Genomic DNA, 56,622 nt, shown 5'->3' with positions numbered 1-56,622 from the left:
AATCAGCCATGTTCAGACGCGCCCCCAGATTCCAGAACCGCGTCTCCCAAGACCATTCCCAGTCTTCGACGCTGACCCGGTCCCCCTTGTTGTCATAGCCAAAAAGATCGACCGCCAGTCTGGGATCTGGTCGCCATTCCACGCGACCATAGAAGCCAACCTGACCGTCGATCTCGCGCAGCGGGGTGGTGTGGGCAGCCTGGCGACGGGTCATGAACGATGTCAGCGGCGGTAGTGGAAAACGTCCCGTCGCGGGCGATTTCAGGTCGTGCAGCGCCCATCCCCGGAAGGTCAGTAAGGTTCCCGCGGTGTCACCGTGGGTGAAGCCTCCGGCGGTTACCGAGACGCGCTGACCGAAAGCCCTGCCGCGCGCCGTAGCTTCCAGGCCCATGACCTTGGTTTCCTCGGCGACCCAGCTGTTGATGGCTGATGGCGTGATGGTGTCGGGAACGGTCCAGTCCAGCCCATCGTGCTCCAGCGAAATCAGGGGGTAGAAAACACCGGCTCGTCCAGACAGACGCAGGGCGGCGTTGGGCGAGCTGCGGTAGGCGAGGTAGGCCTCGCCCAAATCGACCGCGTGGTCCTGTCCGTCCTGACCTTCGGCCACTACCACGGCAGTCAAATTGTCGGAAAACCTGGGGTTCCAGACTAAAGCGGCCTCGCCGATCCGAATGCCGCGCCGCCCCTGGCCGAAACGAGCTTTGCCCAGGCCATTGTCGATCCAGGATGTCTCACCGTCCGCCGTGGACAGACGCAGATCCAACACGCCGGAAAAGACGCTCGGCGAAACGAGATCGACATCAGCGTGGGCCGAACCGCCCGCGATTCCGGCGGCGACCAGGATCCCCAACATTGAAGACCGAGCGCGATTCATGAATGCAGCTTGCGCTCGGGGTCTTAGATACACGTTAAGCGCTAAAGCAGCGCTTGGCGCATGGCGGCGAAGAAACCTCGCCGGTCGATCTTCTTGATCACGCGGGCATTCGGCGGTCTGCGCTTAAGCGCGGGATCGGCGATCTCGATATCCGGCAGGATGGTGTGCGAGACACTGAGATAGCCTCGCGTGAGTTCGCCCAAAATCTCAACATCGACTACGGCCTGCTCGGCGCCCAGGATCAGGCGCTCATCCAGCGCGACCGCGCAGGTCAGGGCGTCTGGGTGGAGGCTGCCGCTTAGACCTTCGGTTTCCTGAGCGAAGGCCAGGGAGGCGCGATTGACGTCGGTGAAGAACCGGGCGCGGGGCGTGCCCATGGCCTCCAGCTCGGCGAGTTGGGAAACATCCAGCAGTCCGTCACGCAGCGTCTCGGTCCATGTCACGATGGACAGGTTGAAGCCGGCGTTGATCACGATCTTGGCGGCTTCAGGATCGGCGTAGAAATTGTACTCGGCGGCGGGCGTTACATTGCCCACGCCGTTGTCGGTGCCGCCCATGACCCAGAGGTGTTTCACGGCCTGGGCGATGCGCGGCTCGCGCAGATAGGCCAGCGCGATGTTGGTCAGGGGCGCCTGGGCAATGATCGTGATCTCGCCGGGAGCCGCCATCACCCTGCGCACGATCTCATCGACTGCGTGGCCCGGGGCCGGGCGCTGGGCGGCGAGCGGAAAGTTCATATCGCTCATGCCGTCCGCGCCGAACACGTAGGCCGCATCGAGAGGCGCGCGGGAAAATGGAGACTGGCCGCCCAGATAAACCGGCACGCCCTGCTTCTCGCAGACCGCCAACGTGATCAGTGCGTTCTCAGCATGCTGGACAAAGCCGACATTGCCGTGAGCGATCGTGATCGCTTCAACGGTGACACCCGGGCGGGTGAGGGCGAGCATCAGGGAGAAGACGTCGTCCCCGGCGGTGTCTGTGTCGATGATCAGGCGCATGCGGCGATCTGAACTGATCCGGCGTCGATGGCAAAGGTCGCTCGGGCTTTCGAATGACCCGCCCAAAGAAAGTGCGGTGGATGGTCGCGGAACATCTTGTGAACAGAACAAAAGAGGAATATGGAACAAACAGGCAACAATTGTGGAGGTTCCTGTGATCCGTATCGCGCGTGAGTCTTTGGCGCTTGTATCCGTCGCCAGCTTCGTCTGGATGATGTGCTCGGTCGCCCAGTTGGTGGCCTGAGTCGATTGATCGGAGATATGGGCGATGGCGGAGAGCGAAGGGCAGGGTTTCGTCCACCTTCGGGTTCGCTCGGCCTACTCGCTGCTGGAAGGCGCTATCAAGGCTGACGTTATCGGCAAACTGGCCGAGGCGGCAGGGATGCCTGCGGCCGGTCTGACAGATCGGGCCAACCTGTTTGGCGCTCTCGAATATTCCTCCTATGCCAAGGATTCGGGGATTCAGCCGATCATAGGCTGCGCGCTGCCCGTGTCAGGCATTGGCGCTGGTCCAACCGAGCGCTGGGCGCGAGCGCCGACGATCACGCTCCTGGCCCAGAATGAGCGGGGCTATCTCAATCTTTCCGAGCTTTCGTCGATCGCCTACCTCGAAAGCGGTGATCTTGCCGAGCCGATCGTGCCCTGGTCCAAGGTGGTCGAGCACGCTGAGGGATTGATCCTGCTGTCGGGCGGCACCGACGGTCCTGTTGACGCTCTCTTCGCCGCTGGAAAGAGCGCCGAAGCGATCCCGGCCCTGGCCGAAATGAGCCGGGTGTTTGGCGATCGCTTCTATGTGGAGCTGCAGCGCCATGGGCTGCCACGTCAGGCCGCCGCAGAGCCGGGCCTGGTCAACTGGGCCTATGAGCACGACGCGCCGCTGGTGGCCACCAACGATGTCTATTTCGCCAAGGCCGAGCTCTACGACGCGCACGACGCCCTGCTCTGCATTTCCGATGGCGCTTTCGTGGGGCAGGACGAGCGGCGACGGGTGACGCCCGAGCACTGGTTCAAGCCGGCGGCCGATATGCGCAAGCTGTTCTCGGACCTGCCCGAGGCCTGCGACAATACCCTTGATATCGCGCGCCGCTGCGCCTTCCTGGTCAAGAAGCGTGATCCGATCCTGCCCAGCTTCCCGACGGGCGCTGGACGTAGCGAGCCGGAAGAGCTGAAGCATCAGGCGCGTGAAGGCCTGCGCGCGAGGCTGGCCGAGAACGTGCTGGCGGTCGATGAACAGGTCTATTGGGATCGTCTGGATTTTGAGCTGGGCATCATCATCAAGATGGGGTTCCCCGGCTACTTCCTGATCGTGTCGGACTTCATCAAGTGGGCCAAGTCGCACGGCATTCCCGTCGGCCCTGGGCGGGGTTCCGGAGCCGGTTCGCTGGTGGCCTGGGTGCTGACCATCACCGATCTGGATCCGTTGCGCTTTGGCCTGCTGTTCGAGCGTTTCCTGAATCCTGAGCGGGTCTCTATGCCCGACTTCGACATCGACTTCTGCCAGGAGCGACGCGAAGAGGTCATTGTCTACGTTCAGGAAAAATACGGCCGCGATCGCGTGGCCCAGATCATCACCTTCGGCTCGCTTCAGGCCCGCGCCGTGCTGCGCGACGTCGGACGGGTTATGCAGCTGCCGCTCGGTCTCGTTGACCGGCTCTGCAAGATGGTGCCCAACAACCCGGCAGCGCCGGTGACCTTGGCCCAGGCCATCGAACTGGAGCCACGCCTCAAGCAGGCCAAGAAGGAAGACGGCAACGTCTCTGCCTGCCTCGACGTCGCCCTGCAGCTGGAAGGCTTGTTCCGCAACGCCTCGACCCACGCCGCCGGCGTGGTCATCGGCGACAGACCCCTGACCCAGCTGACACCCCTCTACAAGGATCCGCGTTCGGACCTGCCCGCCACCCAGTTCAACATGAAGTGGGTGGAGAGCGCGGGACTGGTCAAGTTCGACTTCCTTGGGCTGAAGACCCTGACGGTGCTGGATCGCGCCGTGAAGCATCTGAAGAAGCGCGGCGCCGATGTCGATCTGGGCAAGCTGCCCTTCGACGACGCCAAGACCTATGAACTGCTCGCTTCCGGCCAGACGGTCGGCGTGTTCCAGCTGGAAAGCCAGGGCATGCGCGACACCCTGCGCAAGATGCGCTGCGGCTCAATTGAGGAAATCACCGCCCTGATCTCGCTCTATCGGCCGGGCCCGATGGACAACATCGACACCTTCGTCGACTGCAAGTTCGGGCGCAAACCCGTCGACACGCTGCACCCTTCGCTCGAGACGGTGCTCAAGGAGACCTACGGCGTCATCGTCTATCAGGAACAGGTGATGCAGATCGCCCAGATCCTGGCGGGATACAGCCTGGGCGAAGCCGACCTTCTGCGCCGGGCCATGGGCAAAAAGAAGAAAGAGGAAATGGATCTCCAGAAGATCCGTTTCGTCGATGGCGCCAAGCAGAAGAATGTTCCTGAAGAGCAGTCAGGCTCAATCTTCGAACTGGTCGCCAAGTTCGCCGGTTATGGCTTCAACAAGAGCCACGCAGCCGCCTATGCACTGATCGCCTATCAGACGGCCTGGCTTAAGGCCAATACGCCGGTCGAGTTCCTGGCCGCGTCGATGAGCCTGGATATTTCCAACACTGACAAGCTTGCCGTCTTCCATCAGGACGCGCGCCGGTTCGACATCACGGTGCGCGCGCCCGACGTCAATCGTTCGGGCGCCGACTTCGAAGTCGAGAACGGCGAGGTGCTCTATGCCCTGGGCGCGGTCCGCAACGTGGGCCTCGAGGCCATGAAGCACCTGGTCGCTGTGCGCGAGGAGGGCGGCCCGTTCCGCGACATCTTCGATTTCGTCGAGCGCGTGGATCCCAAGCAGGTCAACAAGCGGGCGATCGAGAATCTGGCGCGAGCAGGAGCCTTCGATTCCTTCCACAAGAACCGCGCCCAGATCCTGGCATCCTCCGACGTGCTGATCGCGCACTGCCAGAGCATCGCCGCCGATCGTCAGGGCGGTCAGCATGCCCTGTTCGGCGGCGATCCGGCCGCTGGCCGTCCGCGGCTGAAGAAGACCGAGCCGTGGAACCAGGTCGATTTGCTGGACGAGGAACTGGCCGCCGTCGGCTTCTATCTGACAGGTCATCCGCTCGAGGACATGGTGGGCATGTTGCGCCGCAGGCGCACCGCCATGCTGACCGAGGTTATCCCGCAAGCCGAGGCCGGCATGGAGGCCTTCCGGATGTGCGGCGTTGTGCGACGTCGCCAGGAACGCGCTTCGCAAAGCGGTGAGCGGTTTGCCTTCGTCTCGCTGTCCGATCCGACCGGCGAATACGAAGTCCTGTTTCCACCCGAGGCGTTGCGCAAGTGCCGGGAGGTCTTGGAGCCCGGCAAGTCGGTGGCCATCAAGGTGCGCGCCAAGGCCCGGGACGGCGAGGTGCGGTTCTTTGGCGATGACGCCGAGCCCATCGAGAAAGCGATCGAAAATGTGGTTGCCGGGCTACGCGTTCACCTGTCCCCCTCGGCGACCGAGATTGAGGCGCTAAAGAAGCGTCTCGATCCCGCGGCCTCGCAGAAGGGCGGCGAGATCAGTTTCATCGCCGCCATCGGCGGCGGACGGGAAATCGAGCTGAAGCTGCCCGGGCGCTATATTCTGGACGCCTCCCTGCGCGGGGCGCTGAAAACCGCGCCCGGCGTGGCGCTTCTGGAAGATGTCTGACCAGGGGCTGAGACATCTCTGGCGAGAAAGGGCGGACCATGGCGAAGCATCAGGGTGGCTGTCAGTGCGGAAATGTCCGCTTCGAGGTTGAGGTCGGACTTGATGACCTGATCACCTGCAACTGCTCGCGTTGTGGCAAGCTGGGTTCGGTGCTGGCCTTTGCCGCCGAGAGCGACTTCACGCTGTTGCAGGGCGAGGACCATCTGACCGACTATCGCTTTAACACCAGCAAGATCTCACACCTTTTCTGCTCGGCGTGCGGCATCGAATCGTTTGGGCGAGGCGAGGGGCCTGGTGGGGTCCGGATGGCGGCGATCAACGTGCGCTGTCTGGATGATGTCGACGTCTTTGCTCTCGACCCTGTCCAGGTGAACGGCAAGGCATTCTAGATCCGTTGACCGGCGCTTTCACACCAGACGCGGGGTCGTTCAGACTTCCGCATCCGGCCTTTGCCGGGGAAGAAGGCCCGACAAGACTTGCTTTTTGATCCAATCGCGCCTATCTGCGCGCCATTCCACACGCGGACGTTCGGCTGTGACCCGGGGAGACATCCCGGCGCCGCCGTTCCGGTCCCGCTCCAGATGTCTGGGTCGGGGGTGTCCGCGGAGGTTCAACCGGAAGAAGGATTATAGGCCCTATGGCGCTTCCCGAATTCTCCATGCGTCAGCTCCTGGAAGCTGGCGCCCACTTCGGCCACCAGACGCACCGCTGGAACCCGAAGATGGACCGCTACATCTTTGGTTCGCGTTCGAACATCCACATCATCGACCTGTCGCAGTCGATTCCGCTCCTGCACCAGGCCCTGGTGAAAGTGCGTGAAGTCGCCGCCGCTGGCGGTCGCGTGCTGTTCGTCGGCACCAAGCGTCAGGCTTCCGATCCGGTCGCCACCGCCGCCAAGCGTTGCGCCCAGTATTATGTGAACCACCGTTGGCTCGGCGGCACGCTGACCAACTGGCGCACCGTTTCCGGCTCGATCGCGCGCCTGCGCGAACTTGAAGGCGTTCTGGGCGGCGACGGCTCGGGCCGTTCCAAGAAGGAACTGCTGCAGCTGACCCGCGAACGCGACAAGCTGGAACTGTCGCTGGGCGGCATCAAGGACATGGGCGGCATTCCCGACATCATGTTCGTGATCGACACCAACAAGGAAGCCATCGCGATCCTTGAAGCCCGCAAGCTGAACATCCCGGTCATCGCGATCCTGGACACCAACTGCGATCCGGACGGCATCACCTATCCGATCCCGGGTAACGACGACGCCGCTCGCGCCCTGCAGCTGTACTGCGACCTGATCGCCGACGCCGTCCTCGACGGTCTGGCCGCCGGCCAGGCCTCGTCGGGCGTCGATCTGGGCGCTTCGGTGGCTCCGATGGAACCGACCCTGGCTCGCGAACTGACCCCCGAGCCGGTGGCTGAAGCCGCTGCTCCGGAGGCCGCTCAAGAAGCGACCGCCGAAGCGATCGAAGCCGTCGCCGAAGAGCCGGCCGCGAGCTGATTTTTCCAGCGGTCGCCTTTGGGGCGACTGTTGTGACCCTGACATGCGACCGGGCTATCAAGCCCGGTCGCTAACCGTTTGAATATGGAGATTTTCCATGGCTGAGATCACGGCTGCGCTAGTTAAAGAACTGCGCGAAAAGTCCGGCGTCGGCATGATGGACTGCAAGAAGGCGCTGCAAGAAAACGCGGGCGACATCGATGCGTCCATCGACTGGCTGCGCGCCAAGGGCCTGTCCAAGGCCGCCAAGAAGGCTGACCGCGTCGCCGCCGAAGGCCTCGTGGGCATCGCCGTTCGCAACGACGGCGCCGGCATGACCGCCGCCGCTGTCGAAGTGAACGCCGAAACCGACTTCCTGGGCCGCAATGAGCTGTTCCAGAACGCCGTCCGCAAGATCGCGGCCGTTGGTCTGGACAATGATGGCGTTGAAGCCATCAGCGCCGGCAAGACCGCTGACGGTGAAGTCGTTGCCGATCTGCTGACCAACCTGATCGCCACCATCGGCGAGAACATGGTCGCCCGTCGCTCGGCGCGCTTCAGCGTCGCCCAGGGCGCCGTGTCGACCTACATCCACAACGCCACCGCGCCGGACCTCGGCCGTATCGGCGTGCTCGTGGCCATCGAAGGCGCAGGCGACCAGGCCAAGATCCTGGAGCTGGGCCGCAAGATCGCCATGCACGTCGCCGCGACCTCGCCGCTCTCGCTGTCGCCGGACGATCTGGACCAGGCCGCGATCGAAAAGGAACGCGCCATCTTCACCGAGCAGGCGCTGGAATCGGGCAAGCCCGCCGCCGTCGTCGAGAAGATGGTCGAAGGCCGCATCCGCAAGTTCCTGGAAGAAGTCGTGCTGCTGAAGCAAGCCTTCGTCATGAACCCGGATCAGACCGTCGAGCAGCTGGTCGCCGAGACCGGAAAAGAACTGGGCTCGCCGCTCACCGTGAAGGGCTTCGTTCGCCTGGCCCTGGGTGAAGGCGTCGAAAAGGCTCCCGTCGGCGATTTCGCCGCCGAAGTCGCCGCCATGGCCGGCCAAGGCTAAGATATCGAGATCCGACCGCGCGCTTTTGGCGAGCCCTCGGGTTTCATATCCTTCTTCAAGGGCGCGGCGCGTTTGACGCGCGCCGCGCCTTTCTTGCGCCTGCCCTCAGGCAAGCGTGGGCCAAATGGTCTCGCTTTGCTCCGTGGTGCGCAAAACCGATCCCACTTTTGACGAACGCGCACTATGTTGCGTGCCGACGACTCAGGAAGAGCCCGGTCCATGTCCGAACCCAGCACCGCCATGCCCAAGCGCTTCCGCCGCGTGCTCCTGAAGGTTTCCGGTGAAGTCCTGATGGGCGATACGCCCTACGGCATCGACACCAACACCGTTCAATCCGTCGCCGAAGACATCGCAGAGATCGTCAAATCGGGCGTTGAGCTGTGTCTGGTCATCGGCGGCGGCAACATCTTCCGCGGCATGGCCGGAGCCGCCAAGGGCATGGAACGCTCCAGCGCCGACTATATGGGCATGCTGGCCACCGTCATGAACGCCCTGGCGATGCAAGACGCGCTTGAGCGCATCGGCGTCTCCACCCGCGTGCAATCGGCGATCCCGATGGCCACGGTCTGCGAGCCCTACATCCGGCGCCGCGCCCAGCGTCATCTGGAGAAGGGCAGGGTAGTGATCTTCGCCGCCGGCACGGGCAATCCCTTCTTCACGACCGACACCGCCGCGGCCCTGCGCGCCGCAGAGATGCAGTGCGACGCGCTGTTCAAGGGCACCAGCGTCGATGGTGTCTACACCGCCGATCCCAAGAAGGACGCCTCGGCCCAGCGCTATGACCGGCTGACCTATATGGACGTGCTGGCCAAGGATCTGCGAGTCATGGACGCTTCGGCCGTCGCCTTGATGCGCGACAGCAATATTCCGATCGTGGTCTTCTCCATCAAGGGGCGTGGCAATCTGCTGAACGTCCTCCGAGGCGAGGGCACGTTTACCGTCGTCGCCCAAGACACCGCCGCCTAACTCAAGCGAAGAGAGCCCAGCCATGGCCGCCGCCGAAAAGCCCGTCCTGTCCCGCTACAAGGAGCGCATGGAGAAATCCGTGCTGGCCCTGAAAGAAGATTTTGCTGGTCTGCGCACCGGTCGCGCCTCGTCCAACCTGCTCGACCAGATCGTCGTCAATGCTTATGGCTCGATGGTGCAGCTCAACACCGTCGCGTCGATCAGTGTGCCTGAGCCGCGCCAGATCAACGTCAATATCTGGGACAAGGGCGTTGTCTCGGCTGTGGAAAAGGCGATCCGAAATTCGGATCTCGGCCTGAACCCGGTCGTCGAAGGCAACAACCTGCGTATCCCGATCCCGCCGCTGACCGAAGAGCGCCGCAAGGACCTCTCCAAGATCGCTGGCAAGTACGCCGAGGCCCAGAAGGTCGCAGTACGGAACATCCGTCGCGACGCGAACGACGACCTCAAGAAGGCCGAAAAGGCCAGCGTCATCAGCGAAGATGAACTGAAAAAGATGGAAACCGAGGTCCAGAAGATGACCGACGAAGCCATCAAGAAGGTCGACGAGGCCTTGAAAATCAAAGAGCAAGAGATCATGCAGGTTTAAGCGCCGACCTGAGTAACGGGGACGGTTAGGGAAGGCTTGAAGCAATGTCGGCGACGACCGGCCTGCAGGATGTTTCGGCGCGCGCTGGGGGCGATGCGTCGAACCGCTCCCTGCATGTGGCCATCATCATGGACGGAAACGGTCGCTGGGCTAAGCGGCGCGGAATGCCGCGCGCGCTGGGTCACCGCGCCGGCGTCAATGCGCTCAAACGCACGGTTGAAGCCGCGCCTGATCTCGGCGTGGGGGTACTGACCGTTTTCGGCTTCTCGACCGAGAACTGGAGCCGGCCCGCGCACGAGGTTTCCGAGTTGATGGGTCTGCTCAAGGCCTATGTCGAATCGGACCTGGAGCGTCTGGCGCGCGAGGGCGTTCGTGTTCGGATCATCGGCCGTCGAACCGGTCTGGCTGCCGACATTCAAGAGATCATCGAGCGCGCCGAGCGCCGTACGGCCAGCAATACGAAGTTCATCTTGCAGGTCGCCTTCAACTACGGTGGTCGCGCCGATATCGCCGACGCCGCGCGTGCCTTTGCTGAGGCTGTCGAGCGCGGCGAGGCCAAGGCTTCCGACCTCGACGAAGCGGCATTCGAGAGACTGTTGTCCACCTCCGCTGCTCCAGCTCCCGACCTGATCGTGCGCACCAGCGGGGAACAGCGAATCTCGAATTTCCTGCTGTGGGAATGCGCCTATGCCGAGCTCGTCTTCCAGGACGTGCTCTGGCCAGACTACGGACCCGAAGCGCTCTCGGCGGCCATCGCAGAATACCGCGGGCGTGACCGACGCTATGGAGGCATTACTGCCGATGACGTCGCCGTCGCCGGCTAAGCGCTTCAACTGGAAAAATCTACGGGTACGGGTGCTTTCAGCCACCGTGCTCGTGCCCACAGTCGTGTCCGCTGTCTGGTTTGGCGGCGTGTGGTTCCTGGCGCTGGTCGCCGTCTGCATCGCGCTGCTCGCCCGCGAGTGGGGCATGATGAGTGCGCCGCGCGCGCCCAGGGGCGTGGCTCTGGCCATAGGTGTTGCGGTTCTGGTGGCGGTCGTGGCCGCGTTCCGCGGACACTACTATCTGACTTGGCCCCTCCTGATCGGCGGTGCGGTCCTGGCCGCGATGATCGCCCGCGGCGCGGTTGAGCGGAGGGTCGACGCGGCCTATGGCGTTATCTACATCGCGCCCGCGTGCATCGCCCTGGTGTGGCTGCGTATCAACGAAGCTGGCCTCAGCTGGACCCTCCTGCTGTTCGCGGTCACCTGGTTTGCTGACATTTTCGCCTTCGTGGTGGGCAGCATTCTGAAGGGACCAAAGCTTTGGCCGAAGTTCTCGCCCAACAAGACCTGGTCCGGTTTTTTTGGCGGGCTTGTAGCGGCTTCGATCGCCGCTGTGGGTATCGAGGCGCTTTCTGAACTGCTGCCGGCCCTGCCGGACATGAACCTGACCTGGCCTGTCGCCGCGCTCATCGGCTTCCTGGGTGGTCTGTCGACGATGATGGGGGACCTCTGGGAGTCGATGCTGAAGCGCCGATTCGGCGTCAAGGATTCAGGCGACCTGATCCCGGGTCACGGCGGCCTGCTGGATCGCGTTGACGGCCTGATGTTCGCCGCGATCGTCATTGCCGGCGTACGCTTGGTCTACCTCTATGGATGGGCCCTTTGACGGCCGTTCGAAGGGTCGTGATTCTCGGCTCAACGGGGTCGATCGGTGTTTCGACCCTGGGACTGTTCGAGGCGGCCGGCGTCGAGGTCGAGATTCTGGCGCTGACGGCCGGTCGCAACGTCGAGCGTTTGATCGAACAGGCGCGCCGCTGGCGTCCCACTGTCGCAGTGATCGAGGACGAGAGTCTGCTCGGCGCTCTGCGCGACGGCTTGAAGAATACAGGCGTTCAATCGGCAGCGGGGGCCGCGGCGATCATCGAGGCCGCGGCCATGGGCGCCGATTGGGTCATGTCGGCGATTGTCGGGGCCGCCGGCCTGGCGCCGACCCTGGCGGCGGCGCGAACGGGGGCGGTCATCGCCCTGGCGAACAAGGAAAGCCTTGTTTGTGCGGGGCCGGCCTTGCTGAGGATCGCGCGCGAGGCGGGGGGATCGGTCATCCCGGTGGATTCCGAGCACTCAGCTATTTTCCAGGTGCTGCAGCCGGCCTGTATCCAGCGTGTATCGCGTTTGATCCTGACGGCTTCCGGGGGACCGTTCCGCACCTGGACGCTACAGCAGATGGCGCTCGCCACGCCTGAACAGGCCGTCGCCCATCCAAATTGGTCGATGGGCGCCAAGATTTCGGTCGATTCCGCATCCATGATGAACAAGGGGCTCGAGATGATCGAGGCCTCCTACCTGTTCGACACTCCGGAAGAGCGCATCGAGGCCGTGATCCACCCGCAATCCGTGATCCACAGCCTGGTGGAGTATGCCGACGGTTCGACCCTGGCCCAGCTTGGTCCGCCGGACATGCGCAGCCCTATCGCCTGCGCCTTCGCCTGGCCTGATCGCTTGCCCTGGCCAGCGCCGCGCCTGGATCTGGCCGCTTATGGCCAACTGACTTTCGAGCAACCCGATCTGGAACGTTTCCCGTCGATTAGCATCGCCCGTGAGGCGATGCGGCTAGGCGGCGGCGCTCCGGCTGCTATGAACGCAGCCAATGAAGTGGCTGTGGCGGCGTTCCTTGACCGTCAGATCGGCTTTCTGGATATTGCCGCCTCGGTGGCGGGGACCCTGGAACGCATGAATAGCCTGGGAGCCCTGATGGAAGCCGACGCCGATCCGGTCGAGAGCGCCATGATGACGGACGCGAGCGCCCGCCGCATTGCGGCCGAGGTTGTACGCCAAGTTCACCGCCACAACTGAAGACGAGAAGAGATCCGACATGCTCGGCTTCATGCAATCGGCGGCCGCCTACATCATTGCCTTCCCACTGGTCATCCTGGTGGTCGTGACTATTCACGAGCTCGGGCACTTCTGGGCGGCCAAGGCGTGCAACGTCGAGATCGAACGGTTCTCCATCGGTTTCGGCAAGGCCATTGTCTCCTGGCGCGACCGCGCCGGTGTCCAGTGGCAGATCGGATGGCTGCCCTTGGGCGGCTACGTGCGTTTTGCTGGCGACGAGAATGCCGCGAGTGTTCCCGATCAGCAGGATCTGGCCAGTCTTCGCACCGCGATCGAACGTCGCGAAGGCAGCGAGGCGGTCAATCGGTACCTGCATTTCAAGCCGCTGTGGCAACGGGCGTTCATTGTCGCCGCAGGGCCCTTGGCCAATTTCGTCCTGGCGATCACGCTGTTTGCCGTTCTGCTTGGCGTGTTTGGCGAGACCGTGCGTCGACCTGTGATCACGGGCGTGAACGCCGGCAGTCCGGCCGCGGCCGCAGGCTTCCGGCAGGGCGACGTGATCATCTCGGCCGACGGCCGCAAGGTGAAGAACTTCGGCGAACTGGACAGCTATGCTCTGCTTCGCAGCGATGTTCCGATCCGTTTCAAGATCGAACGGGAGCAAAAGTCGCTCGAGCTGGTGGCGACGCCGGCGCTCGTCGAAGTTTCGGATGGTTTTGGCGGTAGCCAGAAGGCCGGCATGCTGGGCTTCGGCGCGCCGCCCCTGATCGCCAGCGTCGAGCCGGGCTCGCCTGCCGAGAAGGCCGGTCTGCGGCGCGGCGATTTCATTCAGCGCGCCGATGGCGCCGTGATTGGCAGCTTTGAGGATCTGACCCGCCATGTGGCCGCGCGCGGCGGCAATCCCATCGCCTTTCAGGTCTACCGAGGCGGAGAGACCATCAATCTGGTCGCAACGCCTGCGATGCTGACCCGGCCCGACGCTGACGGGAAGCCGAAGACTCGGATGCTGCTCGGCGTTGCCGGCGGCCTGCCCAGCAGCGATATCCAGCGCGTGCGTTACAACCCCATTGAGGCGCTCGCCGGCGGCGTCGCTCGCACGTGGGATGTGCTTGAAACCACGGTGTACTATCTGGGCCGGGTTATTCGTCTGGAGGTCTCGGCCGAACAGATCAGCGGTCCGATCGGCATCGCAAAGACCTCGGGTCAACTGGCCCAGGCCGGCGCAGCGGGCGCGACCGACTTTCCATCGATGTTGCTGGGTTCTGCGGTTGCGCTGATCTGGCTATCGGCGATCCTTTCCGTCAGCGTCGGCTTCATGAATCTGTTGCCCATTCCCGTTTTGGATGGCGGGCATCTGTTGTTCTACGCCTATGAAGCCATCGCCAGGAGGCCGCTCGGCGCGCGTCTTCAGGCGGCAGGCTATAGGGTTGGTCTTGCGCTGTTGCTGAGTTTCATGTTGTTCGCGACCTGGAATGATCTGCAGCGCCTAAGCGTCTTCAAATTTTTCGGCGGACTGTTCTCTTGAGCTGTCGCCTTCCGTCCATGATTGGTCCCATGAACAAAATTCGCGCCCATAGCGCCGCGTTCGCCACCGGTGTGGCGCTTCTCTTCGGTTCGACCGCTATGGTCGCGCCCGCCGCGGCTTTCGCCCAGGCGGCGCAGACCAGTGTCGTGCAGCGGATCGTCGTGCAGGGCAACGAGCGGATCGAGCAGGGCACCGTGATGTCCTATCTACCGATCCAGCCGGGCGACACGGTGGACGCTGCGCGTCTCGACCTGGCGCTGAAGACCCTGGCCCGCACCGACCTCTTCGCCGATGTGAAGATCGAAATGTTGTCGGGCGACCTGATCGTGAAGGTCGTCGAGAACCCGATCATCAATCAGGTAGTCTTCGAGGGGAACTCATCCCTGAAGGAAGACAAGCTGAAGGACGAAGTCCAGATCCGTCCGCGCGGCATCTTCACACGCGCCAAGGTCCAGGCCGACGTTCAGCGCATCATCGAGCTTTACCGCCGTTCGGGCCGCATCTCGGCGACCGTGACGCCCAAGGTCGTGGAACTGCCGCAAAAGCGCGTCGATCTGGTGTTCGAGATCAACGAAGGCCCCAAGAGCGGCGTGCTGGGCATCAACTTCCTGGGCAATTCCGAGTATTCGGACAACGATCTGCGCGACGTGATCGTGACCAAGGAGTCGCACTGGTACAAGTTCCTGACCAGCAACGACAACTATGACCCCGACCGGATCGAGTACGACCGCGAACAACTGCGCAAGCACTATCGCAACCGGGGTTATTTCGACTTCCGCGTCGTTTCGTCGATGGCTGAACTGGCGCCGGACAAGAACGGCTTCGCGGTCACCTACACCCTGGATGAAGGCCCGAAGTACAAGTTCGGCAAGATCACGGTCGAGACCGAACTCAAAAAGCTTGATGGGACGCTGCTGGCCCAGATCCTGCCGGTCCGCACGGGTCAGCTCTATGAAGATGAGCGCATCGAGCAGGCGACCGACGCCCTGACCTTCGCAGCGGGCGCCGCCGGCTTCGCCTTCGTGGACGTTCGCCCTCGCTATGTGCCTAACCGCGAAACCAACACTGTTGACGTGGTCTTCCAGGTTCGCGAAGGGCCACGCGTTTACGTCGATCGCATCGACATCGTCGGCAATACGGCGACACTCGACTATGTGGTGCGCCGTGAACTGGAAGTGGCCGAGGGCGACGCCTATAATCGCGTCCTGGTTGATCGCTCCAAGAACAATATTCGTCGTTTGGGCTTCTTCAAGGAAGTCGAGATCGAGGAAATTCCCGGCAGCGCGCCCGACAGGACGGCGCTGCGTGTCAAGGTGGAAGAGCAACCGACCGGTGAGCTGTCGTTCAGCGCCGGCTATAGTTCGGTCGACAAGCTGGTGCTCGATGTCGGTGTGACGCAGCGGAATTTCCGCGGTCGCGGCCAGAACATGCGCGGACGGATCTCGGTCGGCTCGCTGCGTCAGCAGATCGATTTCGCTTTCACCGAGCCGCGTTTCCTGAACCGTAACCTAGTGGCGGGCGTCGACGTCTATTCGTTCCGCTATGACCTGAGCGACTACGCCGCCTATGACACCCGGTCGCTGGGCGGCAATGTCCGCGTTGGCTTCCCGCTAACCCAGAACGCCTCGATGAGCATGCGTTATACGCTGCGCCGCGACGAAGTTAGCGTCTCAGACGGTCTGTGCGACAGTGGCTCTGTTTCGCAGATCCTCTGCCTCCAGCGCGGCGCTTACATGACGTCGCTGGTCGGCTATGGCCTGCGGATCGACAAGCGTAACGACCCGATCCAGCCCACGCGCGGCTGGTTCGCCGACCTGAACCAGGATCTGGCCGGCTTCGGTGGCGATGTGAAGTACCTGAAGACCGAAACCGATGCCGGTTGGTACTGGGGCTTCAACAAGGACTTCATCTTCAGCGCCACGGGTTCGGCCGGCTATATCGAGGGCTGGGGCGGCGACAACGTCCGCATCAATGACCGCTTCTACAAGGGCGGCACCAACTTCCGCGGCTTCGAGACGGCGGGTATCGGCCCACGCGACATCTCGACCCAGAGCAACTCGATGGGCGCCAAGCTTTACGCGATCGGCACCTTCGAGCTGACCGTTCCGACGCTTCTGCCCGAGCAGTACGGCATCAAGGCCGCAGTGTTCAGCGACTTCGGTACGGCCGGCTTGCTTGATGACGTAGATCGCCAGTCCTCGACGGGCGTGTTCGATCCGAACATCCGCGACAACCTCGGCCTTCGCGCGTCGGCGGGTATCAGTATCGACTGGAAGTCGCCCATGGGTCCTATCCGGTTCGACTTCAGCAAGATCCTCTCCAAGGAAGATTACGACCGGACCGAAACGTTCCGGTTCTCCACCTCCACAAGGTTCCAATGATCATGACTTCCAAGTTCCTGTTCGCGGCCGCTTCCGGCGTTGTCGCCATCGCAATGTCGACCAGCGCCCTGGCCCAGACGGCTCCGGCCGCCGCGCCCGCGATCTCGCACGGCGCCCCGATCGCAGGCGTCTGCATCTTCTCAAGCCAGCGCGCCGTGGGCTCCTCGGCTGTCGGCAAGGCCGTCGACGCCCGCCTGAAGACCATCATCGCGCAGGTGAACGCCGAACTGACCGGCGAACGCACCACGCTGGACAACGAAGCCAAGGCGCTGGATGCCAAGAAGGCCACGATGGATCAGGGCGCGCTCGAGCAACAGGCCGCTGGCCTGCAGGTCAAGGCCAACGCCTGGCAGCGCAAGGGCCAACTGCGCCAGAAGGAAGTCGAAGCCACCGAGCAGAAGGCCCTGTCGCGCGTCTATCAAGAGCTCGATCCGGCTATCAAGCAGGTCTATCAGCAGCGCACCTGCGGCATCCTGATGGACCGCGAGTCGGTGTTGTTGGCCAATCCGGCCATGGACATCACCGACGCCGTGGTGGTTGCCCTTGACGCTCGCATCAAGACGCTGACCTTCGATCGCGAACGTCTGGACCAACCGGCCGCCGGCGCTCAAGCTCTGACGCCGACCAAGAAGTAAGCGAGTCGGCCCGCGCCTTGCGCCGGGCAATTCGCCGAGAGGACTAGATGCCGGACCCGCGATTTTTCGATGACATGGGTCCGGCGTCACTCCAGGAGCTGGCGCGTCTTGGCAGGGCCGAACTGGCCGACGCCAGTCTCGGGTCTCGCGCCATCGCCCACGTTGCACCGCTTGACGCCGCGGACGGGCGAGCCGTCAGTTTCTTTTCCGACGCCAAACGTCGTGACGCAGCCGCCGCTACGCAGGCCGGGGCCTGTTTCGTTCGCCCCGAGCACCGCGATCTGCTCGCGCCAGGTTGCGCGGCGCTGTTGACGGCGCATCCGCAGGCCGCCTGGGCCGCCGCCGCGACACGGCTGCATTCGCCCCGCCGGCATGAACCGCTGTCGGCGTCCATCCATCCCGACTGTGAGCTGGAAGACGGCGTCAGGTTGTCCCCCGGCGTTACTGTGGGGCAGGGGGCGAGAATCGGTCGCGGGACCCATCTGTCGCCGGGCGCCGTCATCGGTCCGGGCGTTACTATTGGCCGCGATTGCCTGATCGGGCCCAACGCGGTGATTGGTTTTGCGATCATTGGCGACCGGGTCAGCATTCATGCCGGCGCTGTGATCGGCGAGGCCGGTTTCGGGGCCGCTGGCGGCCCGCGCGGCGTGGTCGATCTTCCGCAGCTGGGCCGGGTAGTGATCCAGGACGGCGTCACTTTGGGCGCAAACAGCTGCATCGACCGGGGTGCCTTTGCCGATACGACGATTGGCGAGAACACCAAGATCGACAATCTGGTGCACGTCGCGCACAACGTCCGTCTGGGTCGCAATTGCGTGCTGGCGGCCTATACAGGGCTTTCCGGCAGCACCGTTGTTGGCGACGGCGTCGCGTTCGGCGGCAAGGCTGGCGTTGCGGATCATTTGACCATCGGCTCGGGAGCGAGCATTGGCGCGTCGGCGTCGGTGTTCAAGGACGTGCCCGCGGGCGAAACATGGACAGGGTTTCCGGCGCGGCCGCTCAAGCGGTGGCTCCGAGAGACCGCATGGCTGTCACGCATGGCGGGCGGCCGGGGAACAAGGGGCTAAGTATGGGCCAAGACGTCGCCGAACCGGCGCAAACCGATATCGACATCGCCGAAATCCTGGCCAGGATTCCGCACCGCTATCCCTTCCTTCTGGTCGATCGCGCGGAAGACTACCGCCCGCACAAATCGATCGTCGGCATCAAGTGCGTGACGATGAACGAACCGTTCTTCCAGGGGCACTTCCCGGGGAACCCGGTTATGCCGGGCGTTCTGATCATCGAGGCCATGGCTCAGACGGGCGCCGTGCTGATGAGCAAATCGCTTGAGGTCGACACCGAGGGCAAGACCATCTTCTTCATGTCGGTCGACAATGCCCGCTTCCGCAATCCGGTGCGCCCCGGCGACGTGATCCGCATGGAGGTCGAGGTGACCCGCTCGCGCTCGACCATCTTCAAGTTCAAGGGCGTGGCCAAGGTGAACGACAAGGTCGCCGCCGAAGCCGAGTTCGCCGCCATGGTGGTGGAGACGCCGACCAAATGAGCCAGATTCATCCAACCGCCATCGTCGATCCCGGCGCGAAGCTGGCGGCCGATGTCGAAATCGGTCCGTTCAGCATCGTCGGACCGGACGTGACCCTGGCGACCGGTGTGCGTCTGATGTCTCACGTCGTGATCGAAGGCGTCACGACCCTCGGCGAGGGGTGCGTCGTGCATCCGTTCGCCAACCTCGGCGGCCCGCCCCAGCACCTGGGGCACAAGGGCGAGAAGACCGAGCTGCTGATTGGTCCGCGCAACATCATCCGCGAACACGTCACCATGCACACCGGCACCGCGTCGGGCAAAGGCGTGACGACGGTGGGCTCCGATGGCCTCTACATGGTCGGCTCGCACATCGCTCACGACTGTTCGGTCGGCGATCACGTGGTGATGGCCAAGGGCGCGACCCTGGGCGGTCACGTCGCGATCGGTGATTTCGTATTCATGGGCGGCCTGGCGGCGGCTCACCAGTTCAGCCGCATCGGCCGCTACAGCTTCATCGGCGGTTTGGCCGCGGTGACCAAGGACGTGATCCCCTATGGCTCGGTATGGGGCAACCACGCCCATCTCGAGGGCCTGAACCTGGTAGGCTTGAAGCGTCGCGGCTTCTCGCGTGAGACGATCAACGCCCTGCGCGCCGCCTATCGCCTGTTGTTCGCCGACGAGGGCACCTTCCAGGAGCGCCTGGACGACGTCGCCGAGATCCACGCGGGCAATGTCGAGGTGATGGAGATCGTCGACTTCATCCGCTCCGACAGCAACCGTCCGCTTTGCCTGCCCGAGCGCGAGGTCTAGGCTTCCCTGATGCGCAAGCTTGGCCTGATCGCCGGCGGGGGCGCGCTGCCCGTCGAACTGGCGGCCCACTGCGAGGCCGCAGGGCGTCCGTTCGCGGTGATGCGTCTCAGGAGCTTCGCCGACGCAGCTCTGAGCCGCTATCCCGGCATGGAGGTCGGGCTTGGCGAATTCGGCAAGGTGTTCAAGGCGTTGAAGGCCCAGGGCTGCGAGGTCGTGTGTTTCGCCGGCACGGTCAATCGCCCGGATTGGTCGGCCCTGATGCCGGACCTGCGCGGCGTGAAGGTCATTCCGGGTCTGATTCAGGCTGCTCGGCGGGGTGATGACGCCCTGCTGCGCCGGGTGCTGGATGAGTTCGAAACCGAAGGCTTCGCCATCGAGGGCGCCCACGAGGTACGGGGCGAGATGACCTTGCCGGCCGGCGTGCTGGGCGCCCATGCGCCTCGCCCCCAGGATCAGCACGACATCGAGCGCGCCCTGCTGGTGGCCCGCGAGATCGGCAAGCTGGACGTAGGGCAGGGCGCCGTGGTCTGCGAGGGCCTAGTGCTGGCGGTGGAGGCCCAGGAGGGCACCGACTCCATGCTGCGCCGCGTGGCCGATCTTCCCCAAGCCATTCGCGGCACCGCGGAGCGCCGTCGCGGCGTGCTGGCCAAGGCTCCCAAGCCGATCCAGGAGACCCGCGTCGATCTGCCGACCATCGGCGTCGCCACCCTGCAGCGCGCCGCGCGGGCCGGCCTGGCCGGCATTGTCGGCGAGACGGGCAACCTTCTGGTGGTCGACCGCGCCGCGGTGATCGCCTGCGCCGATGATCTGGGCCTGTTCGTGCTGGGGGTCGAGCCGGGGAGCCTGGGATGACCCGCTCGCTGACCGTCATGCTGGTGGCCGCCGAGGCCTCCGGAGACGCTCTGGGCGCCGGCTTGGCCAAGGCTCTGAAGCGACGCCTGGGCGATGACGCGGTTAATTTCGTCGGCGTCGGCGGCGCCAAGATGGCGGCCGAGGGCGTCGACAGCCCCTTCGATATCGCCCAGCTGTCGATCATCGGCATCGTCGAGAGCCTGAGGGCCTATCCGCGCGCCATGGCCCGGCTGAAGGACACTCTGGCCTTGGCGCAGCGGGAAAAGCCCGACGTGGCCGTCCTGATCGACAGCTGGGGCTTCAACATCCGCCTGGCCCAGGCGCTGCGTCGCCAGCGACCTGATCTGCCGCTGGTCAAGTATGTCGCCCCGCAGGTCTGGGCCTATCGCGCCGGTCGCGCCAGGAGCCTGGCCAAGGCGGTGGACTTCCTGCTGTCGATCCAACCGATGGACAAGCCGTTCTTCGACAAGACGGGTCTCGAGAGCGTCTTCGTCGGTAATTCGGCCCTGGCCAGGGATTTTAGCAAGGCCGAACCGGCCCGCTTGCGCGGGGTGATCGGTTTGAGCGCCGACCAGCCGATTTTGCTGGTGTTGCCCGGCAGTCGTCCATCCGAGATCGAGCGCGTGATGCCGGCCTTCGAAGACGCCGTGCGAAGACTGAAGGCCGATCGCCCAAACCTTGCCGTGGTCGTCCCCGCCGCCTCCACCGTCGCTGACGCCGTGAAGGCGCGCGTGGCGGGATGGCCGTTTCGGGCGCATGTGATCGAGGACGAGGCCCTTAAGGACGACGCCATGGTCGCTGGAACGGTCGCCCTGGCCTGCAGCGGAACCGTGACGACCGAGCTCGCCCTGGCTGGTTGTCCGATGGTTGTGGGCTACCGCACCGGCGCGGTGACCTATGGCCTGCTGAAGATGCTGTTCAAGCCGCGCTGGGTCACCCTGTTCAACATCGCGGCCGGCAAGGCTGTGGCGCCGGAATATCTGCAGAAAGCCCTGCAGGGCGAGGCGCTCGCAAAGGCCATCGTTGTTCGCCTTGACGACGCGGGCCTGCGCGCGCGGCAGATCGCCGAGCAGAGCGCCGCGCTTGAGCGAATGGGGCGTGGAATGCCCGACCCGTCGGAGGCCGCAGCCGAGGCCCTGCTGGCCTTCCTTGCCAAGGCGCGGCCAGCGACCTGACGCGGCCCGGCAGCCCTGCGAGCCTCGCCGTGAATCGCTTGGAACAGCTGGGTGTCGAGACGGACTCGGACTATTCTGCCCTTCGTGACCCTCGAGACTGGAGACCAGTTTTGGCGATCGATCCGGCAGCCCCCGCCATTCCCATCACGCCCGCACGTGTCACGGGGAGCTCGCCAGAGGTGGCGACGGCCTTGTCCGCGCTTGCGCGCGCCGCCGTGGCCAATAGTACATCGACCCTTGGCCAGATCGTAGGCGCAGCGCACGCGGAGGCTCATGCGCCGGCTGGCGCGGCCACGCCCCCCGTCTCCGACGCAAGTGTCGACGCGCCGGGTGGCGGACACCTGGTCACGCCATCCCCGCCTTCGGCGGAGCTCTCCGCCAGCGACCGGATGGCCGCGGCTGTGCGATCGGCCGCTGCTCGGGCGGCGCCGGTCCAATCCGGCTTGGCGCCGATGATGGCGGATATAGAGGCGACGGTCATCAGACCGGACACGCCCGAAACGGTGCGGCAGGCGGCCAAGGCGTTGCTTGAAAGCGCCATCCCCACACAGCGACCGGTGACATCTGCGCTTGTCCGCGATGCCGTCCAGGATTCGGGCGTCTTCATGGAGGCCCGGCTGGCGCGTGCCGCGCTGGTCGCGCAGTCATCGGTTCCGGCCGCCACCGGGGACATGAAAGCGGCGCTACTGGTGTTTCGCGCCGTGATTTCGACGTGGCTGGCCAAGACGCCCGGGGGCGAGCCAGGCGCATCGCTGGTCTCTTCCTCATCCGGCGAACCCACCGCCGCGCTGCGGTCTGGCGCCGCAGTGGGCGCGACCTATACGCCGAGCGGTTCTGTCTCCCCGGCGCCCGGTCTGGCTGCCCCGGCCGTCGGGCAACCGTATCGCGCGCCCGTTGGATCGGATGTCGCGCCAGCTCAGCCGCCGGTTTCAGAGCCACTCCCGACAGTAGTTCTCGCGCCCCGGGCGCAGCCGGCGATTTCCAGTGCTTCCGCGCCGCCAGATCCCCTTACTACGATCGAGAAAGGTGAAGCGACGCCAGCGCTTGACCCTAACGCCCCGGAAGCGGCCCCTTCATCTACGCCGCCTCGCAGCGCTCCGACGGCGCCGCCGCGCCCATTCCTGATGGTGGGACTGATCGAGGACGAGGTTATCGCCCCGCCTCTGCTGGCGGAAAATAACCCGGAAGAGGCCGCAGCCCGCCATTCCGCGCTCGCGGTGTCACCACGCCCACCGTCCAGGCCTCCGCCGCCCTACGCCGGTGGTCCCACAGCCGCCCAGGCGGCCGTCCGTTCGCATCTTCCCGGAGATCTGCCGCCGGCCGAACTGGCGCGGCGTCTGTTGAAGAGCGTCGACGGCGCTATCGCGCGCCAGGAGCTGTCGCAAATCGCTTCGCTGCCGCAATCGCACGCCGAGGCGGAGCGGACGGCCGAGATCAGGACGTCGCGCTGGGTGTTCGACCTTCCATTCCAGACCGCTCAAGGCTTCGCGGTGGCGCAGTTCGAAATCAGCCGGGATGGCGGAGGCGGCGGATCCGACTCCGGGCGCGAGATCGAAAAGACCTGGCGAGCCCGCTTCTCTCTCGACGTTGAGCCCCTGGGACCTGTCCACGTCCAGATCGCGCTTACGGGCGCCTGCGCGCGGGTAGGCCTGTGGGCCGAACGACCGGAAGCCGTGGCCCGGCTTCAGGCGGGGGAGGCGGACTTGAGCGCCGCGCTTCGCGAGGCCGAGCTGTCGCCAGAGGTCGCCTTCCACGCGGGCGCCCCCACGGTCGCCGTGACTGCGCCAGGCCGCTTCGTGGATCGGGCGTCATGACCGGGTCCGTCGGCGGCGTGCGCGGTCCCGGCAAGATCGCTGTCGCCTTGCTGTACGAGGGCGTCGATACGCCGAAGGTTGTCGCTTCCGGACAGGGCTGGCTTGGCGAGAAGATCGTCGAGACGGCGCGCGAGCATGGCGTGCCCATCGAGGAGAACCCGGCTCTGGCCCAGGCCCTGTCGACGATCGAGATCGACGAGGAGATCCCCGAAGCGCTCTACCGCGCGGTCGCGGAGATCCTCAGCTTCCTGCTCAAGCCATAACGGCCAAAGAAAAGGCCCCGCCTTGCGACGGGGCCTCTCCGGATCAGTCTGGATCGACGGCTCAGCCGCGCTTTTCGAGCGGCGTGTAGTCGCGCTGCGTCGCGCCCGTATAGAGCTGGCGCGGACGGCCGATCTTGCGCGAGGGATCCTCGAACATTTCCTTCCACTGGCTGATCCAGCCGACGGTGCGGGCCAAGGCGAACAGCACGGTGAACATGTTGGTCGGGAAGCCCATCGCGCGCAGGGTGATGCCCGAATAGAAGTCGATGTTCGGGTACAGCTTGCGCTCGATGAAGTAAGGGTCGCTGAGGGCGACCTTTTCCAGCTCCATGGCCACCTGCAGCAGGGGGTCATTGATGCCCAGCTGTTCCAGGACCTCGTAGCAGGTCTTCTGCATGACCTTAGCGCGCGGGTCGAAGTTCTTGTACACGCGGTGGCCGAAGCCCATCAGCTTGTACTTCTTGTCCTTCACGCCCTGCACATAGGCGGGGATGTTCTCGACCGTGCCGATTTCCTCGAGCATCTCGAGGGCTTCCTGGTTGGCGCCGCCATGCGACGGGCCCCACAGGCAGGCGATGCCAGCGGCGATACAGGCGAACGGGTGAGCGCCCGACGAACCGGCCAGGCGGACCGTCGAGGTCGAGGCGTTCTGCTCGTGGTCGGCGTGCAGGATGAAGATGCGGTCCATGGCGCGCGTCAGGACGGGGTTGGGGACCCAGTCCTCGGCCGGCACCGAGAAGCACATGCGCAGGAAGTTTTCCGAGTACGAGAGTTCGTTGCGCGGCGTCACGAACGGACGGCCGACACTGTACTGGAAGGCGCGGGCGGCGATGGTCGGCATCTTGGCGATCAGGCGATGGGCGCTGATCTCGCGTTGCTTGGGATCATCGACGTTCAGGCTGTCGGCATAGAAGGCCGACAGGGCGCCGACCGCGCCGGTCATGATCGCCATCGGGTGAGCATCGCGGCGGAAGCCCTGGAAGAAGCTGTCGAACTGGGCGTGCAACATCGTGTGATAGGTGATGTTGTGCTCGAACTTGGTGGCCTCTTCGGCCGTGGGCAGTTCGCCGTTCAGCAGCAGGTGGCAGACTTCCAGGAACGAGGACTTCTCGGCCAGTTGGTCGATCGGATAGCCGCGGTGCAGCAAAATGCCGGCGTCGCCGTCGATATAGGTGATCTTGCTCTCGCAGGACGCGGTCGAGGTGAAGCCCGGATCGAACGTGAAGTGGTCGCTGTCGCCGTAGAACTTCCGGACATCGACGACGTCCGGACCGGTGCTGCCCTTGAGGATCGGCAGATCGTAGCTCTTGTCGCCGATCGTCAGTGTGGCTTTATCGGTCATGCGGGAAACCCCTTCATCGATGGAACGAGCAGTCCAAGTTTCATTTCGCGAGTGCGTTATAGCGCCTCATGCGCGCACAGCTAGCGCGTCGTCAAGACGGCCAAGTGTCTCGTCGCGACCGATGGCGGCCATGATCTTGTTCAGGTCAGGCGCCTGCGACCCTCCGGTGAGAATTCCACGCAGAGAGGGACCGAATTTACCAAAGCCCACGCCTTCGGATTCCGCGAAGGATTTCAACAGCGTGCCCAGGTCGTCCACCGCCCAGTCCGGGGCCTGGGCAAGACGGTCGCGCAGGCGAGTCAGGCGCTCTACCGTTTCTTCGGTGAGTTGTTTGGTGGTCTTTTCCTCGAGACCCAGCGGTCGAATTTTCAGCGCGAAAGCGCAGTGCTCGGCCAGTTCGAGGATGGTCTTGGCGCCTTCCTTGACCTGCGGAACAACGGCCAGAACACGCGCGGCTGCGTCGGACGGCAGGCTGACGCTCTGGGCGATCAGGGCCTTCAGGACCAGGTCGGCCAGACGGGCGTCGTCGGCCAGGCGCAGGTGCTGGCTGTTGATGTGGTTGAGCTTGGCCCAGTCCAGGCGCGCGGGCGCCTTGACCACGTCCTTGACGTCAAACCATTCGATCGCCTGGGCGTCGCTGAACACCTCATCGTCGCCATGGCCCCAGCCAAGGCGGGCCAGGTAGTTGCGCAGGCCCTCCGGGATATAGCCCATGTCGGCGAACTCGCCGACGGCCTGGGCGCCGTGGCGCTTGGACAGCTTGGCGCCGTCCGGGCCGTGAATCAGCGGGATGTGGGCGAAGGCCGGCAGCTCCCAGTCCATGGCCTGATAGATCAGGGTCTGGCGGGCGGCGTTGTTCAGGTGGTCGTCGCCCCGGATCACGTGGGTGACGCCCATGTCGTGGTCATCGACCACCACGGCGAGGTTATAGGTCGGCGCGCCGTCGGCGCGCAGTAGCACCAGATCGTCCAGGTCGGTGTTCTTGAACGTCACCGGGCCTTTGACCAGGTCGTCGACCAGGGTCTCGCCGTCGGCGGGGCCCTTGAAGCGGATGACGTGCGGCGCCGACGGATCGGCCGGCGGCGGGGCGTCGCGCCAGGGCGAGCGGATGGCGTGGCCTTCAGCGCGGGCCTTTTCGCGGGCGACTTCCAGTTCCTCAACCGTCATCCAGCAGCGATAGGCGCGGCCGCGCTCCAGCAACTGCTGAACGACTTCGGCGTGGCGCGGCGCGCGGGTGTGCTGGAACACCGGCTCTTCGTCTGATTTCAGGCCGAGCCAGTCCAGGCCCTCGAAGATCGCTGCCACTGCGGGTTCAGTCGAACGCTCGCGATCGGTGTCTTCAACGCGAAGAAGGAACTTTCCACCCGTATGGCGTGCATATAACCAGTTGAACAGCGCTGTGCGTGCGCCGCCGATATGCAGGAAGCCGGTGGGCGAGGGGGCGAAGCGCGTAACCACGGCGCGGTCGGTGGAGGAGGGGTTCGACATCGAACTCAATGCTGAAAAGCTGGACGCCGCCGAGACGGCCGGGATCGCGCGCCGAGGCGCGGCTTGGGCGGCGCGTCTTAGCACGGCGCTTCGCGCATGGCCTAGTCCGCCGACAATGTTCCGCGTCCTGCGCGACGAGATGAGCGCGAATCTGGATCGCTGGTTCCTGTGGAGCCCTGTCTGCTTCGGCCTGGGCGCGGCGGCCTATCTTGAAGCGCCTTTTGAGCCCTCGCTCCCGCCATTGGCCCTTTTGAGCCTGATCAGCGTCATGCTGTGGTGGCGCTGCCGATCTTCGAGCCGAATCTGGATTGTCCTGACCGCGTTGCTCGCCTTCGCCATTGCAGGGGGACTGGCGGCGAAGATTCGCAGCGAGAGGGTCGCCGCGCCGGTCATCGACGGCGAGCGCGCGCCGCGGCGCGTGGAAGGCTTCGTGGTCGATGTGGTCAGTCCCGGCGCGGGCGGGCCTCGACTGCTGATCGCACCCGTCGCCATTGGCGGCCTCATGCCAGCCGAGACGCCGAACAGGGTGCGGGTGACCGTGGACGCCGTCGACCTGCCGAAGCCCGGTGACGCGGTGCGCCTGCGCGCCATTCTGGGTCCGCCGCCGCCTCCGGCCGCGCCGGGTTCTTATGATTTCGCTCGCGACGCCTGGTTCAACGCCGTGGGGGCGGTCGGCTTTTCGCTCGGCGACATCGGTGAGACGCATCTGGATCCGCCGCCCTGGCGATTGCGGGTCACCATGGCGGTCAACGCCTTCCGTTGGCGTCTGGCGCAGCGGATCGTCGCGCACATGGGGCCACAGAGTGGCGGGATCGGCGCGGCCATGGTCACCGGCCACGAGGCATGGATCACGCCCGAGCAGACCGAAGCGATGCGCGCCTCCGGGTTGGCCCACATTCTTTCGATATCGGGCCTGCACATGGCCATCGTCGGCGGCTTTGTTTTCGGTCTGACCCGGCTGGGAATCGCGGCGTGGCCCTGGCTGGCCCTGCGCGCTCCGGGCAAGAAGATCGCCGCCGTGGCGGGCCTGACCGCCGTCGCGATCTATCTGGTCATTTCCGGTGCGCCTCCGCCGGCCGAGCGCGCGGCCATCACCGCCAGCGTGGCCTTCGCCGCCATTCTTTTCGACCGCCAGGCTGTAACGCTCCACGGCCTGGCCCTGGCGGCGCTGATCATCCTGGCGCTTCAACCCGAAGCGGCCGCTGCCCCCGGGTTTCAGATGTCCTTCGCGGCCACCACGGCCCTGATCGCCCTGGCCGAAGCCTGGCCCAGGCCGATGCGCGAAATCTCCGTGCCCTGGCCGATCCGCGCGATCCAGGCTGTCGGCGCATGGCTGGCTGTCAGCATCGGCGCGAGTTTTGTCGCCGGGCTGGCGACGGGCCCCTTCGCCATGCAGCACTTCAACCGTGTGGCCATCTGGGGTTTGCCGGCCAATCTGATCGTCGCGCCGCTGTCATCCTTCGTGATCATGCCCTTCCTGGCCCTAGGCACGGCGCTGGAAAGCGTCGGTTGGGGCGAGCCTTTCCTGTTGATTGCCGGCTGGGGCGTTGAGGCCATGGTCTCGGTGGCCCGGAAATTCGAGTCGATTGGCGGCCAGGCCGTGATCGCCAGCGCGCCGCCGTTCACCCTGGTTGTCGCATTCCTGGGCTTGATGATTCTCTGTCTGTGGAGCGGACGGCTGCGCTGGCTCGGCGCGCCCTTGGCGCTGGCCGTCGCCCTTTGGCCTCGACCGGCCGCGCCTGATGTCTGGATCGCCGCCGATGGCTCCACCGCCGCTGTTCGGCGAGGTCAGCAGGCGGTCCTCCTACGGCCGGACAACCGCCGCTTTGGCGCTGAGCTGTGGGCGCGTCGACGCGGTCTGGCGATCGGCGAACCGCGTGGCTTTACCTGTTCGGCCTATGCCTGCCGGCCCGAGACTGACGCGCCGGTGGCCGTCGCATTGTCATGGAGCCGCAAGGACATCTCGGCGCAAACGCTCGGCGAGCTCTGCTCGGGCGCAGAGATCGTTGTCCTGCGTCGAGATTTCGTGGCCCCAATGCCAGCAGGCTGCAGGGACCGCATCGTCCTGACGGCGGGAGACTTCGCGATCGGCGGCGCAGCGGAGCTCTATCGACGGGGCGATGCATGGTGGATTGTTTGGGCGCAGCCGCTCCGAGGACGGCGGCCATGGTCGGTGTCGCACTGAGCGCTACTGCCACTCGCTGTCACGATGAGGCAGTATCTCTGATGGGTTTCCGGAGGATTTGATGTCGTCGCCCCAGCTCGCCGCCCGCCGCGCCGCCTTTCGCGCCCTGCACCAGGAGGGTTGTTTCACCCTGCCCAATCCCTGGGACGCGGGAAGCGCCAAGCGCCTTGAGAAGCTCGGCTTCAAGGCTTTGGCGTCAACCAGCGCCGGGGCGGCATGGGCTTTGGGTCACGACGATGGCGGGCTGACGCGCGATCAGGTGCTGGCGCATCTGAGCATGCTCTACGCCGCGACTGATCTTCCGGTGAATGCCGACTTCGAGGCCGGTTTCGCGGACGAGCCAGAAGGGGTGGCCGAAAGCGTCCGGCTCGCCATCGGAACAGGGATCGCCGGCCTGTCCATCGAGGATCGTATCGGGCGCGACCTTTATGAATCGGCGCTCGCGACAGACCGGATCAAGGCGGCGCGCGCGGCGATCGACGCCAGCGGTGAGGATGTGCTCCTGGTCGGCCGGACGGAAGGTTTTCTGATCGGGCGCAAGGACCTGACGGCGACCATCGATCGTCTTGTCGGCTATGCCGAAGCCGGCGCCGACTGTCTGTACGCCCCCGGGGTGATCGACGTCGCCTCGGTCGCCGAGATCGTCAAGGCGGTCGCGCCCAGGCCTGTGAACGTCCTGATGGCCTGGCCCGGTCAGGCCGTTCAGCCTCTGGCTGATGTTGGCGTGCGTCGGGTCAGCGTTGGCGCGGCTCTGGCCGGAGCCGCGTGGGCGGGGTTTGATGTCGCGGCGAAGATGCTGGCCGAAGAGGGCAGGCTGCCCTAGGCGCTTAACGCCTGATCGATGGCTTCGGCGATCCGTTCAGGCGATTCCGCCCCGACGACCGCGACCTTGCCGCCGAAAATCACATAGGGCACGCCGGTGACGCCGCCCTGTACCGCCATGGAATGCTCGCGCGTCACCGACTCCCGGTCAGCGCCCTCGGACAGCAGTTGTAGCACGACCAGCCGCTCCATGCCGGCGGCTTCAGCGATATCAGCCAGCACCATGGGGTCGCCGATATCGAGCCCTTCCGTGAAATAGGCGGCGAACAGGGCCTCGACCACCGCGTCCTGGACACCGGCGGTCAGCGCCCAGCGGATCAGCCGATGGGCGGCGTTGGTGTTGGGGGATTTGTCGATGACGGCGAAGTTGAACGTGATCCCGTCATCGGCGCCGCCAGAGACCAGGGCGTCATGCACGGCCTTCAGACGGTCCGGATCCTTGAACTTGGCCGCCATGTAGGCTTGGCGATCGACGCCTTCCTCGGGAAGCGTGGGGTCCAGCTGATAGGGCCGCCAGACAAGCTTGGCCTCGATATCGGGGCGGAGGGCCACAGCGGCTTTCACGCGCCGCCAGCCCAGATAGCACCACGGACAGACCACGTCGGCGACCACGTCCACGATCATCGGTTGGCTCATCGCGATTCTCAGCTGGCTTCGCGCTGCAGGGCTCGGGCGGCAGCCCGCTCCAGCGCCTTGACCGGCCCTTCGCCGGCTTCGATCTGGGAGACACCGATGTCAAACTCGCAGACGAACGGCGGACGGTCTTCGCCTGCGTCGAAGGCCGTGCAGCCGATGACCGCGGCGATCCGTTCGGCGGCGGCGCGGGCGGCGTTCTGGTTTGTGGCGGGCAGCGCCAGGGCGAAGACTTCCGGCGCCAGGCGGGCGGCGGTGTCCTCGACGCGGACCAGGCGGCCGACCATCGAACCGATCTGGGGTATGGCGCGGTCCAGCCAGCCGTTCTGGCGCGCCCAGACCGTCTCTGGTTTGTCTGCGACCCGCAGGACGCAGATCGATAGCGGACGAGACCGTTCGCGCGCCGCGGCCGTCAGGCGAGCCAGGTGGGCGGCGAACAGGTCTCGCGTGAAGAGGCCCGTGGCGGCGTCCATGAGGCCGGAACTGCGGGCCTTTTCCAGAGCGCCCCGGATCGACTCGCCGCGCCGATAGTTGCGAGCCAGCTCCATCACGCGGCGCGCGGTCTCGACTTCGGGTGTTTCTGGTGAAGCAACGTCCGAAACACCCCGGTGGAAGGCCTCCGACATCGTCACATAGCTTTCGGCCTTCAGATACAGCATGGCCGGAATGTGGAAGAGCCGGGTGTTGCGCCGCATGCCGGCCGCGATCGACAGGGCTTCCTGCTGGTTGTCGCCGGCCCACAGCACGACGGAATCGAAGGCCCGCTCGTGGAGGTAGTCGAACGCCGTATAGGCCGTGAAGGCGCCCACGACCTCGGCGCCGCTACGCTTGAGGGCGTTGGAAAGCGCCAGGAACTGCGGGGCGGGCTCACCGACCGCCAGGATGCGGAACGGCGAGGGCTGGGGTTCCGGCAGGTCCATCCGACGACCGCGCTCGCCGAAGGTTTCAAGCCGCAGCTCGAACTCCTCCTCGGCGATCGCCGTGCGGACCAGCGACTCCAGCCGGAGCGCCGCCTGGGAGGGATGGAGCGGCGGCGAGAGGGTCAGGTCGAAGGCCTGGCTTTGCTGTCCGCCGTCAAGTTCGCCGATGGCGATCACGGGGAGGCGGCGCGGCGCCACGGCGGCCTTCAGGCGACGGGCAAGCGACTGCGTGTCGGGACCCGCGCTGGCGAGGTCGACGATCACCGCTTCGATCGGCAGGTCGCCAAGCGCAGCGAGAGCGGCATACGGCCCCCGCGCGGTGATGGTCCGCCAGCCAAGCCGGTCCAGCCCCTCGGCCAACGGGCCGGCGCGCAGGTCGTCGCGCGCCACGATCAGGATTCGGGCGTCAACCGCCACACTCTACCTCCGCCCGAAATCCAACGAACGCCGGCCGCACTCGGCCGTCGGGATTCGACGCCGCAACATAGCAGAGGCGATCACTGGGGATAGGGACGCAACGTCGCGGCGAGGTGGACAAAATGCTTTTGCACAATGGATGCGTGCGCGCCCGTTCCTCACGCCATCTCCGAGCCGAGCCGCCAACAGCCCGCTTGCATGACCGAACGTCAGGACCTTTCTAGTCGGCCCAACGACTGCGCCGAAGAGTCGATGAGGAGATCACCATGGGCCAGGGGCCACTTTCAGGACTGAAGATCGTCGAGTTCGCGGGCATCGGTCCTGGTCCGTTCTGCGGCATGCTGCTGTCCGACCTTGGCGCGGACGTGATCCGGATCGACCGGAAGGGCCAGGGACGAGGAGGATCGCCAGCCGACGTGACCGCGCGGGGACGCCGGTCGGTGGCGCTGGATCTGAAACAGCCGGCTTCCATCGAGGCCTGCCTCAAGCTGCTGGAAAGCGCCGATGGCCTGATCGAGGGCTTTCGACCGGGCGTGATGGAGCGCCTGGGCCTTGGCCCGGATGTGGCGCTGGCCCGCAATCCCAAGCTTGTCTATGGCCGCATGACCGGATGGGGCCAGTTTGGTCCATATGCCAAGGCCGCCGGCCACGACATGAACTACATCGCCATCACCGGGGCGCTGGACGCCATTGGCACGACGGAAAAGCCGGTCCCGCCCCTGAACCTCGTCGGTGACTTCGGCGGCGGCGCGCTCTATCTGGCGTTCGGCCTGCTGGCCGGCGTGATCCATGCCCGGGCGACGGGGCAGGGTCAGACGATCGACTGCGCCATGAGTGATGGCGCCGCCTCGCTGATGGCGATGTTCTACGGCTTCAAGGCGGGCGGCATGTGGAGCGAAGGGCGCCGGTCCAATCTGCTCGATGGCGGCGCACATTTCTACGACACCTATCAGTGCAGCGATGGCGGCTGGATTTCGATCGGGTCGATCGAGCCGCAGTTCTATCTGCTTCTCCTTGAAAAGACTGGGATCACCGATCCGCAGTTCCAGCACCAGATGAGCCGAGATGAATGGCCCGAGCTGCGTGACAAGCTCGCCGCCGTGATCCGGACCAAGACTCGTGATGAATGGTGCGACCTGATGGATGGCACGGACGTCTGTTTCGCGCCGGTCCTGTCGATGTCGGAAGCGCCCACGCACGCTCACAACGCCGCTCGAGAAACCTTCGTCGAAGTAGCTGGCGTGGTGCAGCCCGCGCCCGCGCCCCGTTTCTCGGCCACGCCCGGAAAGATACAGGGACCGCCGCCTTCGGTCGGGGGCCACAATGACACCGCGCTGGCGGACTGGGGCTTTTCCGCCGAGGCGATCGCCAGCCTGAAGACCAGCGGCGCGCTCTGAAAGCTGTCGGCCAGGCTATCGCCGTCGTTCAGCGTGGGTTCAGCCGGCGGTCCCTAGATTGATCACGTACCGGGCGTTGCGCCATCCGTCCCTCGATGTGGCGTTCGGTTTCAGGCTTGTCCTGCGGAGACGCGTCGCCTTCCCTGAGGCGGCGCGTCTTTGTCGTTTGGGCCCCGGGGTTGCGCCGGGCGAAGAGCGCGGGCAGGTTCCCGCCAATGCAAGATCCCCAACCTATCCGCTGGCGTGACCTGGATCTGGATCCGATCCACTGGGCGCGCGAGGTGCTGCGCGTCCTGGGCCTTGCCCTGTCCCGGATCTGGGGCCGCGACGTCATGCTGTATGTCGGCGGCGTATCATTCTTCGCTCTGCTGGCGGTGTTTCCCGGTCTGGCGATTCTCATCGGCCTCTACAGTCTTCTGCTGACTCCGCAGCAGGCTGCCGCCCAGGCTGAAAATCTCGCCGAACTGATGCCGTCGGGCGCGCGCGCCATGTTCGAGAGCGAACTTACCCGGATCGCCCACGCGCCCGAACAGGCCGTTTCGGCCCAGAGCGCGGTCGTTCTGGTCATCGGCGCCTATGCCGCCCATCGCGGTTTCAAGGCCCTGTTGGCCGGTCTGTCGTTCATTCACGATGAAGAAGACCAGCGCGGCTTCGTGGGCTTCAACGTGATGGCCCTGTTCGTGCTGATCGCCGCTTTCGGCCTGTTGTTCGTGATGTCCGGCATTTTTCTGATTTTCCGGGTGCTCGGCAGCGCGCTCCATCTGCGCCCGCTCGAGGGCGTTCCGTGGATCCAGAGCGAGTGGACCTGGGCCAGTCTCGGCGTCGTGATCGGTATGACCCTGATCTATCGCTACGCCATGTCGCGCGCGCCCGTCGGTTGGCGGGCTTCGACCGCGGGCGGCGTCGCCGCGGCGGTCCTATGCCTGTTCATGTCCTCCGCCAGCGCCTTCTATGTCGACAAGGTCGCCCAGCTGGGCGCCACCTATGGCTCGATCTCGGCGGTGATCATTTTTCTGATCTGGTTGTCGTGGAGCGTGAACGCTATCTTCCTGGGCGGCGCCTTGGCCACCGAGGTCGAGATCGCTCTGGATGAACGCCCCCGCGCCCTCGTCGAGGGGCCGCGAGGCGTCACGCTCAAGACGCCTTCAGCACCCGAAAGCTGATCGCCCCGGCCGCTTCATCGGTGATCGCGACGACCGTTGCGCCGACGCTGGCGGCGAAGTGTGGAACGTCGATACGCGCCAGCGGATCATCGGCGATCAGTCGCACCTCACCGCCCGCCGACGCGGCTTCCAGGGCCCGCCTCAGGCGCAGGGTCGGCACCGGGCAGCGATGTCCTCGGGCGTCGACGAGGATAGGATCACTCATCGCCAAAGACCTTCTCGGCCTCGGCGGAGGTCAGGATTCGATGTTGTCCAGGCTCGAGATCGCCGGGCAGGACCAGACCACCGATGCGCTCCCTGTGAAGCTCGAGAACGTGGTTTCCCGTGGCGGCGAACATGCGCCGCACCTGATGATATCGGCCTTCGGTGATGGTGAGGCGGGCATGATGGGGATCGATCGCGATGAGTTCCGCCGGTAGTAGCGGCTTCTCCTCGCCTTCAAGCATCAGTTCGCCGGCAGCGAACAGCGCGCCTTCGGCGCCGTTCAGCGGGCGATCGAGCGTGGCCAGATAGGTCTTGGGCACGTGACGCTTGGGCGAGATCACCCGATGCAGATAGTCGCCGTCGTCCGTGATCAGGATCAGGCCTGAGGTGTCCTTGTCGAGCCGTCCCACGGTCGACAGGCCCGGATCCCGAATGCGCCAGCGACGGGGGAGCAGGTCATAGATCCGTTCGCCGTCCTCCTTGTGCGAACAGACCACGCCCAGAGGCTTGTGCATCAGCAGCACCAGCGGCGCTGGCGGATCGACCGGCGCGCCCCGGATGGTCATCCGTTCCGGGAGATCAGCGGTGACGGCGACCTTGGTCCCGACGTCCTTCAAGATCTTGCCGTCGAGCACGACCCTGCCGCTGGAGATCAGCGCCTGAACGTCCTTTCGGCTGCCATAACCCAGATTGGCCAGCAGCCTGTCCAGCCGCGCCATCAGGGCCTTGGTCATTTGCGGGCCTCGTAGACCTTGTAGCCGTTTGTCTCGCCGGCGAGCCGCACCTTGGCGAAGTGCTCGTTCAGGATGGCCTCGTAGGGAAGGTGGCGATTGGCCACCAGCCAGAGGTCACCGCCCTTGCGCAGGCTGGCGGCAGCCGTCTTGATGAAGGCCTGCCCCAGCGAGCGATCCTCGCCACCGGTCTCATGGAACGGGGGGTTGGTGACGACGAAGTCGAGCTTGTCCAGCGATGTGGCGGCCTGGCGGGCATCGTCCCAGACGAACTCCGCGCGAGGGTCTTCGATGTTGCGGCAGGCCGCATCGATGGCCCGACGATCCAGATCGATCAGCGTCAACTTCGTGACCTTCGGCGAGGCCAGAACACCGCGAGACAGCCAGCCGATGCCACAGCCGAAGTCGGCGCCGACGCCGGACAGCGGCGGCAAGGTTTTCAAGAGCAGGTCGGTGCCCGGATCCAGCCGGTCCCAGCTGAAGACGCCCGGCTGCGTCCACAGGTCATCAACGGCGCGGCGCGGCGCCCCCGCCTCGATGGCCGCATCGAGCCCGACCGGCTCGGCGGGACGAAGCGCGACGCAGATGCGATTGTGTTTCTTGGAGCTTTCGCCGACCACGCAACCGAAGGCCTCAAGCTCCTTCTTCAGTCGCAGTCCGCCGCGATCCTTGGGCCCAAACACGGTCAGGCGACCGTCGATCACCAGTGTCCGCAGAGCATGGGCAAGAACGAACCGACGCTCGACCACGCCGGCCGGCGCGCGAATCGCAAAGGCGTCCAGTGACTGGTCCGGGATCGAAGCCAGATCCGTTGCTCCGATCATGAGGGGAGAGACCTGGATCGCGTCCGCGGCGACAGGCGCCAGATCGTGATCGGCTGGGCCGTAGAACGCGGTGCGAGCTGTAGACATTGCAATCCTGGACTTCCGCCGCGCCGGATTCTGCGAGTCCAGCGCGGCGGGGAAGGGGTGGCGGACAGAGTGGGATTCGAACCCACGGTAGACTTTCACCTACGGCGGTTTTCAAGACCGCTGCCTTAAACCACTCGGCCATCTGTCCGGAGCGGCGGCTATATCAGCGCGTCCGCGCCTTAACCAGACTTCAAAACAACTGATGCATGCTGAAAGCTCGGAAGGGCGCGCCCGCGTCGGAAAGACGTCAGCATGGTTGTGGATCAGCATCTTTGGCGCGGCCTGCGAGGCACCTGCCTGGTGGCCATGGCGGCCGCGAGCCTGGCCGCCTGTTCCACGCCCAAGCCGCGCCTGGACACGAGGATCGACAGCAATCGCCACGTTTCCACCTCGCCGCGCGGACCCATGGTCTCGCCATCCGGAAAGCCTTTAAGGGGAACCGAGAAGCCCTATCAGATCAAGGGTATCTGGTACTATCCTCAGGCCGACCCGGACTATGACGTCAAGGGTATCGGCTCCTGGTACGGTGAGCAGTTCCACAACCGTCGCACGGCCAATGGCGAGATTTTCGACATGGACGCCGTCTCGGCGGCGCACAAGACCTTGCCGCTGCCCAGCCTGGTCGAGGTGACCAATCTCGACAACGGCCGCAGGATGGTGGTGCGGGTGAACGATCGCGGCCCCTTCGTCGGCGATCGCGTTATCGACCTGTCGCGCGCCGCCGCCGATCAGCTGGGCTATCGTCGCCAGGGCGTGGCGCGAGTGCGGGTGCGATATGTAGGCCCCGCGCCGAAATCGTCATTCGATGCGCGTCAATATGCCCAGGCGCCGGCTTCGCCGCCGCCGACCGCACCGCGCCGGGAGCCGCCAAGGCAGGATGCCGAGCCGGTCTGGCCGTCCGAGCCGCCGCCGGTCCGGACCCAGATCATTCCCGCGCGTCAGACCGCCTTCAAGGTCCAGGCTGGAGCCTTCTCAAGCCGCGAAAACGCCGAGCGCGCCGTCGATCAGCTCAAGACCGCCGGATGGGCCACGATCGAGCCGCTCGAGCGCGCCAGCGGCACGCTCTATCGCGTCACCGTTTCAGCTGGCGAGGATGAAGGCCAGGCCTGGTCTCTCCGCGATCGGGTCGCCGCGCTAGGCTACTCTGGGGCCACCGTTCTGCGCCCCTGATCGTGTGTCGCGAGTCCTCTGGACAATCGGCGCGATCCGGCCGAATTGAAACCGATGACGCGCGGATCATTCATCAGTTTCGAAGGCGGGGAAGGGGCTGGAAAGTCCACCCAGATCCGCCGCCTGGCCGACCGCCTGACGGCGGCGGGCTTCGACGTCGTTCTGACCCGTGAACCGGGCGGCAGCCCCGGCGCCGAGACGATCCGCGACCTGCTGGTGAACGGCGACGCCGACCGCTGGTCGCCTGTGACTGAAACCCTTCTGATGTACGCCGCCCGCCGGGATCATCTGGAGCGGGTGATCCGCCCGGCCCTGGATCGCGGGGCGATGGTGCTGTGCGACCGCTTCGCCGACTCAACCCGGGCCTATCAGGGCGCCGGCGGCGATGCGCCCGCGTCTTTGATCGCCGCGCTTGAAGATCATGTCCTGGCCGGCTCGATCCCTGATCTGACCCTGATCTTTGATATCCCCGCCACGATCGGCCTTGACCGCGCGGCGTCCCGCGGGGGCGCGGCGCGCTTTGAGTCCAAGGGCCTGGATTTTCATGAGCGTCTTCGGGCCGGATTTCTGGCCATCGCACAAAAGGAGCCGGAGCGCTGCGCCGTGATCGACGCCAACGCAACGCCCGACCTGGTGTCCGAGTCGGTGTGGGACGTCGTTTCGATCCGGCTCGATCTCTGAAATGGACGCCCCGCCACATCCTCGCGACGTCTATGGTCTGGACGGTCTCGGCGCCGCCGAAGCGTCGTTCCTTGACGCTCTGGCGCGCGGGCGTCTGCATCACGCCTGGTTGCTGGTCGGCCCGGAGGGCGTGGGCAAGGCGACCCTGGCCTATCGCATGGCCCGGCGCCTGCTGGGCGCGCGGCCCGATCCTTCGTATGGCCTGCTCGGCGCGGCCCCGTCCGATGTTGTCAGTCGGCAGGTCGCCGCCCGTTCTCACCCCGATCTCATGGTGCTGGAGCGCGTGACCGACGACGGCAAGGCGCGCAAGTCGATTCCGGTCGACGAGGCGCGCCGTCTGCCCGAGTTCTTCGCCAATTCCCCGGCGATCTCGCCCTATCGTGTCGCGATCATCGACGCGGCTGACGACCTGAACGTCAACGCCGCCAATGCGGTGCTGAAGACGCTGGAAGAGCCGCCCGCGCGAGGTGTCATCCTGTTGGTCAGCCATGCGCCCGGAAAGCTGCTGCCGACGATCCGCTCGCGCTGCCGCCGCCTTGTGGTGCCCGCGCCGGGCGTGGAAGCGGCGACGAGCATGGTCGAGCAACGGGCGGGACTGGCGCACCGTGACGCCGAACGCCTGGCCCGCATGGCGCATGGCGCGCCGGGCAGGGCGCTGCAACTGGCCTCCTCCGGCGCTTTGGCGATGGATGACGCCGCCAGCGAAATTCTGCGCGGCCTGCCCGCCATTGATGAAGGCGCCCTGCTGGCCATGGCCGACACCTTTCGCGGCGGCGAGGGCGCGGCGCGCTTCGAGCTGCTGTTCGAGCGTCTGGCCGATCAGGTTCACGCCATGACCACGCGCCTGGCGACGACCGGGTCTTCGCCCGCCCTGGATCGCTGGGCCTCTGTCTGGGAGCGCCTGTCGCGCCTACCCGGGGAAGCCGAGGCCATCAACCTCGATCGCGCCGATGTCTTCTGGAGCGCCATCTCGGACTTGCGCGCGGCGGCCAGGACGGCGATGTGAGCCGCATGCTCATCGATAGCCACGTCAATCTCCACGCCCACCAGTACGATGAAGACCGCGACGCGGTGATCGCCCGCGCTCGTGACGCCGGTATCGCCCTGATGGTCACCATCTGCGACAAGGTCTCATCGTTCGAGGCGGTCCACGCCATCGCGATGGCTGAGCCCGACATCTGGTGCACGGTCGGCACCCATCCGCATGAAGCCAAGGAAAACCCCGACCTCGCGGTCGAGACCCTGGTTTCGTTGGCCAGCCGGCCGCGCGTTATCGGCATCGGCGAATGCGGCCTGGATTTCCACTACGACTTTTCACCCCGTGACGTGCAGGCCCAGGTGTTTCGCGTCCACGCCGCTGCCGCCCGCCAGACGGGTTTGCCGCTGGTGGTCCACACCCGTGAAGCCGACGAAACCATGGCGGAGATTCTGGAAGAGGAGCATGCGCGAGGGGCGTTCAAGCTGCTGATGCACTGCTACACCAGTGGCCTGGAACTGGCGGCGCGTGCGGCGGCCCTGGGCGCCTGGTTCTCCGTCTCGGGCATCGCCACCTTCAAGGCGGCGGAGGAGGTCAGGGCGATCATCCGGGATATGCCAGCCGACAGGATTATTGTGGAGACCGACTGCCCCTATCTCGCGCCTGTGCCGATGCGCGGCCGTCGCAATGAGCCTGCCTATCTTCCGCATATCGTTGATAAACTCGGCGAAATTCGCGGCTGGACGCGGGCCGAGACCGAAGAACGCACCGAGGGCGCCTTTTTCGCTCTCTTCGACGCGATACCGCGCCCATGACGGGACCGCTGGAATTCACGATTCTGGGTTCAGGCTCCTCGGGCGGCGTGCCGCGCGCCGACGGCGACTGGGGCGATTGCGATCCAGCCGAGCCGCGCAATCTGCGGACGCGCTGTTCGCTTCTCGTCCGACGCAAGGGAGAGAGCGGCCCGTTGTCGGAGACAACCGTCGTCGTCGACACCTCGCCTGATTTTAGGCTACAGGCCGTGGCCGCCGGAGCGCGGCGCATGGACGCCGCGCTCTTTACCCATGACCATGCCGACCAGGCGCACGGGATCGATGACCTGAGGCCGTTCTTCCTCAATCAACGGCGCAAGATCCCGACCTATATGGATGAAGCCACGCGCGCGGGCCTGATGCGCCGGTTCGACTATGTGTTCGAAACGCAGGGCGGCTATCCGGCCATATGCGAACCCAGACCGCTCCCGCCGCATGGCGCGGTGTGGAGCCTTGATGGGCCGAGTGGCCAGATTCCGGTCCAGAGCTTCGATCTGGATCACGGCAATATCCGATCGGTCGGCTTCCGGTTCGGCGGCGTGGCTTACACCCCCGACGTGGTGGCCATACCGGAGGAGAGTTGGCCTGCTCTGGACAACCTGGATGTCTGGATCCTCGACGCCCTGCGCTGGACCCCGCATCCGACCCATGCCCATGTGGATCTCGCCCTTGAGTGGATCGCCCGCGCCAAGCCGCGCCGCGCGATCTTGACGAACCTTCATATCGATCTCGATTTCAATCAGTTGGCGGCGAAACTTCCAGCTGGCGTGGAGCCGGCTTTCGACGGCCTACGCGTGGTTATCTAGGGATTGCCGCCGCCCGGCTCATGATTGCGCATTTGCCAGTCGAGGCAAATCACAGTGGGAAGGAGGGGCGACTGAGGAGTTTGGACGATGAGGGCGGGCAAGCAGCGACTGGGGGCTCTGTTGAGCGTGGTTCTGGTCGGAGGGGTTCTGGCTGCGACTCCCACCTGGGCGGGGGCTGAGTCGTCGATCCAGGACAGGGCTGCCGCACGGTTCGACGCCGTCGTCCACGATCGCGCCCAGTTGCGCCTGTTCCTGAAAGACATGCCCAAGGGCGGCGACCTTCACAACCATCTGTGGGGCGCGCCCTATGCCGAGGATTTTCTGGCCTGGGCCGCCGCCGATGGCCATTGCCTCACGACCGACGCGAAGCCGCAGATCGTCACGGGGCCCTGCGACGGCCCGGGCAAGACTTCGGCCAAAGACCTGGGGCGTCGGGACCCCGCCCTCTACAACCGGGCGATCGACGCCCTGTCGGTGCGCAACTATGCGCCCGGCGCCGGCGGGGCGGCCGCTTCCGGTCATGATCAGTTCTTCTCGACCTTTGGCCGGTTCGCGACCTCCGCCGTGAGCAATATGGGACCGATGATCGCGGTGACCCGCGAGTACGCCGCCGGTGATTATGTCAGCTACGTCGAGAGCTCGGCCAATCCCAATGCCATGCGGGCTTTCGCTGTCGCCGGACAGGCTGATTGGGACGGGGATTTCGAGCGCAGTCTTGAACGCCTGCAGCCAGGACTTCCGGCCATGGTGGCCGAGGTCGGGCGAGAGATGGACACCGCTCTAGGCGAAGCCGACCGCCGTCAGGGCTGCACGCCGGATATCGCGGCCAAGACGGGCCCGTGCCAGGTGATGCTTGGCTTCCAGCCCTTCGTCGAGCGGGCCCAGCCGCCGGGTTTTGTCTTCGCCCAGATGCTGGCGGCCTTCGCTCTGGTCGAGGCCAATCCACGGTTCGTGGGGGTCAATATCGTCAACCCCGAGGACGATCCGATCTCGCTGGCCGACTATTCGCTGCACATGCGGATGTTCAAATTCCTGGCCGCACGCTATCCCAAGGTCCCGCTGGCCTTGCATGCTGGTGAGCTGACCCTGGGCCTCGTCCCACCCCGCGACCTGGCCTTCCACATCCGCGAAGCGGTCGAGATCGCCGGCGCCAGACGCATCGGCCATGGCGTGGACATCGCCTACGAGGACGGAGCTCCGGCGCTGCTGGCGCGGATGGCCCGCGATCGTGTGGCCGTTGAGATCAATCTGACCAGCAACGATGTCATCCTGGGCGTGAAGGGCGCCGACCATCCTCTTGCGCTCTATCGCAAGGCCGGTGTGCCGGTCGTGTTGTCGACCGACGATGAAGGCGTCTCACGCATCGACATGACCAACGAGTACCTGCGCGCCGCGACAGAGCACGGCCTGCGCTATGTCGATCTCAAGGCCATGGCCCGCGACAGTCTGGAATACGCGTTTCTGCCCGGCGCCAGCCTTTGGACCTCGAAGGCCGTCCGGGTCCAGGCCTGCGCCGACACCGGCGCGGCCTGTGACGCCTTCCTGGCCAAGAGCGTAAAGGCCACCGCGCAGTGGCGGCTAGAGCGTGATTTCGAAGCCTTTGAGCGGTCGCTCAATCCACGCTAGGGCCGGCGTCCAGCGTGGACGTTCTCAGGGTTCGACGGAATCCAGAGCCTGAGGCGTATCGGCGTCAGGTCCGTTGAACACGAGGGTTCGGGTGACGCCGAAGCGACGGACATTCACTTGATTGGCCTGGTCACCATAAATATCGGCGAACATCGCCGCTCGCAGTTCGATGGCGGCGCTAACATTGGCCGGAAGTGTCTGGCCGACATATTCAAAGCGAACCTCGTCCGCGCCCAAGGTCAGGTCCTTCAGCGCCAGGTCGACGACGGCGCCGTTCACCGCCAGCGAGAAGGTCCTCAGCATATAGGCCTTCAGGGCTTCGACCGCGTCGGGATCGTCGAGGCTGGTCTGGGCGTCCGGGGCGATCTGGGCGAGAGCCGGCTCAGCATCGTGCGCCGGAATCCGATGGCTGACCTTGACCCCGCCGGTCCGGGAATCGATTTCCACGACGCTCAACGCGCCATGGCCGCGATGCGCGGCCGCCGGAAGCGGGGCGAGCGCAAGGCCTGCCGCCGCGATCATGACGGCCGCGCGCGCGATCACTTGGAGCCTTCGTCCTTCTTGGGCTCTTCCGACGGCAAGGTTCCCAGGCCGCCCGGCTCGACCTTGAGATTGGCGTCCTTCATGCGGTTGGTGGTTTCCGGCGCCTTCTGGATCTTCAACGTCGTCGGCGTGATGGCGCCCTCATAGACGTTGTTGCCACGGTCAGCGTCCGCGGTTTCCCACAGGGGATCGATCTGGGCGCCCTTCAGGTCCTTGGTTGAGACATACTGCCAGGTGACCTGCTTTGAGTTCTTGCGCCAAATCTCGGCGGGGATGCGCACTGTCTCGCTGGTGCCGTCAGCGAAGTCCATCTTCACGATCACAGGCATCACCAGACCGCCGATGTTGCGGAAGGTGAACCGATAGAGATTGTCCTTCAGGTCCTGGGCGGCCTGCTCTTCGGGCGTCAGGTCCTCGCGGGCGGTCTTGGCCTTCTTTCGTGCGCTGTCAAAGACCGCGAACTGGTCGTTGGCGTTGTAGAAATCGCGGACCTTGGGGTCGCGCTCGATGACCGTGGTTCCGCTGTTGTTGGCGGCGGTGCGAGACTCTGGTTCGATGGCGTTTGCGGCCTTGCGGACGCCGGCCTCGACGTCGGGATCACCGCTCTCGATCCTCGCCTTGACCACCTTGTCCAGCGCGATGTCGACATGGTCGGTCGAGTAGAACCAGCCACGCCAGAACCAGTCGAGATCAACGCCCGACGACTCTTCCATCGTGCGGAAGAAGTCGTAGGGCGTGGGGTGCTTGAAGCGCCAGCGGTTGGAATATTCCTTGAACGCCCGGTCGAAGAGCTCGCGACCCATGATCGTTTCGCGCAGGATCACCAGGGCGGTGGCCGGCTTGGAATAGCCGTTGGGGCCAAACTGGATCACCGAGTCGGACTGGGTCATCAGCGGCACCTGGTCCTGGCTGACCATGTACTCGACGATGTCCTTGGGCTCGCCGCGACGCGACGGGAACTTCTTGTCCCACTGCACCTCGGCCTGGAACTCGAGGAAGCTGTTGAGGCCCTCGTCCATCCAGGTCCACTGCCGCTCGTCGGAATTGACGATCATCGGGAAGTAGTTGTGTCCGACTTCGTGGATGACCACGCCGATCAGGCCGTACTTGGCGCGCTCGGTGTAGGTGAGGGCGCCGGTCTTCTTGTCCTTCACCGGCCGTGGGCCGTTGAAGCTGATCATCGGATATTCCATCCCGCCCACCGGGCCGTTGACTGACTGGGCCACCGGATAGGGGTAGGCGAAGGTGAAGTCCGAATAGACCTTCAGCGTGTGGGCGATCGACTTGGTCGAATAGGCGTCCCACAGCGGGCGGGCTTCCTTCGGGAAGAAGGACATCGCCATCACGACCGGATGCTCGGCCCTGGGGTCTTCCTGCTTCACGCCCAGGGCGTCCCAGACGAACTTGCGCGAGCTGGCCCAGCCGAAATCGCGCACATTGCTGGCCTGGAAGACCCAGGTCTTTTCGGTGGTGGCCTTGGCCTTTTCGGCGGCCACGGCCTCTTCGGGCGTCACCACATAGACTGGTTCGCTGGCGGTGCGGGCCTTGGCCAGGCGGTCGCGCTGTGCGGCGGTCAGGACGGCGCCCGGGTTTTGCAGAACGCCGGTGGACGAGACCACGTGGTCTGACGGCACGGTCAGGGCGACGCGATAGTCGCCGAACTCCAGCGTGAATTCGCCGGCGCCGAGGAAGGCCTTGTTGTGCCAGCCTTCATAGTCCGAATAGACCGCCAGGCGGGGGAACCACTGGGCGCCCTCATAGATGCAGTTGCCGTCCTCGCCCTTGCCGGTGAAGCACTCATAGCCGCTGCGTCCGCCGACCACCTTGTTCTCGACCATGGGCAGAGACCATTCGATCGTGAACTTGGTCTCGCCGCCATTGGCGCGCACGGCCGCCGGAAGATCGACGCGCAGCAGGGTATCGACCACGGTGAACTTCAGCGGCCGGCCCTGGGCGTCCTTCACCGACTTGATGGTGAAGCCGCCCTCCCATTCCTTGAAGCGCTGGATGCGGCGCACCTGGCCGAGGCTGATGCTGTCGCCCGAGACGGTCTCGGTCAGCTTGCTGATCGAGTCGCGCTTGTAGTCCTGGTCGAGCAGTAGCCACAGATAAGGCAGGCTGTCGGGCGAGTTGTTGCGATAGGTGATCGTCTCCTTGCCGGTCAGCAGCTTGGAGTCTTCGTCAAGGCGCACCGCGACGTCGTAGTCGACCTTCTGTTGCCAGTAGCGATAGCCTGGCGCGCCCGAGGCGTTGCGGTAGTCCGTCGGGGTCGGCCAGTCTTCGCCTTCCAACTGGCGGAACTTGTCGTCGAAGGGCGCCTTGGTCTGCCTGATGGCGTCGGCCTGGGCGACGGAGGTGAGCGACACGGCGAGCGTGGCCGCGATGACGCCGGCCACGGCGTAACGGATAGAACGCTTGGACAAGTTCAAAAGCCCCTCAGACACTAAGCCCTGATGAATTCCCGGAAGGACCTTGGCGAGCCGCGAAGGGAAAATCATCCTGTTTCTGTCACGATTGGTCAGAAATTGATCTTCAGCCCCGCCCGCAAGGTGCGAGGTTCGACCGGATGGAAGTGGATGTCGTCGACTCCGCCAGCGGATTCGGACGGCAATCGCGAGGCGTAGGCATAGGCGATGTCATCTCGCTGGCTGTCCGTGAGGTTCAGCACTTCAACCATCAGACTGGCCGGGCCAAGCTCCTGGACGAACAGGGCGTTGACCAGACCGGTCGGGCGCGAGCGTACGGAATTGTCCTCGATGAGCGGCGCCGCGCCCAGGCGGCGCCAGGTCAGCGACAGGATTGAGGCCTTGCCTATTTTCCAGCTGGCGCCGGCGCTGAACACCGCGCCCACGGCGTTGGGAATACGGTCGCCTTCGGGTGGATCGCCCGAGAAGCGGGCGTGGGTGGCGGCGTAGGATGCTGTCAGGTTCAAGCGCGAGCTTGGCCGCCAGTCGACCAGAAGCTCCAGACCGGCCCGTCTGGTCGCGCCGCTGGCCTCGGTGAAGCCGGCATCACCGACATAGACAAGCTCGGAGTCGACGCGCAGCGCCCAGGCCGCCGCGGTCAGGCTCAGATCCTCGTGCTTCCAGCGCAGCCCCAGTTCCGCGCCGTCCGATAGCGACAGCAACGGCGCACGCTCAGCGGGATCGCCGGTGATGGGGTCAATTGTGATGACCGCGCCCCGCGCATCGTTGGAGTGAAAGCCGCGCCCAGCGTCGGCATAAAGCTCGAAGGTCTTCGAAGCCCGCCAGGCCAGGGTCAGCTTGGGGCTCAGCAGCACGTCGCTGACGGTCCCGGCGTTGCGCGGGTCGCCCGCATCGACGTCGGCGCCCATCGCGTCCGCGCGCAGGCCTATGGTGGTGTCCAGCTTGCCGAATCGCCTCGAGGCTTCGCCCCACAGGGCCGTGGACCATTGGGTCAGAGCGTCCTGGCGTACGGTTTCGCGGCGGGCGCGAGCGGTCGTGCGGTAGAGGCCGACCTTGCCGATGTCGTCGACGCGGACCGAGGCTCCGGTCCGGGCGCTCCAGCCGTCGCCCAGCGTCCATCGTTTGGTCAGCGCGCCGCCGTAGATCCAGCGTTGATCGACCTGTTCGAACTGGTCGCCATTGACCGGATCATCCAGGAAGTAGGTGAAGTTCGAGAACAGATCGAGCTTGTAGCGCTGAGCATAGACCACCGTATCCAGGCCCCGCAGGAGGTCGCGGCGACGGGCCGAAAGAATGTAGCGCGAGGTGTCGCCGCCGTCGGTTGCGTCCACCGCGTCAAGCCGACCGATGGCGCCACTCTGAACCGCCCGCCGGGGAATCTGGTCGGTGGCGGTCCATCTGGCGTCGTAAGCCAGGGCGGTGACCGACCAGCCGCTTACGATCGCGCGGCCCAGCAGGTTGACCTTCTTGAGGTCCTCCGGCGTTGTCCACGGCCCGCGTGCGCTGGAGACATCGGCGGCGACCAGCAGGTTCTGGCTGAGGGCCTTGGAACCGACCGCGCGATAATAGGCGTTCTCACCAATCCACGCCTGCATGCCGTCGCCATGCAGGTGATCGGCCGTCTCGAAGGCGACCGCGCCAGCCGTGGCGAAGTCGCCGTTCTCGGCTGCGTAAGGCCCTTTCCTGAAGCTGATATCGTGGACGAATTCCGGCGTCAGGATGTTGAGGTCGAGATAGCCCTGACCATGCCCGTGGGAGGGCAGGTTCAGCGGCACGCCATCCAGAGACGCGGCGAGGTCTGTGCCGTGGTCGAGATTGAAGCCGCGCAGGAAGTACTGGTTGGCCTTGCCGGCGCCTGAGTGCTGGGTTGCGACCAGCCCCGGCACCGCTTCGATCAACTCGCCGGGGCGCTGTAACGGCCGCACGGCGAAGTCAGAGTAGGCGATGCGCCCCTGGCTCGCCGAGGTCGCTCGACCCAGCTCGTTGGCCCGACGCCCCCAGACCGAGATCGCTTCGACTTCTTGAGCGCGCGAGATGGCCGGGGCGCATGTCCCCAGCAACAAAAGTGCGAAAAGTTGGCCCCGTTTCATGCCGCCTCTTATTTGCTGGGCGCTTGGAAGCCAAGGGCCAGGCGGCGATCGCCGGGACCGTTGTCCAGTAAGCCTTCGAAGCACCGGCATGGACGCGGCCCGACCGAGCAGGTGTTCTACTGTCGGCAAGCCGATATCTATGGCGTTCGGATTCACAGGCGCGCTATCCAGCATCGCAGTTGCAAGATCGAGAGCCCGCCCATGTCCAGAGCCGCCATCCTCGCCTTCGTGTCCGGTCTGGGCTTTGCCGCGGGCGCCTCCGCTCAGGACAGTGGGCAGATCGATCCGGCGCGGCTGTCCGAGATCACGCGTGAGTTGTCCTCCGACCGCTTCGCGGGGCGCGCGCCGGGTGGAGAAGGCGAGCAGCCGACTATCGACTATATCAGCGGTCAGTTTGCAGCCCTGGGCCTTGAGCCAGCCGGCGACAATGGCGGATGGACCCAGAAGGTGGCGCTGGTCCGCACGCGACTGAGCGGGCCCGTGGCGCTGTCGGTCGCGACGAAATCCGGCGCGGTCATCCTGAACCAGGGAGAGCAGGCTCAGGTGATGACCCTGCGACCGGTCGACCGTGTGAAGGTCGACAAGGCTCCTCTGGTCTTCGTCGGCTACGGCGTTGCGGCGCCCGAGCGAAACTGGGATGATTTCAAGGGCGTTGATCTGAAGGGCAAGATCGCCGTCTTCCTGATCGGCGATCCCGACCTGGAGGCGGCCCCGGACGAGCCGGTCGCGGGCAAGTTCGGTGGATCGGCCGCCACCTACTATGCGCGCTGGACCTACAAGTACGAGGAAGCTGTGCGGCGCGGCGCGATCGGCGCGCTGATCGTCCACGAGAGTCTTGGCGCGGGCTATGGCTGGGCGACGGTGAAGGCCTCGAACGGCGAGGGCTATGACATCGTCCGCACCAACCCGGCCAAGGAAAAGCTCCTGATGCAGGGGTGGCTCCAGCGCGATGCGGCTGTCGATCTCTTCAAGCGCTCCGGCCTTGATTTCGAGGCGCTGAAGCGTTCGGCCCGCACGGCCGCCTTCAAGCCGACGATCTTGAGCGGCGCGGACCTGTTCGCTGACTACGCCGTGACTCATCAGCGGATGGACAGCGCCAATGTGCTGGCGCGGTTGCCAGGCAAGAGTCGTCCGGACGAGTCCGTGATCTACGCCGCGCACTGGGACGCCTATGGCGTGGGCGCGCCTGATGCGAAAGGCGACACCATCCGACACGGCGCGGCTGATGACGCCATCGGCGTGGCCGGCGTGATCGAGGTGGCCCGCGCCTTCGCTCAGGGCTCGCGTCCGGAGCGCTCGATCCTGTTCGCGGCCTGGACCGCCGAGGAGCGTGGTCTGCTTGGCTCGGAATACTACGCCAACCATCCCTTCGCTCCGCTGGGCAAGACGGTCGCCAACTATACTTTCGACGTGCTCCAGACCGTCGGTCCGGCGCGCGACGTCGTGCTGGTGGGAGCTGGGCAGAACGCGCTGGAGGATGGCCTGGCCAAGGCCGCAGCGGCTCAGGGGCGAACCATCACGCCTGACGCCAAGCCAGAGCGGGCGCTGTTCTATCGCGCTGACCATTTCTCGCTGGCGCGCCAGGGCGTGCCGGTCCTGCTGTTGATGGGGCTGGGCGGGGGAGCAGATCTGATCAAGGGAGGCCGCGCCGCCGGCGACGCCTGGGTCGCTGACTACACCAGCCGCTGCTATCACCAGCCCTGTGATGCGTGGAGCCCCGAGTGGGACTTGCGCGGGGCGGCGCAGGATGTCGCTCTGACTTATGAAGCTGGCAGGGCCTTGGCCAATTCCAGCGACTGGCCTGACTGGAAAGCGGGCTCGGAATTCAAGGCGATCCGCGCCAAGACCGCGACGGAACGGCGATAGAAAACGCGGGCGATTTTGAATGGACCCGGTCCTGAGCGGATCGGGTCACAGCTTAACTAAAGTTCGCCGCCGATGCGCTCTATCTCGCCAGCGAGGGCCGGAAGGTCGAGAATTCGCAGCGTTCGGCCGGTCTGCGAGACAATCTTCAGACTGGCCAAGCGGTTCAGTTCGCGCGTCACGGCCTCGCGCTGGCTACCGACCAGAACGGCCAGTTCGGCGTGGGTCGGACAGGGGTTGATTGTGGCCTGACGCCCATCGTCACTCGCAGAGGTCGCCATGCGCAGAAGCTCGATATCAACCCGACAGGCCACCGACACAGCGTTCAGTTCGAACAATCGATCGGTCAGCGATCGCGTCAGGCTGGCAAGGTCTTCCAGAATGGCCCGCATGAAGCGGGGAGATTGTTCAAACAGGCTCTGAATTAGGGGCTGAGGCAGGCGGGCGACCCGCGCATCTTCCAGCGCCAGGATGTTCACCGAGCGGGGCAGGCAGTCGATCGCCGAGATTTCTCCGAAATAGCTTCCCGCTGAAATGCGCCGATAGCCGACCTCACGGCCCGAGCGGGCATACTGATTGGCCAGCAGAGCGCCCTTCAGCAGCAGAAGTATGCCGCCGCTCTCATCCAGGCGTTGGATGATCAGTTCGCCCTTGCGATAGTAAAGGCTCTCGATCTGCGGAGCCAGGGCGTCGATTTCGTCACGCGCCATGTGCCGGAACAGCCTGTTGGCGCGATAGTCGCCTTCAGGCGGCGGCGCGATCGGCGTATGGCTCGAAGCGAGCGGGGGCGGAGGGGGAATCACGGCCATCGAGAACGCTCCTACACTGTCGATCTGGGGACGACGAATGGATAGCCGACCGCGATACCGGGCTTTTATCAGTTATAGCCATCACGATCGCAAAGCGGCCGAATGGGTTCATCGCGCGCTCGAGACCTACCGCGCGCCTCACGGCTTGCCCACCACAGGCGGTGGCGCGCCCTCATTGAGGCTGACGCCGATCTTCCGAGACCGCGACGAGCTTAGTGCTTCGTCGGACCTTGGAGAGGTCATCCGTGACGCGTTGGACCGGTCGGACGCCCTGATCGTGCTTTGCTCCGCTGCCTCGGCGAGCTCGCACTGGGTGGATCAGGAGGTGGCGTATTTTCTGAAGATCCACGGGCTGGGCCAGATCATCTGTGTCATTGCGCCGACGACGCCGACGGGAGCGTCGCTGATCGAGATCTTGCCACCGGCCTTGCGCGCGGCGCTGCCGCCAGGTGTCGAGCCGTTGGCCGTGGATCCGCGGCGCGGCGGCGATGGGCCAAGGCTGTCGCGTTTAAAGATCGCGGCGAGGCTTCTTGACGTCAGCCTCGACCAACTGGTCCAGCGCGACGCTCGCCGCGGCGTGCGGCTGATGGCGGTCTTCACTACCGTGGCCCTGATGATCACCATCGCTATGGGGGCCATGACCATCGCCACCCTAAAGTCGCGCAAGATCGCCCGCGACCAGCGTGATGAGACCGAGGCCCTCGTGGCCTACATGTTGGGCGACTTGCGCGAGCAGTTGGAGCCGGTGGGGCGGCTGGACGTCCTGGACGGCGTCGGCGCCAGGGTTCTCAACTACTATGGCAAGGCTCGCGCCGACCAGCTTGACGACAGGGCCCTGTCCCAACGCGCCAAGGCCCAGACACTGCTGGGCACGATCCGGGAGCAGCGCGGTGACCTGGCGGGCGCTCGCGACGCCTTTAGTCAGGCTGCGGCCACCACCCACGAACTGGCCATCCGCGCGCCCGGTAGCGGCGAGCGGGTTTTCGATGAGGCGCAGAATGTCTACTGGCTGGCCTACATGGAATGGCGTCAGGGAAACGCCATCGGAGCCGAGCGCGGCTTTAAGCGGTATGGTGAGTTGGCCCAGGCCCTCGTTGAGCTCGACCCGGATCGTGCTGACTGGCGGTTGGAGGTCGCCTACGCCAAGAGCAATCTCGGCACCCTGTTGCTTGAGCAGGGGCGGGCGCAGGAGGCGCTGACGACCTTCCGCGCCGCTCTGACTGTTTTCGAGGCCGAGCGCGCCCGGGAACCTGGGAGTCAGGACCGCTTGCTCGACGCGGTGGACGCGCACGCCTGGGTGGCCGACTCCCTGGTCAAGTTGGGTCGTCCTCGTGAAGCACTCGCCGAGCGCGAGAGCTTGGCGGGCCTTCTGGCCCAGACCTCGGCGAAGGCCGCCGCAAACAAGCCGTTGGCCGCGAGCAGCCTCGCGAGCCAGTTGGCCCTCGCGCGCCTGGAGCTGGATCTGGGGAGAGTGTCGCAGGCGCGGACGCGTGCGGGCGACGCCATGCGCGGCTTGCGCGATTTGGTGGCCCTGGACCCGACCAATGCGCGATGGCTGGAATATCTTCTGATCGGGCAGATGGACGCCGTCGACCTCGCAGCCTGGTCGGGCCAACCGGTTCAGGCGCGCATTGCGCACGCCCAGGCCGCCGCAATACTGGCGAAGCTGCGCACGATGAACGAGACCAAGGCTTGGCGCGTCGAGCTCGACGGACGCCTTGCGCAGCAGGGGATTCTTTTGGCGCGTCTCAGTGGTGACCTGCGGCTGGCGCGACGCCTAGCGATGGCGCTGCGGGATCGCCTGGAGGTCATCCAGAGTTCCCGCGAAGCTGTGTCGGAGCGGGCTATCCTCTACGGCGTCGTCTATCTGGCGACTGAGCGACCAGCGGACGCCATATCGGCGCTGGCGAAGCGACGCGGATCACTTTCCCCAGCTGGTCTCGACATTCTGGCCCGCGCCTACCTTGCCCGAGGGCGGCAAGACCTAGCCAACGCGATTGTTCGAGATCTCAAGGCGCGCGGCTACGCCCATCCCGGCTTTCTTGCATTCTGGAAAGAGTCGCTACTAGCTGGGGCTTCAGATCAAGGGGACTAAAAGTGACAGAGCCAACACCCGCCCGCGTCATAGAACTGCTTGTCGGTATCGCCGACGGCATAAACTTCATGAATGTTCTCGATCCAGAGAACCCGACTCCTCTGTCTCTGGACCTGCGTCATCGCTGTGAACTGGTCTTCAGGCTCAGCGACACCCTCGTCGACGCCGGCTGGAAGTTCCAGCGTCGGCCAATCTCCATCAAGGACGATTTCGGGGTGAACTTCTCAAGTTACGTCTGGGTTACGCAGTGGCTCGGCGCGCCGCTGCCCGCGCATTCGTGCTTCAAGATCATCTACGAATGCACCCGGATGGGCGAGTACGAATACAGCCTGTTCATGACCGACTCGCATGAGCAGGGCATCACTCTGGATCCGAAGATCGAGAACGGCGCGGGCAAGGTCCCCTGATCAAGCCACAGACTTTCGACAAGGATGAGGTCACCGCGCTGATACAGCGCGGTGAGATCCTCGCCGCCTATGACATCGCCCGCGCGGCTCTGGAGTCGGGTGAAGCGTCCCGCGAGGTCGCCTACAGGGCCGTACTTTGCCTGGCTAGGGCAGGGGCGGTCGATTTCGCGCGAACCGAATATGTGCGCCTCGGGCTGGATCGGGTCGACGATGATCCCGACGCCATTGCTCTGGGCGCTCGACTGCTGAAAGATGTCGCCTTGGCCGCGCGCGGTCTGCGTCGGACGGCCTTCGCCAAGGCCTCGACCCGCCGCTATCAGGCGCTCCACCAACGCTTCGGCGGTCTCTATGGCGCGGTCAACGCCGCGACCATGATGCTCGTCGCTGGGGATCGCGCGGGTGGAAAGGCTCTCGCGGCCGCCATGCTCGCTTCACCACCGTCGCGGCTGACGGGTGAGGCGGCCTACTACGAAGCCGCCAGCCGGGCTGAGGCGCTTTTCCTAACGGGCCGGCTTGAGGCGGCGCGCGAGACGCTGGCCGATGGCCTGACGAGGGCGCCTCGGGCCTTTGCGGCCCACGCCTCGACCCTCCGCCAACTGGAAATGCTGTGTCGCGAGACCGGCGTCGATCCTGGGTGGCTTTCTGCTTTCCGGCCGCCGGCCTGCGCTCACTTCACCGGCCACATCCTGGACGCGTCGCGCGAGGTCGCCCTGACCGACGGACAGGGCAGCGACCTGCGAGGCCAGGCTGACCAGACCGTACGGGACCAGGGGGTCGGCTTCGCCTATGGCGGCCTAGCCGCGGGGGCCGACATCGTGTTCGCCGAGGCCCTGCTGGAGGCGGGCGCAGAACTGCACTTGGTGCTGCCGGTGAACAGGGAATCCTTCGTCGCGGTGTCGGTCGCGCCTTTCGGGCCGGGTTGGATCGAGCGGTTCGAGCGCTGCTTCGCCCGCGCCACTTCCGTGCGCTACGCTTCGCAAGATCCCTACGCCGGTGACGAGCAAATTTTCGCCTATGCCAGCCAGATCGCCATGGGGTGTGCGGTGTTACGCGCGCAGACCCTGTCGACCGAAGCCTTGCAGGTGGCGGTATGGGACGGCCATGCAACCGCCAGACCTGCGGGGGTTGCAGTCGACCTGGCCTATTGGGCTAAGGGGGGGCGCCGTCAGGTCGTTATCCCGGTTCGGCGGCCGCCGCCGGCGCCTGTGTCCGAACCCTCCGCGCGAGACGGCGGGGCGCACCGCTCGCGCGCGATGAAGGCGATGCTCTTCGCCGACGTAAAGGGGTTTGGAGCCCTGCGCGACGACCAGATTCCGGCCTTCATCGACGCGGTGATGGGGCAGATGGCCAAGGTGGTGGAGGGGCTCGACGTGCGCCCACGCCACGTCGAGACCTGGGGTGACGGCCTTTTCCTTGTCTTTGACCAGCCGATCGCCGCCGCGATCGCCGCCCTGGCGCTGCAGGAAGCCCATCGCGCGCTGGACCTTCGAAGTCTCGGCCTCCCGCGCAGCCTAGGTCTCAGAATCGGCGGTCACTATGGACCGGTGCACCTGACAACCAATCCTCTGACCAGGACCCCGGCCTTTGTCGGCGCCCACGTGGTGGTCGCCGCGCGTATAGAACCGGATGTCGCACCCGGCTCCGCCTGCGTCAGTGAGGCTCTGGCCGGCGCGCTGGCGGCCTTTCACGGCGACCGCGTCCGTTGCGGCTATGTAGGACGCACCCAGGGGCGCAAGGGGTTTCCTCCCACGCCCATCTTCAATCTCACGCGCGCCTGACCGCCTCTCCAGTAGGATGAACTGGCGCCTTTATTTCTGACGATGTGCAGATCCGCACAGTCGTGCGCCGCAGGCTCAGACATGTTTCCGGTCGTAGGCCGCGACGACGACAGTCCAGGCGGCTCAAGAACCTCTCTGTCGACCGCCATCGTTGGAGTGCCGCCAAGACCTACATAGCACTCGGCCTGCCACCGCAGGCCGTTTCCGCCGCCTCCGGACCCGGCTGCCCCTTCGGTCGGGTCCACCTCCCTGAGCATCTCTCCAGTCGCGTCGCCGACGAAACGCGCTCCTCCCCGTTGTATCAGGAACCTCCCCATGTCTCTGGACGCAGCCGCCCTCAAGGTACCGCCGATCACCCAAGACGCCGCTTCCGACACGTTCGCCTCCGACCCCGCGGCAACCATCCTGAAGCATGCCGTGAAGATCTGGGCCCGCGATCAGGGTTTCGCTGAAGACGAGGTCTCCTGCCTGACTGACAGGGTCGTGGCCTTCACCTGTTCTGCGATCCTGGACTGTCAACGAAAGGTCCAGGCCGTTGCCTAGTCTCTCGCTGTTCAAGATTCCTGGAGCGATCTTGGCCCACGCAAAGAGCCTTATCGGGGGCGGCGACGAAAGCCTCCCCTCGGCGCAGGCGGCAGGCTCCTCTGATGGGCTGGGGCCCGATGCCAGCGCCGAGCGGGACCTGTCGACGCAGGACAATACCTTCTGGGCCATCATGGCCGGCGCCGACAGACGGCTCGCCGAACTTAGGCGCGCGATCGATGAGGCCGCCGCAGAATCGATGGCGCGCGAGACCGGAGCCGACGGCGCGCCATGTCAGAGCACCGGCCTTGGCGAAAGCCGATTCGATGCGGCCAATCGAATGATCAAAGATGCGTTGAACACCGAGAAGCCGTGACTTTCGTCACTGGGGCCGCAGGCGACTTCGTCCCAGCTTCGGTTAAGCGCCAATCCTGAAAGCCGGCAAGCCGACCGATCGTAGCATTGTCGGCCGGATGGCCGTCGGTTCCAAGAGACAAGCTGGACTGCTTTTTTTGGTATAGTCCAGATCTGGCAATTTGACGGTACCCGGACGTTTCCACGTTGTACGTCTCCTCCCGACGGTATCCCCGTGCGCCGTACCTAGCCGATCTAGATTTATGACGGACCGACTGTGTGCTGGCTCTTGATGGCCATGGCGGCCGGATATCAGCGGCTGAAATCCGTTTCTGATAAATCGAAATTCGCCGGAACCTAGTTGCTGCGGGGCTCGACCACACCCGCGAGCGCCATGACTGGCAGCCGCCAATCTCCCTTCTCCACCCCAAATTTTCCGAAAGCAGGGCAGGGCTAACCGATTTTCCTGCCTCTCGAGCGGCAACTGTCACGGAGATGTTGTCGCAAGCTGCTTTAAGCGCCTGGTCCATACCAGTTGGGGCAGGGGAAGACCTATGTCGAAGCTAAATCCTGTTCGAGCCACGCGCCCGAACCTCAAGAATCTTTTGCTGGCCACCGTTTCCGCGATGGTCGTCGGCGCCAGTTCATCGGTTGCTCTCGCGCAGCAGACCTCCGGCGCCCAGGCGTCCGGCGATGTGGTCGACGAGGTCGTCGTCACGGGCTTCCGCAAGTCGCTCAGCGACGCCCGCAAGCTCAAGCGGGACGCGGTCATCCAGAAAGACGCGATTGTCGCCGAAGACATGGCGAAGTTCCCGGAACTGAACCTGGCCGAATCGCTTCAGCGCCTGCCGGGTGTCCAGATCACGCGCGAAGCGGGTGAGGGACGGCGGATCTCGCTGCGCGGCCTGGGTCCCGATTTCGCCCGCGTGCAGCTCAACGGCATGGAAGTGCTGGGTAACGTTGACTCCGCGCAGGATAGCCGCGGTCAGCGCTCGCGCGACCGCGCCTTCGACTTCAACATCTTCGCTTCGGAACTGTTCTCGAAGGTGGAAGTCGAAAAGACCTTCGAAGCCGCCCAGAACGAGGGCGGCATGGCCGGTACGGTCGGCCTGTTTACCGGCAAGCCGTTCGACTACAAGCCGGGCTCCAAGGGCGCTGTATCGCTGAAGCTGGGCACCAACCAATACACCAAGGACGCGCAGCCGCGCATCGCCGCTCTGTTCAGCCACAACTGGGATGACAAGTTCGGCGTGGCCGTCTCGGTCGCCTACAGCAAGCGGGAGACCACTGAACAAGGCCACAATACCTATAACTACTCTCACCCCAGCGCGTCGACCCTGCAGGGTCTTGTCGGCAAGGGCCTGGATATCTCGAAGCTGAGCGCCGCTCAGCAGGCCAAGTTCCTGTCCGGCGACCTGTACTTTGCTGACGGCAACCGGGTCTCCTCCTGGGACTCGAAGATGGAGCGCCTGGGCCTGACCGGTGCGGTTCAGTGGAGGCCGGTGGACAACCTGCTGCTGACGCTTGATGTGCTGCACGGCGAGTTCACCACCCGCCGCGACGAGATGCACCTGGCGACCCGTCCGCTTGCCTCGACGGGTTCGGTGGCGTTCGACACCAAGGCCGGCGGTGTCTGGCCGGGTCAGTTCCAGACGGGGTCGGTGATCAACAACCTGGCCTGGGACAGCAGCAACTACGTCACCATGACGGACGTCACGGGCACGACCTTCGGCAGCGAGCACCGCCGGTCGCTTAATGAAAACCGCTTCGATCAGGTCGCGCTGACCGGCAAGTGGGACCTGTCTGATCGTCTGACGATCGACGGACACGTCGGCTATGAGAAGTCGACCTACAAGACGCCCTATGACGACAAGCTCTATATGCGCGCCAAGGGCAACCTGATCGCCAACTATGGTGCTGACGGCCAGTCGGCGTCGTTCCAGTATCCGAACTGGGATACGACCAACCCCGCCAACTACGCCATGGACTCGTTCTACT

Annotated in this window: 50 protein-coding genes and 1 tRNA gene (2 of these 51 cut by a window edge); 37 read left to right on the top strand and 14 right to left on the bottom strand. The window is 65.2% G+C overall.

Annotation, left to right across the window (positions count from 1 at the left end; genetic code table 11):
• A protein-coding gene (locus ACW17V_RS10500) for a hypothetical protein (protein ID WP_492105089.1) crosses the window boundary here: on the bottom strand, positions 1 to 853 show its 5' portion. Its footprint begins 365 nt before the window's first position; the window shows 853 of its 1,218 coding nt (coding positions 1-853); its start codon is at positions 851 to 853; the stop codon falls past the left edge of the window.
• A gap of 62 nt (positions 854 to 915) precedes the next feature.
• A complete protein-coding gene (locus ACW17V_RS10495; RefSeq protein WP_492105088.1) occupies positions 916 to 1,872 on the bottom strand; it encodes a nucleoside hydrolase in 957 nt (318 codons plus the stop codon).
• On the opposite strand from ACW17V_RS10495, the gene sidA reads away from it, so the two are divergent.
• The 20 genes from sidA (at position 1,859) to ACW17V_RS10395 (ending at position 23,453) form a co-directional block, all read left to right on the top strand.
• Positions 1,859 to 2,116 carry a cell division inhibitor SidA gene (gene sidA, locus ACW17V_RS10490; protein WP_492105087.1) on the top strand — a complete coding sequence of 86 codons (258 nt, stop codon included), beginning with the start codon at positions 1,859 to 1,861 and terminating at the stop codon, positions 2,114 to 2,116. The two genes, ACW17V_RS10495 and sidA, sit on opposite strands and share 14 nt — an antisense overlap.
• A 24-nt stretch (positions 2,117 to 2,140) precedes the next feature.
• Complete coding sequence (gene dnaE / locus ACW17V_RS10485) at positions 2,141 to 5,572, top strand: DNA polymerase III subunit alpha (RefSeq protein ID WP_492105086.1); 3,432 nt, start codon at positions 2,141 to 2,143, stop codon at positions 5,570 to 5,572.
• A 38-nt stretch (positions 5,573 to 5,610) separates the two neighbouring features.
• Positions 5,611 to 5,961 carry a GFA family protein gene (locus ACW17V_RS10480; protein ID WP_492105085.1) on the top strand — a complete coding sequence of 117 codons (351 nt, stop codon included), beginning with the start codon at positions 5,611 to 5,613 and terminating at the stop codon, positions 5,959 to 5,961.
• Between the two features lie 248 nt (positions 5,962 to 6,209).
• A complete protein-coding gene (gene rpsB, locus ACW17V_RS10475; RefSeq protein ID WP_492105084.1) occupies positions 6,210 to 7,064 on the top strand; it encodes a 30S ribosomal protein S2 in 855 nt (284 codons plus the stop codon).
• Positions 7,065 to 7,161: 97 nt separating this feature from the next.
• Complete coding sequence (tsf, locus tag ACW17V_RS10470; protein WP_492105083.1) at positions 7,162 to 8,100, top strand: translation elongation factor Ts; 939 nt, start codon at positions 7,162 to 7,164, stop codon at positions 8,098 to 8,100.
• Positions 8,101 to 8,340: 240 nt separating this feature from the next.
• The gene (gene pyrH / locus ACW17V_RS10465; protein WP_492108782.1) at positions 8,341 to 9,066 is read left to right on the top strand and encodes a UMP kinase; all 726 of its coding nucleotides are present in this window, start codon (positions 8,341 to 8,343) and stop codon (positions 9,064 to 9,066) included.
• Positions 9,067 to 9,088: 22 nt separating this feature from the next.
• Positions 9,089 to 9,655: a ribosome recycling factor gene (gene frr / locus ACW17V_RS10460; protein ID WP_492105082.1), complete on the top strand. Its 567-nt coding sequence runs from the start codon at positions 9,089 to 9,091 to the stop codon at positions 9,653 to 9,655.
• A 44-nt stretch (positions 9,656 to 9,699) separates the two neighbouring features.
• Positions 9,700 to 10,479: a polyprenyl diphosphate synthase gene (gene uppS, locus ACW17V_RS10455; protein WP_492105081.1), complete on the top strand. Its 780-nt coding sequence runs from the start codon at positions 9,700 to 9,702 to the stop codon at positions 10,477 to 10,479.
• Positions 10,457 to 11,305 carry a phosphatidate cytidylyltransferase gene (locus ACW17V_RS10450; RefSeq protein ID WP_492108781.1) on the top strand — a complete coding sequence of 283 codons (849 nt, stop codon included), beginning with the start codon at positions 10,457 to 10,459 and terminating at the stop codon, positions 11,303 to 11,305. The genes uppS and ACW17V_RS10450 overlap by 23 nt, the downstream gene beginning before the upstream one ends.
• A complete protein-coding gene (dxr, locus tag ACW17V_RS10445) occupies positions 11,293 to 12,492 on the top strand; it encodes a 1-deoxy-D-xylulose-5-phosphate reductoisomerase (RefSeq protein ID WP_492105080.1) in 1,200 nt (399 codons plus the stop codon). Before ACW17V_RS10450 ends, dxr begins: the two co-directional genes overlap by 13 nt.
• 19 nt (positions 12,493 to 12,511) lie before the next feature.
• Entirely contained in the window at positions 12,512 to 13,996 is a 1,485-nt protein-coding gene (rseP, locus tag ACW17V_RS10440; RefSeq protein WP_492105079.1) for an RIP metalloprotease RseP, read from the top strand.
• 17 nt (positions 13,997 to 14,013) lie between these two features.
• Positions 14,014 to 16,377 (top strand): outer membrane protein assembly factor BamA, encoded by a 2,364-nt coding sequence (bamA, locus tag ACW17V_RS10435; RefSeq protein WP_492105078.1) that lies wholly within the window; start codon positions 14,014 to 14,016, stop codon positions 16,375 to 16,377.
• 2 nt (positions 16,378 to 16,379) lie between these two features.
• On the top strand, positions 16,380 to 17,012 hold the full coding sequence (locus tag ACW17V_RS10430; protein ID WP_492105077.1) for an OmpH family outer membrane protein: 633 nt from the start codon (positions 16,380 to 16,382) through the stop codon (positions 17,010 to 17,012).
• A 47-nt stretch (positions 17,013 to 17,059) separates the two neighbouring features.
• The gene (gene lpxD, locus ACW17V_RS10425; protein ID WP_492105076.1) at positions 17,060 to 18,079 is read left to right on the top strand and encodes a UDP-3-O-(3-hydroxymyristoyl)glucosamine N-acyltransferase; all 1,020 of its coding nucleotides are present in this window, start codon (positions 17,060 to 17,062) and stop codon (positions 18,077 to 18,079) included.
• 2 nt (positions 18,080 to 18,081) lie between these two features.
• Positions 18,082 to 18,558 carry a 3-hydroxyacyl-ACP dehydratase FabZ gene (gene fabZ / locus ACW17V_RS10420; RefSeq protein WP_492105075.1) on the top strand — a complete coding sequence of 159 codons (477 nt, stop codon included), beginning with the start codon at positions 18,082 to 18,084 and terminating at the stop codon, positions 18,556 to 18,558.
• Complete coding sequence (gene lpxA / locus ACW17V_RS10415; RefSeq protein ID WP_492105074.1) at positions 18,555 to 19,349, top strand: acyl-ACP--UDP-N-acetylglucosamine O-acyltransferase; 795 nt, start codon at positions 18,555 to 18,557, stop codon at positions 19,347 to 19,349. The genes fabZ and lpxA overlap by 4 nt, the downstream gene beginning before the upstream one ends.
• A gap of 9 nt (positions 19,350 to 19,358) precedes the next feature.
• Positions 19,359 to 20,201, top strand: a complete 843-nt coding sequence (lpxI, locus tag ACW17V_RS10410; protein ID WP_492105073.1) for a UDP-2,3-diacylglucosamine diphosphatase — start codon at positions 19,359 to 19,361, stop codon at positions 20,199 to 20,201.
• Entirely contained in the window at positions 20,198 to 21,376 is a 1,179-nt protein-coding gene (gene lpxB, locus ACW17V_RS10405; RefSeq protein WP_492105072.1) for a lipid-A-disaccharide synthase, read from the top strand. Before lpxI ends, lpxB begins: the two co-directional genes overlap by 4 nt.
• Before the next feature lie 110 nt (positions 21,377 to 21,486).
• A complete protein-coding gene (gene fliK / locus ACW17V_RS10400; protein ID WP_492105071.1) occupies positions 21,487 to 23,190 on the top strand; it encodes a flagellar hook-length control protein FliK in 1,704 nt (567 codons plus the stop codon).
• Entirely contained in the window at positions 23,187 to 23,453 is a 267-nt protein-coding gene (locus tag ACW17V_RS10395) for an EscU/YscU/HrcU family type III secretion system export apparatus switch protein (protein WP_492105070.1), read from the top strand. The genes fliK and ACW17V_RS10395 overlap by 4 nt, the downstream gene beginning before the upstream one ends.
• A 61-nt stretch (positions 23,454 to 23,514) precedes the next feature.
• On the opposite strand, the gene gltA is transcribed toward ACW17V_RS10395, so the two are convergent.
• Both gltA and gltX read right to left on the bottom strand, forming a co-directional pair.
• A complete protein-coding gene (gltA, locus tag ACW17V_RS10390; protein WP_492105069.1) occupies positions 23,515 to 24,795 on the bottom strand; it encodes a citrate synthase in 1,281 nt (426 codons plus the stop codon).
• Positions 24,796 to 24,861: 66 nt separating this feature from the next.
• Entirely contained in the window at positions 24,862 to 26,283 is a 1,422-nt protein-coding gene (gene gltX, locus ACW17V_RS10385) for a glutamate--tRNA ligase (protein WP_492105068.1), read from the bottom strand.
• A 115-nt stretch (positions 26,284 to 26,398) separates the two neighbouring features.
• Between gltX and ACW17V_RS10380 the strand changes: the two genes are divergently transcribed.
• Together ACW17V_RS10380 and ACW17V_RS10375 are read left to right on the top strand one after the other, a co-directional pair.
• Positions 26,399 to 28,468 (top strand): ComEC/Rec2 family competence protein, encoded by a 2,070-nt coding sequence (locus ACW17V_RS10380; RefSeq protein WP_492108780.1) that lies wholly within the window; start codon positions 26,399 to 26,401, stop codon positions 28,466 to 28,468.
• 61 nt (positions 28,469 to 28,529) lie between these two features.
• Positions 28,530 to 29,291 carry an isocitrate lyase/PEP mutase family protein gene (locus ACW17V_RS10375; RefSeq protein WP_492105067.1) on the top strand — a complete coding sequence of 254 codons (762 nt, stop codon included), beginning with the start codon at positions 28,530 to 28,532 and terminating at the stop codon, positions 29,289 to 29,291.
• Here the strand turns inward: ACW17V_RS10375 and ACW17V_RS10370 are convergent.
• On the bottom strand, positions 29,288 to 29,926 hold the full coding sequence (locus ACW17V_RS10370) for a DsbA family oxidoreductase (RefSeq protein ID WP_492105066.1): 639 nt from the start codon (positions 29,924 to 29,926) through the stop codon (positions 29,288 to 29,290). The two genes, ACW17V_RS10375 and ACW17V_RS10370, sit on opposite strands and share 4 nt — an antisense overlap.
• Positions 29,927 to 29,934: 8 nt before the next feature.
• Positions 29,935 to 31,260: a diguanylate cyclase domain-containing protein gene (locus ACW17V_RS10365; RefSeq protein WP_492105065.1), complete on the bottom strand. Its 1,326-nt coding sequence runs from the start codon at positions 31,258 to 31,260 to the stop codon at positions 29,935 to 29,937.
• A 266-nt stretch (positions 31,261 to 31,526) separates the two neighbouring features.
• Here ACW17V_RS10365 and ACW17V_RS10360 point away from each other — a divergent pair, with 266 nt between their 5' ends.
• Together ACW17V_RS10360 and ACW17V_RS10355 are read left to right on the top strand one after the other, a co-directional pair.
• Complete coding sequence (locus tag ACW17V_RS10360) at positions 31,527 to 32,657, top strand: CaiB/BaiF CoA transferase family protein (RefSeq protein ID WP_492105064.1); 1,131 nt, start codon at positions 31,527 to 31,529, stop codon at positions 32,655 to 32,657.
• A gap of 215 nt (positions 32,658 to 32,872) precedes the next feature.
• Positions 32,873 to 33,820 carry a YihY/virulence factor BrkB family protein gene (locus tag ACW17V_RS10355; RefSeq protein ID WP_492105063.1) on the top strand — a complete coding sequence of 316 codons (948 nt, stop codon included), beginning with the start codon at positions 32,873 to 32,875 and terminating at the stop codon, positions 33,818 to 33,820.
• Here ACW17V_RS10355 and ACW17V_RS10350 read toward each other — a convergent pair.
• From ACW17V_RS10350 to ACW17V_RS10335, 4 genes are all read right to left on the bottom strand, one after another.
• Entirely contained in the window at positions 33,792 to 34,025 is a 234-nt protein-coding gene (locus ACW17V_RS10350; protein ID WP_492105062.1) for a sulfurtransferase TusA family protein, read from the bottom strand. The genes ACW17V_RS10355 and ACW17V_RS10350 overlap by 29 nt on opposite strands.
• Positions 34,018 to 34,758: a pseudouridine synthase gene (locus tag ACW17V_RS10345; RefSeq protein ID WP_492105061.1), complete on the bottom strand. Its 741-nt coding sequence runs from the start codon at positions 34,756 to 34,758 to the stop codon at positions 34,018 to 34,020. Before ACW17V_RS10345 ends, ACW17V_RS10350 begins: the two co-directional genes overlap by 8 nt.
• The gene (locus ACW17V_RS10340) at positions 34,755 to 35,666 is read right to left on the bottom strand and encodes a class I SAM-dependent methyltransferase (protein WP_492108779.1); all 912 of its coding nucleotides are present in this window, start codon (positions 35,664 to 35,666) and stop codon (positions 34,755 to 34,757) included. Before ACW17V_RS10340 ends, ACW17V_RS10345 begins: the two co-directional genes overlap by 4 nt.
• 58 nt (positions 35,667 to 35,724) lie before the next feature.
• A tRNA-Ser gene (locus tag ACW17V_RS10335) sits at positions 35,725 to 35,814 on the bottom strand.
• A 104-nt stretch (positions 35,815 to 35,918) separates the two neighbouring features.
• Between ACW17V_RS10335 and ACW17V_RS10330 the strand changes: the two genes are divergently transcribed.
• The 6 genes from ACW17V_RS10330 to ACW17V_RS10305 all read left to right on the top strand — a co-directional run bounded on the left by ACW17V_RS10330 (position 35,919) and on the right by ACW17V_RS10305 (position 41,737).
• Positions 35,919 to 36,836: a septal ring lytic transglycosylase RlpA family protein gene (locus ACW17V_RS10330; RefSeq protein ID WP_492105060.1), complete on the top strand. Its 918-nt coding sequence runs from the start codon at positions 35,919 to 35,921 to the stop codon at positions 36,834 to 36,836.
• Positions 36,837 to 36,890: 54 nt separating this feature from the next.
• On the top strand, positions 36,891 to 37,517 hold the full coding sequence (gene tmk, locus ACW17V_RS10325; protein ID WP_492105059.1) for a dTMP kinase: 627 nt from the start codon (positions 36,891 to 36,893) through the stop codon (positions 37,515 to 37,517).
• Between the two features lies 1 nt (position 37,518).
• Entirely contained in the window at positions 37,519 to 38,523 is a 1,005-nt protein-coding gene (locus ACW17V_RS10320) for a DNA polymerase III subunit delta' (RefSeq protein ID WP_492105058.1), read from the top strand.
• Positions 38,520 to 39,308 (top strand): TatD family hydrolase, encoded by a 789-nt coding sequence (locus tag ACW17V_RS10315; protein ID WP_492105057.1) that lies wholly within the window; start codon positions 38,520 to 38,522, stop codon positions 39,306 to 39,308. The genes ACW17V_RS10320 and ACW17V_RS10315 overlap by 4 nt, the downstream gene beginning before the upstream one ends.
• Positions 39,305 to 40,111, top strand: coding sequence for an MBL fold metallo-hydrolase (locus ACW17V_RS10310; RefSeq protein WP_492105056.1), 807 nt, complete (start codon positions 39,305 to 39,307; stop codon positions 40,109 to 40,111). The genes ACW17V_RS10315 and ACW17V_RS10310 overlap by 4 nt, the downstream gene beginning before the upstream one ends.
• Positions 40,112 to 40,198: 87 nt before the next feature.
• Entirely contained in the window at positions 40,199 to 41,737 is a 1,539-nt protein-coding gene (locus tag ACW17V_RS10305; RefSeq protein WP_492105055.1) for an adenosine deaminase family protein, read from the top strand.
• A 24-nt stretch (positions 41,738 to 41,761) separates the two neighbouring features.
• Here the strand turns inward: ACW17V_RS10305 and ACW17V_RS10300 are convergent, their stop codons facing one another.
• From ACW17V_RS10300 to ACW17V_RS10290, 3 genes are all read right to left on the bottom strand, one after another.
• Positions 41,762 to 42,280 (bottom strand): DUF6702 family protein, encoded by a 519-nt coding sequence (locus ACW17V_RS10300; RefSeq protein ID WP_492105054.1) that lies wholly within the window; start codon positions 42,278 to 42,280, stop codon positions 41,762 to 41,764.
• Positions 42,277 to 44,709, bottom strand: coding sequence for a M1 family metallopeptidase (locus tag ACW17V_RS10295; RefSeq protein WP_492105053.1), 2,433 nt, complete (start codon positions 44,707 to 44,709; stop codon positions 42,277 to 42,279). The genes ACW17V_RS10300 and ACW17V_RS10295 overlap by 4 nt, the downstream gene beginning before the upstream one ends.
• Positions 44,710 to 44,798: 89 nt before the next feature.
• Entirely contained in the window at positions 44,799 to 46,796 is a 1,998-nt protein-coding gene (locus ACW17V_RS10290; protein ID WP_492105052.1) for a TonB-dependent receptor, read from the bottom strand.
• Between the two features lie 201 nt (positions 46,797 to 46,997).
• Between ACW17V_RS10290 and ACW17V_RS10285 the strand changes: the two genes are divergently transcribed.
• A complete protein-coding gene (locus tag ACW17V_RS10285) occupies positions 46,998 to 48,662 on the top strand; it encodes a M28 family peptidase (RefSeq protein WP_492105051.1) in 1,665 nt (554 codons plus the stop codon).
• A 56-nt stretch (positions 48,663 to 48,718) separates the two neighbouring features.
• Here ACW17V_RS10285 and ACW17V_RS10280 read toward each other — a convergent pair whose 3' ends face one another.
• Positions 48,719 to 49,468, bottom strand: a complete 750-nt coding sequence (locus tag ACW17V_RS10280; protein ID WP_492105050.1) for a Crp/Fnr family transcriptional regulator — start codon at positions 49,466 to 49,468, stop codon at positions 48,719 to 48,721.
• A gap of 37 nt (positions 49,469 to 49,505) precedes the next feature.
• On the opposite strand from ACW17V_RS10280, the gene ACW17V_RS10275 reads away from it, so the two are divergent.
• The 6 genes from ACW17V_RS10275 to ACW17V_RS10250 all read left to right on the top strand — a co-directional run.
• Entirely contained in the window at positions 49,506 to 51,563 is a 2,058-nt protein-coding gene (locus ACW17V_RS10275; protein WP_492108711.1) for a toll/interleukin-1 receptor domain-containing protein, read from the top strand.
• Between the two features lie 2 nt (positions 51,564 to 51,565).
• Positions 51,566 to 51,970 carry a hypothetical protein gene (locus ACW17V_RS10270; protein ID WP_492108710.1) on the top strand — a complete coding sequence of 135 codons (405 nt, stop codon included), beginning with the start codon at positions 51,566 to 51,568 and terminating at the stop codon, positions 51,968 to 51,970.
• 182 nt (positions 51,971 to 52,152) lie between these two features.
• Positions 52,153 to 53,748: an adenylate/guanylate cyclase domain-containing protein gene (locus ACW17V_RS10265; RefSeq protein WP_492108709.1), complete on the top strand. Its 1,596-nt coding sequence runs from the start codon at positions 52,153 to 52,155 to the stop codon at positions 53,746 to 53,748.
• Positions 53,749 to 54,063: 315 nt separating this feature from the next.
• Positions 54,064 to 54,291 carry a hypothetical protein gene (locus tag ACW17V_RS10260; RefSeq protein ID WP_492108708.1) on the top strand — a complete coding sequence of 76 codons (228 nt, stop codon included), beginning with the start codon at positions 54,064 to 54,066 and terminating at the stop codon, positions 54,289 to 54,291.
• A gap of 31 nt (positions 54,292 to 54,322) precedes the next feature.
• Complete coding sequence (locus ACW17V_RS10255; RefSeq protein ID WP_492108707.1) at positions 54,323 to 54,646, top strand: hypothetical protein; 324 nt, start codon at positions 54,323 to 54,325, stop codon at positions 54,644 to 54,646.
• 532 nt (positions 54,647 to 55,178) lie between these two features.
• Positions 55,179 to 56,622, top strand: partial view of a TonB-dependent receptor gene (locus ACW17V_RS10250; RefSeq protein ID WP_492108706.1) — the 5' portion only. Its footprint extends 1,388 nt past the window's final position; only the first 1,444 of its 2,832 coding nucleotides appear in the window; its start codon is at positions 55,179 to 55,181; its stop codon lies beyond the right edge, outside the window.

It is taken from the genome of Caulobacter sp. FV2ye17ST, assembly GCF_058680955.1.
This window is presented reverse-complemented; position numbering and strand designations above follow the sequence as displayed.

Bases quoted from the DNA above. Each gene is read 5' to 3' on its own strand.
- ACW17V_RS10330 (WP_492105060.1), top strand. From the start codon at position 35,919: ATGGTTGTGGATCAGCATCTTTGGCGCGGCCTGCGAGGCACCTGCCTG.
- lpxI (WP_492105073.1), top strand. From the start codon at position 19,359: ATGCGCAAGCTTGGCCTGATCGCCGGCGGGGGCGCGCTGCCCGTCGAA.
- ACW17V_RS10430 (WP_492105077.1), top strand. From the start codon at position 16,380: ATGACTTCCAAGTTCCTGTTCGCGGCCGCTTCCGGCGTTGTCGCCATC.
- frr (WP_492105082.1), top strand. From the start codon at position 9,089: ATGGCCGCCGCCGAAAAGCCCGTCCTGTCCCGCTACAAGGAGCGCATG.
- ACW17V_RS10450 (WP_492108781.1), top strand. From the start codon at position 10,457: ATGACGTCGCCGTCGCCGGCTAAGCGCTTCAACTGGAAAAATCTACGG.
- tsf (WP_492105083.1), top strand. From the start codon at position 7,162: ATGGCTGAGATCACGGCTGCGCTAGTTAAAGAACTGCGCGAAAAGTCC.
- ACW17V_RS10320 (WP_492105058.1), top strand. From the start codon at position 37,519: ATGGACGCCCCGCCACATCCTCGCGACGTCTATGGTCTGGACGGTCTC.
- ACW17V_RS10350 (WP_492105062.1), bottom strand. From the start codon at position 34,025: ATGAGTGATCCTATCCTCGTCGACGCCCGAGGACATCGCTGCCCGGTG.
- ACW17V_RS10260 (WP_492108708.1), top strand. From the start codon at position 54,064: ATGTCTCTGGACGCAGCCGCCCTCAAGGTACCGCCGATCACCCAAGAC.
- fabZ (WP_492105075.1), top strand. From the start codon at position 18,082: ATGGGCCAAGACGTCGCCGAACCGGCGCAAACCGATATCGACATCGCC.
- ACW17V_RS10480 (WP_492105085.1), top strand. From the start codon at position 5,611: ATGGCGAAGCATCAGGGTGGCTGTCAGTGCGGAAATGTCCGCTTCGAG.
- lpxA (WP_492105074.1), top strand. From the start codon at position 18,555: ATGAGCCAGATTCATCCAACCGCCATCGTCGATCCCGGCGCGAAGCTG.
- ACW17V_RS10340 (WP_492108779.1), bottom strand. From the start codon at position 35,666: ATGTCTACAGCTCGCACCGCGTTCTACGGCCCAGCCGATCACGATCTG.
- ACW17V_RS10370 (WP_492105066.1), bottom strand. From the start codon at position 29,926: ATGAGCCAACCGATGATCGTGGACGTGGTCGCCGACGTGGTCTGTCCG.
- rseP (WP_492105079.1), top strand. From the start codon at position 12,512: ATGCTCGGCTTCATGCAATCGGCGGCCGCCTACATCATTGCCTTCCCA.
- ACW17V_RS10495 (WP_492105088.1), bottom strand. From the start codon at position 1,872: ATGCGCCTGATCATCGACACAGACACCGCCGGGGACGACGTCTTCTCC.
- gltX (WP_492105068.1), bottom strand. From the start codon at position 26,283: ATGTCGAACCCCTCCTCCACCGACCGCGCCGTGGTTACGCGCTTCGCC.
- ACW17V_RS10395 (WP_492105070.1), top strand. From the start codon at position 23,187: ATGACCGGGTCCGTCGGCGGCGTGCGCGGTCCCGGCAAGATCGCTGTC.
- lpxB (WP_492105072.1), top strand. From the start codon at position 20,198: ATGACCCGCTCGCTGACCGTCATGCTGGTGGCCGCCGAGGCCTCCGGA.
- rpsB (WP_492105084.1), top strand. From the start codon at position 6,210: ATGGCGCTTCCCGAATTCTCCATGCGTCAGCTCCTGGAAGCTGGCGCC.
- ACW17V_RS10355 (WP_492105063.1), top strand. From the start codon at position 32,873: ATGCAAGATCCCCAACCTATCCGCTGGCGTGACCTGGATCTGGATCCG.
- ACW17V_RS10345 (WP_492105061.1), bottom strand. From the start codon at position 34,758: ATGACCAAGGCCCTGATGGCGCGGCTGGACAGGCTGCTGGCCAATCTG.
- ACW17V_RS10310 (WP_492105056.1), top strand. From the start codon at position 39,305: ATGACGGGACCGCTGGAATTCACGATTCTGGGTTCAGGCTCCTCGGGC.
- lpxD (WP_492105076.1), top strand. From the start codon at position 17,060: ATGCCGGACCCGCGATTTTTCGATGACATGGGTCCGGCGTCACTCCAG.
- ACW17V_RS10380 (WP_492108780.1), top strand. From the start codon at position 26,399: ATGTTCCGCGTCCTGCGCGACGAGATGAGCGCGAATCTGGATCGCTGG.
- ACW17V_RS10285 (WP_492105051.1), top strand. From the start codon at position 46,998: ATGTCCAGAGCCGCCATCCTCGCCTTCGTGTCCGGTCTGGGCTTTGCC.
- dnaE (WP_492105086.1), top strand. From the start codon at position 2,141: ATGGCGGAGAGCGAAGGGCAGGGTTTCGTCCACCTTCGGGTTCGCTCG.
- bamA (WP_492105078.1), top strand. From the start codon at position 14,014: ATGATTGGTCCCATGAACAAAATTCGCGCCCATAGCGCCGCGTTCGCC.
- pyrH (WP_492108782.1), top strand. From the start codon at position 8,341: ATGCCCAAGCGCTTCCGCCGCGTGCTCCTGAAGGTTTCCGGTGAAGTC.
- ACW17V_RS10360 (WP_492105064.1), top strand. From the start codon at position 31,527: ATGGGCCAGGGGCCACTTTCAGGACTGAAGATCGTCGAGTTCGCGGGC.
- uppS (WP_492105081.1), top strand. From the start codon at position 9,700: ATGTCGGCGACGACCGGCCTGCAGGATGTTTCGGCGCGCGCTGGGGGC.
- ACW17V_RS10305 (WP_492105055.1), top strand. From the start codon at position 40,199: ATGAGGGCGGGCAAGCAGCGACTGGGGGCTCTGTTGAGCGTGGTTCTG.
- ACW17V_RS10275 (WP_492108711.1), top strand. From the start codon at position 49,506: ATGGATAGCCGACCGCGATACCGGGCTTTTATCAGTTATAGCCATCAC.
- ACW17V_RS10290 (WP_492105052.1), bottom strand. From the start codon at position 46,796: ATGAAACGGGGCCAACTTTTCGCACTTTTGTTGCTGGGGACATGCGCC.
- tmk (WP_492105059.1), top strand. From the start codon at position 36,891: ATGACGCGCGGATCATTCATCAGTTTCGAAGGCGGGGAAGGGGCTGGA.
- ACW17V_RS10375 (WP_492105067.1), top strand. From the start codon at position 28,530: ATGTCGTCGCCCCAGCTCGCCGCCCGCCGCGCCGCCTTTCGCGCCCTG.
- ACW17V_RS10280 (WP_492105050.1), bottom strand. From the start codon at position 49,468: ATGGCCGTGATTCCCCCTCCGCCCCCGCTCGCTTCGAGCCATACGCCG.
- gltA (WP_492105069.1), bottom strand. From the start codon at position 24,795: ATGACCGATAAAGCCACACTGACGATCGGCGACAAGAGCTACGATCTG.
- sidA (WP_492105087.1), top strand. From the start codon at position 1,859: ATGATCAGGCGCATGCGGCGATCTGAACTGATCCGGCGTCGATGGCAA.
- dxr (WP_492105080.1), top strand. From the start codon at position 11,293: ATGGGCCCTTTGACGGCCGTTCGAAGGGTCGTGATTCTCGGCTCAACG.